Below are 56,309 nucleotides of genomic sequence, written 5' to 3'. Positions count from 1 at the left end.
GCGGGCGCCCGCATCGACGGCACGACGCAGCAGTTCGTGCAACAGCAGTCGCCCGAAACCACGTCCGCGGGCCTCGGCAGCGACCGCGATGGTCTGCACATCCGAGTCCGGCGAGCCGGAGAGAACGCGCAAGCCCGCATACCCGTGCGCGGTCTCGTGCTCGTCGACGAGGATCACGTACTGGGTGTGCGGCGAGGCGAGTTCGTCCGCCATCGTGTTCTCCGACCAGGCGTCGGTTGGAAACGACGCATGCTCCAGAGCCATGATGGCGGCGAGGTCCCCGACGCCGGCATCGCGCAGAATCATGCTCCCGCCTTCGGAGGAACGGTTTTGGGCGCGGCGACGTCGGGCGAGCGCAGGTACAGCGGCTCGTCTGGCCCGATGATGCGCCCCGCGGCGATCGCGCGCGCGGCGACGCGACCGAGCAGGCCGGCGTCGAGCTGATCGGCCTCGCCCCAGATCCAGCCGGTGAGGGCGATCTCCGCTTCGGCACGATTCACCAGTCCCGGCTCCGCGTGACGGACCGGGAGGCCGTCGGCGTCGATGCCGGTGTACGCGGTCCAGGCGATCTCACGACGCCGGGCATCGGTCGCCACCGCGAACTCCGCGTCGTCGTCGGCCTCCAGAAGGCCGAGCGCGATCGCGTCGTGACTCACCACCGGCACCACCTCGGCACCGCGCGCGAGAGCGAACGTCCGCGCGGCGGCGATTCCGATGCGAAGCCCGGTGAAAGGACCGGGCCCCATCCCCGCTGCAACGTGCGTGATGACGGGATCCCCCGCCTCCTGCAGCACCCGAACCAGCAGATCGCCGATCACCTCGGCGTGGCCGAGCCGATCATCGGTGTGCGCTTCGGCGAGCACGGTGCCGTCACGATCGACCACGGCGACCGCGGAACCCAGAGATGTATCGATCGCGAGAATCACCCCTCCAGGGTATCCCGCGCCCAGCCGTCGGTCCCTGAGCGCCCGTCGTCTCGCTGGCGCGGTCCCGGAGCGCCCTCCGCTACGGGCGCGACGTGATGCGGATGTGGCGGGTCGTGTCGCCGTCGAGGTCGTCGTCGGCGACGCCGCCGACCTCCTCACCCGTGGGGCGCTCGATCTCGATCTCCCACCAGCGATCGCGGAGCCCGTCGACCATGCCGTGCCCCCACTCGACGATCACCACAGACCCGTCGACGTCGAGGTCGAGATCATCCAGCTCTGCGGCGGAGCCGAGGCGATAGGCATCCACGTGGATGAGCGCGGCGCCGCCCACGAGGGACGGGTGCGTGCGGGCGATCACGAACGTGGGGCTCTGCACCGGACCTCGTACCCCGAGACCGGCACCGATCCCCCGCGTCAGCGTGGTCTTGCCGGCACCGAGCGCGCCGGTGAGCACGATGAGGTCGCCCGCGACGAGGGATTCACCGATACGCCGGCCCAGCGCCTCCATGTCGGCGGCGGTATCGACCGCGATGTCTCCGACCAGTGCCTCGTTCACGCCGTCGCCCCGTCCGTGACCTCGCGCCGCGGCACCCGGCCGCCGATGCGCGTGACGATCTCGTAGTTGATCGTGTCGGCGGCGTCCGCCCACGCTTCCACCGCGGGATCCCCGGCGGCGGGGTCGCCGAACAGCACGACCTCGTCTCCCACCGCGACGGGCGCATCGCCGACGTCGACGATGAACTGGTCCATCGCGATGCGACCCGACACGCGCAGCACCGCATCGCCGATCCGCACCGGCGCTCGGTTGGATGCCTGCCGCGGGATCCCGTCGGCATACCCGAGCGGCACCAGCGCCAGCGTGGTCTCCCGTTCGGTGCGATAGGCGTAGCCGTAGGAGAGCCCGGTTCCAGCGGGAACCCGCCGGACGTTCGCCACCGTGCCTCGCAGGGTCATGCTGGGACGCAGACCCAGCTCCGCCGCGCGGAACTTGTCCGGATCGGGGCTCAGTCCGTGCAGGCCGATGCCGATGCGCACCAGGTCCAGTCGAGTGTCGGGGAGTCCGATCGCCGCGGCCGTGGCGGCGATGTGCCGCAGCCGCGGGCGGATGCCGATCGCCGCAGCGCGCTCGACCCCGTCGAGGAATGCGGCGAGGGCCGCCCTGTCGTCGGCGTCGGACGTGTTGGAGACGTGCGAGAACAGTCCGTCCACGTCGAGGACACCAGCCTGCCGTGCGTGCAGAGCAACCGCGAACGCTTCATCCCAGTCCTCCGGGGGCAGCCCGTTGCGGCTGAGCCCGGTGTCGAGCTTCAGGTGCACGCGCGCCGGGTTCGCCACCGATCCGGCGTCGATCGCGGCGCTGAGCTGCTCCAGGGTGGAGATGCCGATCGTGATGCGCTCTGCCACGGCCCGCTCGAATCGCGTGCCGGGAGCGTGCAGCCACGACAGGATGTCGGCTGTGATGCCCGCTTCGCGCAGTTCGAACGCCTCGGACAGATCGGTCACCCCGAGCATCACCGCGCCCCCTGCGAGGGCAGCGCGCGCGGTGCGAACAGCGCCGTGGCCGTACGCGTTCGCCTTCACCACGGCGAGGATGGGCGTGCTCGTGAGCGCGCCGAACGTCCGGGTGTTGGCCGTGATCGCGTCGGTGTCGATCACCGCTTCGCGCAACGGCTGAGCGGTCGAGTCGGAAACCATCACAGGCCCTTCCCTCCGACCGGGCGATCCGGCCGAAGCTCGGCGATCACATACGCCGTGGCGAATCCGCCGTCGTGCGACATCGAGACGTGCATCGTGCTGATGCCGCGCGCGATGACCGTGGCAGCGGTCGCGCCCGTGAGCGAGAAGAACGGTCGCCCTTCGGCATCGTTTCGCACCTCGATCTCGCGCCAGTACACCCCGTCCGAGCCGCCGAGAGCCTTGATGAAGGCCTCCTTGGCGGCGTAGCGGGCGGCGAGGGAACGCGCCGGCATCGGCTGCTCGTTCGCGGTGAACAGTCGCTCGCGCAGACGCGGAGTCCGCTCGAGTGTGCGTTCGAAGCGCGCGATGTCGACCAGGTCGACGCCGATGCCGGCGATCAGGCTCACAGGTTCGCGCTCACTCCACCGTCACGGACTTGGCGAGATTGCGCGGCTGATCCACGTCCAGCCCCTTCGCGGTGGCCAGGGCCATCGCGAACACGTGCAGCGGCACCACGGCGAGGATCGGCTCGAACAGCGGCTCGGCCAGCGGGATGCGAAGCACCTCGTCGGCGAACGGCAGCACGGCGGCATCGCCCTCCTCCGCGATCACGATGACGCGCGCGCCGCGAGCGCGGATCTCCTGGATGTTGGAGACCACCTTGGCGTGCAGCAGCGACGAGTGGCGCGGTGAGGGGACGATGACGAACACCGGCTGACCGGGCTCGATGAGCGCGATCGGTCCGTGCTTGAGCTCGCCTGCGGCGAAGCCCTCGGCGTGGATGTAGGAGATCTCCTTGAGCTTGAGGGCGCCCTCCATCGCGATCGGGAATCCGACGTGACGGCCGAGGAACAGGACGGAGCGGGTGTCGGCCATCCAGTGACCGAGCTGACCGATGCGCTCCTGCTGCTCCAGCACGCGACTGATCTTGGCGGGGATCGCCTCCAGCTCCCGCACGTGGCGGGCGCCGTCGTCTGCGCTGATCGTGCCGCGAATGCGACCGATGTGCAGACCCAGCAGCAGCAGCGCCGTGATCTGCGCGACGAACGCCTTGGTGGAGGCCACAGCCACCTCGGGACCGGCGTGCGTGTAGACCACCGCATCGCTCTCGCGCGGAATCGTGGCACCCTGCGTGTTGCAGATGCTGAGCGTCTTCGCGCCGGCCTCGCGGGCGTACTTCACCGCCATGAGGGTGTCCATCGTCTCGCCGGACTGGCTGATGGAGACCACCAGCGTGTCCGGACCGATGACCGGATCGCGGTAGCGGAACTCGTGTGCAAGCTCGACGTCGGCCGGGATGCGGGCCCACGCCTCGATGGCGTACTTGCCCACCTCGCCCGCGTAGGCGGCGGTGCCGCAGGCGACGATGATGATGCGGGTGATCCCGGCGAACAGCTCGTCGAGGCCGTCGAGCTCGGGAATCACCACCTGCCCGTCCTGCAGGCGTCCGCGGATGGTGTTGGCCACAGCCTCGGGCTCCTCGGAGACCTCCTTGGCCATGAAGCTGGGCCAGCCCCCCTTCTCCGCGGCAGCTGCATCCCAGTTGACGGTAAACTCCTCCGCTTCGACAGGGTTGCCGTCGAAGTCGGTGATCTCCACGCCGGCGGGCGTGATCGCGACGATCTGGTCCTGCCCGATCGCGAGGGCGCGGCGGGTGTGCTCGACGAAGGCGGCGACGTCGGAGCCGAGGAAGTTCTCGCCCTCGCCGAGTCCGATCACCAGCGGCGAGTTGCGACGCGCTCCGACCACGAGGCCGGGGCTGTCGCGGTGGGTCGCGAGGATGGTGAACGCGCCTTCGAGGCGACGCACGACGGCACGGAAGGCAGCGCGCAGGTCGCCCGTGGCGCGGTACTCGCGACCGAGCAGGATGGCGGCCACTTCGCTGTCGGTCTCCGAGCGGAACGTGAAGCCCTCGGCGAGGAGTTCGTTCTTCAGCTCGGAGAAGTTCTCGATGATGCCGTTGTGGATGAGGGCGAGACGGTCATCGTCGGCGAGGTGCGGGTGGGCGTTTTCGTCGGTCGGTCCGCCGTGTGTCGCCCAGCGGGTGTGACCGATGCCGGTCGATCCGTCCGGCATCGGCGCGGCAGCGAGGTCTTCACGCAGCACGTTGAGTTTCCCGGACTTCTTGCGCATGTCCAGGCCGCCGTCATCGTCGATGACGGCGATACCCGCGGAGTCGTAGCCCCGGTATTCGAGCCGAGCGAGGCCGGCCAACAGAATGGGCTGGCTCTCACGAGCACCCACGTATCCAACGATTCCACACATGGTCCTGATTCTAGAGGCGTGCCCGGAGGCGTTCCTGTGACCTGTGAGGAGCGCGCGTCACAGTTTGCGGAGGGAGACCCGCTCGACGCTGTGCCCGGCCCCCTTGCGGAGGATGAGGCTGGCGCGGTGCCTGGTGGGAAGAACGTTCTCGACCAGGTTCGGCATGTTGATGTCGTTCCAGTACCCGAGCGCCGCCTGCTCTGCCTCCGCGTCCGTGAGGTGCGCGAAGACGTTGAAGTAGGAGTGCGGGTTGCTGAAGGCGCCCTTGCGCAACTCCAGGAACCGGTCGACGTACCACTTCTCGATGTGCCGGGTGTCTGCGTCCACGAACACCGAGAAGTCGAACAGGTCGCTCACCGCCACCTCGTTCGGGCTGGGCGGCGGCTGCAGCACGTTGAGGCCTTCGACGATCACCACGTCCGGACGACGCACCACGACGTGAGCGTCGGGAACGATGTCGTAGCGCATGTGGGAGTAGAACGGGGCACGTACCTCTTCGGCACCTGACTTCACCTCGGTGAGGAACTCGATCAGCGCACGACGATCGTAGGACTCCGGGAAGCCCTTGCGATCCATCAGGCCCCGCCGCTCCAGCTCCGCGTTGGAGTAAAGGAAGCCATCGGTGGTGACCAGCTCGACGCGCGGCGTGTCCGACCAGCGGCTCACGAGCTCGCGCAGAAGTCGAGCAACGGTCGACTTGCCGACGGCGACCGAACCGGCCACGGCGATCACGAACGGCGTGGTCACGTCGGGTTCATGCAGGAACGCGGCCGTGTCGGCACCGAGCCGCTTGGTGGCGGCGGCGTAGAGGCTGAGCAGGCGGCTCAGCGGCAGGTAGACCTCGCGCACCTCGGTCAGATCCATCCGATCGCCGAGGCCGCGCAGCTGCACCAGTTCCGGCTCGCTGAGCGGTTGCGGCATCCCCTGTGCGAGCTGTGCCCACTCCGCGCGGGTGATATCGCGGTACGGGCTCAGCGGCGATGCGGGCGCGGCAGGCATTCCGCCATGCTATCGCGGCCGTCCGGGCGTCGCGCACGGGCGAGTGCCCTAGCGTGGGAGCCATGCAGCGCATCGCTTTCCTGGACGTCGACGGCACGATCATCGATTCGTTGGGACGTATCGATCCCACCACGATCACCGCGATTCGCGAGGCACGCGCCAATGGGCACCACGTGTTCCTGTGCACGGGTCGTGCGGAAGCCGAGATCGCGCCGTCGGTGCGGGAGATCGGCTTCGACGGTATCGTCTCGGCGGGCGGCGGGTTCGTCACGATCGATGGCGAGCTGATCATCGAACGCGCGATGCCCACGGATCTCGCCACCGAGCTGCTCGACTTCCTGCGTGCCGAGGATCTGCCCGCCGTGTTGCAGACCTTCACGGGAACGTATGCCGAATCGGCGGCCGTGGAACGGATCACCGCGGGTGCGATCCGCGCGCATGAGGCTCTTGCCGCAGCGGGCGTGGACGTCTCGCACGCGGGAGCGGCCGAACCGACGGTGCGCGACATCGCCGAGGCCCCCGATGACGTTCGCGACCACATCGCCAAGGTGGTCTTCGTCGGCGACGATCACAGCGCCTACGATCGCACGGTCGCGGGCCTCGGCGACCGGTTCCACATCGTGACCGGCTCCATCCCGTTCCTCGGTTCCGCGAGCGGGGAGATCTCCGGCCCCGGCGTGAACAAGGGCACCACGATCGAGCTGCTGCTCCCCCGTCTCGGCTTCACGCGCGACCAGGCGATCGGCATCGGTGACAGCCCCAATGATCTGGAGATGTTCACCGCCTGCGCCGTCTCCGCCGCGATGGGCAACGCCACGGACGCGGTGAAGGCCGCGGCGTCGGAGGTCACCTCCGCCGTGCTCGACGGCGGAGTCCACGCCGTCTTCGCCCGCCACGGCCTCCTCCCCTGACGCAGTCCCCTGACGCGATTCCTGACCTGACGCGAGCCGCCTGACGCGAGCCCCATGTCCCGCGAAACTTCCCTCTGTGGGCGACAATCACCGCATTGCACGGATTCTCGCCCACACACGGAAGTCTCACGGGTTATGGGTTACGGCGCCAGGATCGCGGCATCAGGATCATGGCGTCAGGGATACGGCATCAGGATCGCGGTGGCGGGGTCACGGCATCAGGATCGCGGCGGCAGGATCGCGGCGGCAGGATCGCGGCGCCGAAATCCGGAGTGAGAGGTGGCGCGGGTGAGGTGTCACGGTGTGGCGAGAGCGCACCGGAGGGTCGCGTGTCGTGCGCTACGGTGTTGCGGTGGCCCTCACTGATCTCCCCCTCGATGACCTGCGCACCTTCCGACCCGACGTCGCCGAGCCCGACGACTTCGACGCGTTCTGGGAACGCACGCTGACCGAATCCCGCGCCCTGCGCACGCCCTCCGCCCTGGTCCCGGCAGAGACGCCGATCGATCAGCTGATCGTGGAGGACCTCACGTTCAGCGGATTCGGCGGCGAACCGATCCGCGCGTGGGTCACGCGCCCGAAGGATGAGACCCCGCGCGCCGCCGTGGTGCAGTTCATCGGATACGGCGGCGGACGCGGCCTCGCCGGCGAGCAGCTGCAGTGGGCGGCGGCCGGCTACGTGCACGTGTTCGTGGACACCCGCGGCCAGGGATCGAGCTGGGGATCCGGCGGCGACACTCCGGACCCGCACGGTTCCGCGGGCGCGGCTCCGGGTTTCATGACGCGCGGCATCGATTCTCCCGACACCTACTACTACCGCCGGGTCTTCACCGATGCGGTGCTCGCGATCGACGCGGTCCGCGAGTTCGCATTCGTGGATCCCGCGCGAATCGCGGTGACAGGCGGCAGCCAGGGCGGAGGCATTTCACTGGCCGCAGCCGCCCTGCACCCCGACGTCGCCGCGGTGATGCCGGATGTGCCCTTCCTCTGCCACTTCCGCCGCTCGGTCGAACTCACCCCGTCACTGCCGTTCCCCGAGATCGTGCGGTATCTGGCCGTGCACCGCGACGCTGCCGAGAACGTGTTCCGCACCCTGTCGTACTTCGACGGCGTGAACTTCGCGCGCCGCATCACCGCGCCCGCGCTGTTCTCCGTCGCACTGATGGACGACGTCGTGCTGCCGTCGAGCGTGTTCGCGGCCTTCAACCACCTGGCATCGAGCGACGCCGACATCGAGGTGTACCCGTTCAACGGTCACGAGGGCGGTGGCGCCGTGCAGTGGCTGCGCCAGACCTCCTGGCTCGCCCCCCGCATCTGACACCCCGAGACACCCAAGCAAGTCCGAGAAACCTCGCGATGCGGGGTTTCTCGGACTTGCTTGGGTTTGTCGCAACGTTGCCACCGGGCGATACGCTGTGCGGATGCGCCTCGGGGTCCTCGATATCGGCTCGAACACCGTCCACCTGCTGATCGCGGAGATCCATGCCGGCGGCAGACCCATCGCGTCGGTGAGCGAGAAGGCTGTCCTGCGGCTGATGCGATTCCTCGAACCCGACGGGTCGATCTCGCCGGCGGGGGTCGATGCGATCCTCGCCGCTGTCACCCGAGCGCGCGAGATCCTCGACGACGAGCGCCCCGACGACCTGCTCGCCACCGCGACGAGCGCGGTGCGCGACGCGACCAACGGCACCGCCGTGATCGCCGAGATCGAAGCACGACTCGGTCACTCCCTGCAGGTGTTGAGCGGATCCGCCGAGGCGGAGCTCACCTTCCTCGCCGCGCGCCGGTGGTTCGGCTGGTCGGCGGGCCAGCTGCTGATGTTCGACATCGGAGGCGGATCTCTGGAGATCGCCTGCGGCAGCGAGGAGGTGCCCGACGTCGCGCTGTCACTTCCGCTGGGTGCCGGTCGGATGACCATCGAGCACCTGCCGCTGGATCCTCCGGGCGATGAGGCCGTCGCGCGTCTGCGCGAGCACGCCCGTCACCTGCTGGTGCCTGCCGCTGCGGCGTTCGCCGGTCAACCCGCCCCGGATCACGTCGTCGGCTCTTCGAAGACCATCCGCTCGCTCGCCCGTCTCGCCGGAAACGTGCTCACTGGCTGGGCGGGGTCCGACCGCGTGACTCTCTCGCGAGATCAGCTCGGCGACTGGGTGCCCCGGCTGGCGAAGCTGCCCGCCGAGTCGCGACACATCCTCCCCGGCATCACCCCGGATCGTACGTTCCAGATCGTCGCGGGTGCGGTGGTGCTGCACGAGGCGATGCTCGCGCTCAGTGTGGACGAGCTGGAGGCCTCCCCCTGGGCGCTGCGCGAGGGCGTCCTCCTGCGCTACATCGAGTCCCTCTAGACACGAGAAACCCAAGCAAGTCCGAGAAACCCCGCGTTGCGGGGTTTCTCAGACTTGCTTGGGTGTTTCGCGGTCAGATCGCGAGACGGGATTTCACGACCGCGGCCAGCGTGGCGGCGTGACGGTGAGCGGAGTCCTCGTCGGCTGCCTCGACCATCACGCGCACGAGTGGCTCGGTGCCGGACGGACGCAGCAGCACACGACCGGTGTCGCCGAGCTCCGCCTCGACGGCAGCGACGGCGGCGGCGATCTCGTCGTCGCCGTGCACACCGTCCCGGTCGACGCCACGGACGTTCACCATCACCTGCGGGTAGATCGTCATGATCTGCGCGAGCTCTGCGAGCGACTTCTTCTTGTGCGCCATCTCAGCCACCAGGTGAAGGCCGGTGAGCACGCCGTCGCCGGTGGTGGCGAACTCGCGCATGATCACGTGACCCGACTGCTCGCCGCCGAGCGCGAAGCCGCCGCTGTTCATCTCCTCGAGCACATAGCGGTCGCCGACCGCCGTGGTCTTCACGGTGATGCCCCGCTCGCCCATGGCTCGGTGCAGGCCCAGGTTGCTCATCACGGTCGCGACCAGCACGTCGTCGGTGAGCACACCGCGTTCGTGCATGGCGGCCGCGAGGATCGCCATGATCTGGTCGCCGTCGATGAAGTTGCCCTCGGCGTCCACCGCAAGGCAGCGATCGGCGTCGCCGTCGTGGGCGATGCCCACATCGGCGCCGAGACGGACGACAGCCTCCGCAAGGTTGTCCAGATGGGTCGAGCCGACACCATCGTTGATGTTGAGCCCATCGGGGTCGGCACCGATGACGGTGACCTCAGCGCCGGAGTCACGGAATGCATCGGGCGAAACCCCGGAAGCCGCACCGTGCGCGCAGTCCAGCACCACGTGGATGCCATCGAGACGGTTCGGCAGCGAGCCCAGGAGGTGGATGAGGTAGCGGTCCTCGGCGTCGGAGAAGCGGCGGATGCGGCCGACTCCGGAACCGGTCGGTTGCAGTTTCGGTCCGGTGAGGGCCTGCTCGATGCGCAGCTCCACCTCATCGGGAAGCTTCACTCCGCCGCGGGCGAAGATCTTGATGCCGTTGTCCGGTGCCGGATTGTGCGAGGCGGACACCACGACGCCGAAGTCGGCAGCGGTGTCGGCCACGAGGAACGCGAGCGCGGGGGTCGGGATCACACCGGCGTCGAAGACATCAACGCCGGACGAGGCGAGCCCCGCAGCGACCGCCGCGGACAAGAACTCGCCCGACACCCGGGGGTCGCGAGCGATGACTGCAGTGAGACGCTTGCCCTCTTGGCGTCGCGCCTCTGCAGAACGGCCCTGGCCCAGGACGACAGCAGTCGCCTGGGCCAGGGACAGCGCCAGATCGGCGGTGAGGGGGCCGTTGGCCAGCCCCCGCACCCCGTCCGTGCCGAACAGCGGCATCGGAAGGTCCGAACCTTAACGCTTCGAGTACTGAGGCGCCTTACGGGCCTTCTTGAGACCAGCCTTCTTGCGCTCCTTGACGCGAGCGTCGCGCGACAGGAAGCCGGCCTTCTTCAGGGTCGGGCGGTTGTTCTCGCGGTCGATCTCGTTGAGAGCGCGCGCGATGCCGAGGCGGAGCGCACCGGCCTGACCCGAGGGGCCACCACCGGAGATGCGAGCGATCACGTCGTACGCACCAGCCAGGTTCAGGATGGTGAACGGGTCGTTGATCAGCTGCTGGTGCAGCTTGTTGGGGAAGTAGTCCTCAACCGTGCGGCCGTTGACCGTGATGGTTCCCGAACCGGGGACCAGACGCACGCGGGCGATGGCCTGCTTGCGACGACCCACGGCAGCGCCGGGAACCGAGAGGACGGGACGGGGAGCCTCGACGGCGGCCTCAGCCGGCGTCTCGGTGGAGTAGTTCTGCGGAGTTTCGATGTCAGCCACGAGTGTGTCCTTTTGGAGAGCGGCGCTTACTGGGCGACCTGGTCGAAGATGTACGTCTTGGGCTGCTGAGCGGCGTGCGGGTGCTCGGCACCGACGTACACCTTCAGCTTGCTCAGCTGATCGCGACCCAGGGAGTTCTTCGGCAGCATGCCGCGAACAGCCTTCTCGACGGCGCGAACCGGGTTCTTCTCGAGGAGCTCGGCGTAGGCGACGGCCTTGAGACCACCCGGGTAACCCGAGTGACGGTAGGCGATCTTCTTCTGGAGCTTCTGGCCGGTCAGGGCGACCTTGTCAGCGTTGATGATGATGACGAAGTCACCGGCATCCATGAAGTTGGTGAAGGTGGGCTTGTGCTTGCCGCGAAGGAGGGCGGCAGCGTGCGAGGCCAGGCGACCGAGCACGACGTCAGTCGCGTCGATGACCAGCCAGTCACGCTGGAGCTCGCCAGCCTTCGGAGTGAAAGTGCGCGTCACGATAGTGCTGCTTTCTTTGTGTCGAACGGAGAGGTTCGTGAATCCCACTCCCGTGGCGGTTCTCACAGCGAGGCTGTGCGAACTGACCGGTGGAGGGCTCACGTTCGGGCATGCTTTCAGCAGAGGGAGCACACCAAGGGTTGAGTCTACGTCATCCGGGCACGTCGACCAAATGCGCCGATGGCCGGACCTTCGCGGGCCCGGCCATCAGCTGGCGTCTCGACGAGGTCAGCTCGTCGCTCGGCGGCGGGCGATCAGCACGATTCCACCGAGAGCGATGACGGCGAGCGCGAGGGCGGCGAGTTCGACTGCCCCGCCCCCGTCCTGGCCGGTCGTCGGCAGCGCAGCTGTCGGAGCCGGAGTGGATGGCTTACCCGTGGGAATCACCGGAGACGTCTCGGTCGGCGTCGCCGTCGGCGCGACAGTGTCCGTCGGCGTCGGGGACGACGTCGGTGTCGGCGTGGGCGTCACGGTCTCCGTCGGAGTCGGCGTCGGAGTCGGCGTCGGTGTCGGTGTCGGTGTCGGTGTCGGTGTCACGGTCTCCGTCGGAGTCGGCGTCGGCGTCGGGGACGGCGTCACGGTCTCCGTCGGTGTCGGTGTCGGTGTCGGTGTCGGTGTCGGTGTCGGTGTCAGTGTCGGCGTCGCAGTGGGCGTCGCGGTCGGAGACGGCGTAGCTGTAACCGTCGGCGTCGGGGACGGGGTCACCGTCTCCGTCGCAGTCGGCGTCGGGGACGGCGTCACTGCGCGTCCGATACCGTGCCATTGCGTCGTCGCCGTCGCGTCGTTATCGGCCGAGGCGGTCGCGTGGTTCACGTAGGCCCCCTCGCCCACCGGGCCGCTGGCGGTGAACTCCACCGATTCATTGGGTGCGAGCGTGCCATCGAAGCCGTTCGGGGCGGTCACCGTCACCTGGTCATCCGTCACCGTGACACCGGTGGCCGTGGTGTTTCCGGTGTTCGTCACCGTGTAGACCCAGCTCACCGTGTCGCCGGCATCCACCGTCACGGCGTCGGGCGCGGTCGTCGCGATGACGCCGTTGCCCTTCTTGACGATGGTCAAGCCTGTCGTCTCCCCGAATCCGTGCCACTCGGTGGTGGCATCGGGTACACCCGACGCCGTCGCGGTGGCGTGGTTCACGTACGCGCCAGCGGCGATCGGCCCGGAGGCGGTGAACTCGACACTCTCGTTCGGAGCGAGCGTTCCGGAGAAGCCAGCAGGCGGCGTCAGTGCGCCGAGCAGGTCATCACTGACGGCCACGCCCGATACCGGGGTGTTGCCCGCGTTCGTGACGACATAGGTGAAGTCGACCGTGCTGCCGGCAGGCACGATGTGCGCATCGGACGCTTCGGTCGCGACGACGTCATCGCCCTTCTTCACGATGGTCAGCCCGCTCGTGACGCCGAATCCGTGCCACTCGGTGACGGCATCGGCGACGTCATCGGCCGAGGCCGTGGCGTGGTTCACGTAGGCCCCCGCAGGAATCGGACCCGAGGCGGTGAACACCACCTCGGCACCGGGTGCCAGGGTGCCGTCGAATCCCGCCGGAGACAGCACGGTGATGTCCGTGGCCGCGACCTGGTCGTCGACGAGGGTGACCCCGGTCGCCGGGATGTTCCCCGTGTTCGTGACGGTGTAGGTCCACGTGACTGTGGAGTCCGCCGGCACCTGGACGGCTGCGTCGGCCGTGGTGGCTACGGCGTCGTTACCCTTCTTCACCAGGGTGAGGCCGGTGGTCTCCCCGAATCCGTACCAGTCGTCGGTCACGTCCGCCGCCTCGACCGATGTGACCGTGACGGTGTTGTGATAGGCACCCGCGGCAACCGGCCCGTCGACGGTGAACGTGGCGGTGGCGTTCGGCTGCAGCGTGCCGTCGAATCCGGCGGGCGGGGTCAGCGCGCCGAGCACGCTGTCATCGGCGGTGATCCCCGTGACCGGAACGTTGCCGGTGTTGGTGATCGCGTACGCGAATGTCACCGTTGCATCGGCGGCGACATGCAGCGCGTCAGCCACGGTGTCCGTCGCAACAGTGTTGCCCGTCTTGACCACGCTCAGCGCGGCGACGGCAGCGGGCGTCACGAACGTCGTGCACGCCGGGTCGCCTGAGCCCGCCTCGTTGAACGGCGTGATGCACGCCTCATAGGAGGTCTCCGCGATCAGCCCACTCAGGGCGCGTGTCGTGTCCGTAGATGTTGCCGCTCCACCGGGCACGGGAGCGGTGGTCCAGGCGGGAGCGCCGACGACACGGTACTTCACGACGTAGTCGAGCAGATCCGGCTGCTGGTATCCCACGGTCGAGGTGCCCCAGGTGAGCGTCGCCGATGTCGGGGCGACCGCGGAGGCGGCTGCGGTTCCGGCGATGGACGTGGGAGTCTTGCCCCAGATCTGCACGATGGCACGCGAGTTGCTGGCCGCCGTGGTGTCCTGGGTCGTCATGTAGACGAGTCCGCGGTCATCGACCGCGATGCCGCGCACGAAGTTCATGGCGGAATCGTTCTGCGCTGCGGGGGCGTTCACCGGAGCAGGCGCGGTCTTGGCGGCGCCCGACGCCAGATCGAGTGCGGCGATCTTGCTGCTCACACCGCCCAGCGCCACGTAGACGGTGTTCGATGCTTGGTCGGCATGCAGGTCGAAGACGGTCTCGAGTCGCGTGAAACCGAAGATGCTGAAGTTCGGGAAGACCACCTGGCCGCCCGTGCCGAACGTGGTGTCCAGCGTCCATTTCCAGCCGGCCGGGTTCCAGCGGGCGTTGACGACGCCACCCGTCGTCGCGACGATGTACTTCTTGACGGTCGCACCGCGATAGAGACCGGCGACCGGTCCCTGTCCCACATCACCGACGAAAACGGTGAGGGTGCCGTCGCCGTTGTCGTAGGCGTCGAGACCCCATACTTCGCCGGTGAGCTTCGGGTTGTTGAGGTACAGGTTCGCCTGGGTGGCCGTCGGGTTCGCGCCCAAGGATCCGAAGAGGTAGGCGCCGTCGGCATCGAAGTAGAAACCGGCGGAGCTCAGGAACTGCCCAGACGCGTCGTAGATGTTCGCGGCCGAGTTGGAGGACGACACGGTGTAACCCGAGTCGGTGACCGCGAGCTGAACGGTGCCGCCCGCGTATCCGGTGGCGCCCCACGTCGTGGGTCCCCAGCTTCCGGCCGCCGTCGCCAGAGTCGGGTCCGTGTAGCGCTGCATGGCCAGCCAGCCGGCCGGACCCTCGTATCGGCCGGTCACCACACTGGAGTCGGTTGCGACGCTGACACCACGCGGCCCTCGCGGTGTGCCAGTGGGCAGGTACGCCAGCCCGACGGGCTCGACGATATCGTGCACATCGACGGCACCGCTCTTCGTGTTGACGATGTCGTAGGCACCGCCGCCGAGGTAGTCGCCATGCCCCGCAGATCCGGGTGACGCAGTGAGGTCGAAGGTCTGGATCGAGTGACCCGCGACCTTGTTCCCGTTCTCCCACGACGCGATGCCGCTGTCGGTCACCGCGACCGTGTTCCCGCGGATGTCGAGCGCGTAGGGCAGGAAGAACTGTCCCGCGGTGGGCTGCAAGGTGTTGTTGACCTGGCCGAACTGCCCGACGTAGCCCCACTTGCCGGAGCCGGTGGCACGGCCCTTCGCGGTGGCGACGTCGGTGGAGACGGCGGTCGCAGCCGGCGCGAGAACGAATCCTCCGACGACCAGTCCCACGATCGCGGCGGACGCGATCAGGGTGCGACGGATGATGGACTGACGCATGCAGCTTCCCCCGGAATCATGCTTCCCCGCCGAGCAGGATCGCGCAGTCGGGCGCGCGATCATGGCACACGGGAACGCGCCATACGGGGACGCGCTCACAGTAGCAGAGGCATCACGTACAGCGGAAGAAATGCGACAGATCCGAGTGGGCGCCCTGTCGCGCGAGGGAGCGAGTCAGCCGACCGGGCGGTAGGGGGCGCGAGCGGCGCAGGTCACCAGAATGGGCAGGTGATCGCTCTCCCCCTGCGGCAGGGTGTGCACGGCTTCGACGGTGAGACCGACGGCCGTGGCGAAGTCGTAATACCCGCGGAAGAAGCGGTAGCGCGTGTACGTGCGAGCATCGCTCATCACCAGCTCGTGTCCATCCGCGCGCATGCGACGCGACAGATCCTCCTTGAAGACGGGGTAGTTGTAGTCCCCCACCATCAGCTTGGGAAGGCCGGCCCCCAGCCGATCCAGCTCGCTGAGAGCGGTGCGGATCTGATGGCGACGCAGCGAGTTCAGCGCGGTGAGCGGTGCCGCGTGGAATGACGCGATGATCACCTGCGAGCCGCTGTCGATGTCGTGCAGCAGCACCCCGAGCACACGCTCGTGCGCCGGGCGAAGCACGCGATCGTGCAGCGACTTCTTCAGCGCGAGGGTGATGGTTCCGTCACAGCGGAAGGCACTCTGCCGGTAGTAGACGGCCAGGCCGAGCCGGTTGCCCCGCGTGGCGGCGGCCAGGAGGAGTCCGCCGATCCGCTCGGGAATGTCGGCGGTGTCGGCTTCCTGGAGGCACAGCACGTCGGGATCGTGTGCGTCGACGAGCGCCGCCAGCTCACCGGCTGCCCGGTGCTTGCGCAGGTTGTACGAGATGACCTTCATGTGCCAACCAGGGTAACGCCCAGCACGGTCTGTGAGGCGAACGCCGGTCGTGAAGACACCAGCGGGGGCCGGACGATGTCCGACCCCCGCTGGTGCGTTCTGCTGTGATCAGTCGCGACGCGTCACGCGTCGACGAGCGATGATCACGGCCCCACCCATCACGAGCAGCAGCGCGATGATTGCGGCCGCCGTGGGCAAGCTCTGACCCGTCGTGGGCAGCGCACCCGGAGTGTGCACGGGCGATGCGGAATCGCCCGGCTCGGCAGGTGCCGGCGTCGCCGTCGGGGACGTGCCGGGAGTTCCGGTCGGCTCCGTGGTCGGCTCCGTCGTGGGCTCCGTGGTGGGCTCCGTCGTCGGCTCGGTCGTCGGCTCCGTCGTCGGTTCCGGCGAAGGCTCCGTCGTCGGCTCGGTCACGATCACACCGGCGTCCCACGTCGGGTCGATACCCTGCGTGGCCCGCACCGTCTGATCGCTGGCATCCGTCACCAGACGCGGGTTCGAGTCATCCAGCGTGAACAACACACTCGTGCCGATCCACGCCTTCTCACCGACAACGGCATCCGAATCGTCCGCGACACCACCGGTGTCACCACTGCGCGTGAAGGAGTACGTCTCCCGCAGCTCCTGCGGAATCTCGAACTGCACACGGTACTCACCCGCGGGCAGCTCGTCGAACAGGTAACGACCATCACGGGTCACCGTCTCGGCGACCACCTCACCATCCGCATCCAGCAGACGAACGATGATGCCATCGATGTCCGACTCGCCGGTATCCTGCACGCCATCCTTGTCGGTATCGATCCATGTCCGATCACCGATCGCATACGTCTTCGGCTCCGGCTTGCGAACGATTCCCGCGTCCCAGGTGGGGTCGATGCCCATCGTCGCGGCGACACCATCACGCTTGATGAGTTCGCTGTTGTCGTCGTTCAGCGTGATCACGTCGGTGAGACCCGTCGCCGGGTCCGCATCCGAATCGCGGGTGACATCGTCACCGGACCCGACGGTCGTGAACACGTACTCGGCGGCGACATCCTCGGGCAGCGTGAACCGCACGCGGTACTCTCCTGCCGCAAGCGCGTCGAACAGGTACCGACCATTGGCGTCCGTCGTGGTGGTGTACGGCTGGCCGTCGGCGTTCAGCACCGGCTTCGCGTCCGCGCCCAGCAGCTCCACGCCGACGCCCGGAACCGGACGCAGACCGGTGGAGGGCTGCACGCCATCGCCGGCATCGTCATACCAGACGACGTCACCGATCGCGTAGTTCCTCTCGATCGGCTCGACGGCCGGGTCATTGACGATGCGCGCGGCGGCGCTGGCGCCATCGGCGATCGTGATGGCGACCGACTTGTTCGACGTCGTGCCGTCGTCCGACACGGTGACCGGCTGGTACCCGGCGGGTGCCTTCATCTCAGAGACGCGGTAGGTGCCTTCCTCGGGGACGACGATCGCACGCGGGCGTCCGTCTTCTCCCGCGACAACGACGTTGCCGTCGACAAGGAACGCGTCATCGAGAACCTTCTCCCACGATCCGTCAGCAAGCTGACGGTCCACGCGGAAGCGGGACTTCTCATCGGTGATGAGCCTGTCCGGGTTCGCGGAGTCCTGCTTCTCGATCACGAGCGGGAAGCCGTTGCTCGGCGTGATCGTCGCCTTGGCGGAGCCGATCATGTTGACGATCGACGTGTCCGGGGTCCAGTCGGTGACCGTGACCAGGAAGTTCACGTGGAGCGACTTCAGCGTGCTGAGTCGACCGCTCAGCACCAGCGCGGGTTCGCCGTTCTTCGCGGTGCCCCACGAAGCGGTCAGTCCGCCGCCCAGGTCGTACGTCGTGGTGCTGGCAACGACCTCGTCATCCACCTTGTCGTCGGCGACGAAGCCCTCCCAACGAACACCCTTCGGCAGCACGTCCTCGATCGGGATGATCTGCGTGTTCATCCAGTCGCCGTGGGGGCGCACTTCCACGCGGTAGACGAACGTGTCCTTCACGAGGGTGTTGTCCTCGTACTCGACACGCAGGTTCGACCCGAACGCGCCGTCACCCTGGTACACGGTCTTTCGCACCTCGAGCTCGCTCGAGTACGACGTCACCGAGGCGGTCGCCTCGCTGAGCCACGGGAACTGCGTGCGATCCTCGCCGTACAGGCGGGCGGAGTTCACGAAGTCGATCGTGGTGCGCCCCTCGACGGGGTGCGTCGGCAGGAGGACGCGCAGGTTCAGGTTGCCCTGCTTGTACACCCAGGGGTTCGCGGCGTTGAACGCGTCCGACAGCTTCAGCTCGAGGTTGCCGTCAACGAGAGCGACATCGACATCACCGGCGCGCAGCGCGATTCCGGCGAAGGTTCCACTGATACTCGCCGCGATCTCGGCCAGGTTCGCCTCGGTCACATCGAAGACGGAGTGGTCGACCTCATCGACGATGGTCGACTTCGTCACGTCATACGCGACCTTCCACCCGGTGGTGAAGGTGAACGGAACGCGGGCGACGCCGTCAGCATCGATCCGGGTCTCGTTGTCGGTCGTCTTCGCGAACGCCTCGCGGTCGTTCACGCCGGCACTCACGTCCTTCGGGGTGTACACCTCGAACGACGTCGTGCGCTCGACGGCGGACTTGTCGGTGCGGTACGTGAAGCGCGCGCGGTTGGCGACGTCCCACTGTTGATCCTTGAAGGCATCGCCGGTGCGCGGCTTCAGACTCGAGATGTTCGAGACCGTGGCGGACACCGTGTACGCCTTGTCGACGTACGGGGCGACCCGACCGCCGGCATTGATCTCCAGCACCCCGTTGCGGATGCGGAAGTGGTCGACGAACGCGTCATCGGCGAGGTCTGCATCGGCGGGAGCCTCGGTCAGTGCACGACCCGTGCTGTCCGTCACCGTTCCCACCCACTCGATAGCGGTAGCGCCAGCGCGGTCATCGGCGATGATCACGTTCTGGTTCGGCAGGGTGCCGCTGGGCTTCCCCTCGAATCCCGACAGGTTCGCGGTGAGCGTGTAGGTCACGGCGATCGGCGCGGTGAGGTTGCCCTCCGCGTCCACGGCGATCTGCTGCGCGCTCGCGATCGAGGACGACTTGCCGAAGATTCGACCGAAGTCCGGACCGGCGGGAGCGTTGACGACGTAGTGGATGTCGGCGGTGGCCGACGCCTCCACGCCCGTCTCACCGGTGGTGACGACGTTTGTGAACGGGTGCTTCAGCGTGACGGCTTTCTCCGGGTCGGCCGCGTCGAGCTGCGCCTGCAGGTCGGCGACGATCGCGTCCAGATCGGCGGCTGCGAGGATCGCGGTGTACGTGATCGTCACGCGAGAGTCGGCGGGCATCGTGAACGATGCGTTCAGGCCGTCCGTCGTGGCCGAGATCGGCAGCGGGGCGGTGGTCTTGTTCAGCCCATCGGTCCAGGTGGAGATGGTGGCGGACACGGAGTCCGTCACGATGTCGAGGTCGGCGTCGATGACGTCCTTCAGGACGATCGTGCGCGCCGAAGCGGCGTCGAGCTGGATGGCGTAGCGGACGGTCGCGTTCTCCGGGTGGGAGAGGACCACGCGGCGCTGGCCGTTCACCGTGACGACCTGCCACAGGTTGTCATTGCCGTTCGCCAGCCGCTTCTGGGTGGTGTTCTGGCGGATCGGAGACTGCTCGTCTCCCTTTTTGACGATCGTGAGCGTGGACGTGGTGCGCTCTCCCGCGATGTTCCACTCGACCGTCTGGTCGCGCATCGACTGCTCGGGATTGTCGATCACGAAGGTGAACTTCGCCATCGCCTGCAGCTGAGAGCTGGTCTCGCTCACGCGGAAGCTGAGGGTGCGGGTGGAGGGATCGATCGTGATCGATCCCGGCGCAACAGCATCCAGCGCCTCCAGCGCGGCCTTCAGCGCGGCAACGTCGCTCACCTGACTCGGATACTGCGCGCTGAGGGTCTCACCGGCGTGCGTCGGCACCTCGAACACGAGGGTGGCGTTGTAGGTGGATCCACCGACAACGGTGCCGTTCTTGGGCAGGTTGGTCTCGAAACTGATTCCATCGGTCGCGGCCGCCATCGCTGGAACAGCGATGAGGCCCGTTACCAGCAGCAGGCCCGACAGCAGCGCCGCAAGAGCGACGCGCAGCGGCCTGCGCCGGATGGGAGTGCGATCATCACGCACGGTCATCTCCTCCGACCCCGGGGGCGCACAACAAATAACGCTCCCGCTCACAGGGAGCGGGAGCGTCAGTGCTCTGATCCAGTGCGGCGCGGGCACGCCATGTCGTTGGGGACGCACTCGTAATCGGGGTCGCATCGGGTGACGCACGAGTGTGGGGACACTGAATCGACTTCATCCTATTGATAGCGGATGAGTATCATTCGTGCGCATATACCTCTGCGGGGCTGCCGGTTCGCCCGCCACGCCTGCATTCCCGCGGTTCTGCGCGGTCAGCTCTCGTCACGTCGAACTTCACACAACGTCGCTTTCTCGTGCACAGAACATCGCCGTTGTGATCACACCTCCGCGATCCCCACCAGGGCCCGGCGGGAGCGCTCCCAAGTACCCCTCAGATCTCGCGCCGTGCCCGCGTCTGCTCCGCGCGCGCGGCGAGGAGATCGTCCGCGGGATAGCCCACCTCGGCGAGCGTCAGCCCGCGCGCCACGAGCACCGGGAATGCGCTGCTGCGCACTCGCGCGTCCCGCAGTGTCACCACGTCTTCGGGTTCGAGCCGGCCGGTGCCGACCGCAGCGCAGGCGCCGACGAGGGCGCGCACCATGCTGTGGCAGAACGCATCGGCTTGCAGGTGGGCGATGAGAGTGCCGTCGGCGGCGCGACGCCACTCGTATTCGAGCAGGGTGCGAATGGTGGTGGCCTCGTCACGTGGCTTGCAGTAGGCGGCGAAGTCGTGGAGGCCGATGAGTCGCGACGCGGCGTCGTTCATGCGATCCACGTCGTGCACGCCTCGCATGACGGTGGTCCGGTTGCGCTCGAAGACGTCGTAGCCGCTGATGTCGTCGGCGAGGCGGTATTCGTACCGCCGCCAGACCGCCGAGAAGCGCGCGTCGAACCCTTCGGGAGCTCGTGTGACCGCCCGGACTGTCATGTCGGCATAAGGGCCCAGCACGCCGCGGAGTTTGTCTGCGAGTCGGCCCACGGGCTCGCGCTGGTCACTCGCGCGATGAGAAAGCGCACGCGCTTGCTGGTGCTCGTCCAGATCGACATGGGCGACCTGGCCGGTCGCGTGCACGCCGGCGTCCGTGCGTCCCGCGACCACGATGGTGATCGAGGACCCGACGATTTTGCCGAGGGCGTCTTCCAGGACGCCCTGCACGGTGCGCAGACCCGGCTGCTTCGCCCAGCCCCGGAAGTCGCTGCCGTCGTAGGCGATGTCGAGGCGCAGTCGCATCCCTCCAGCTTACCGGCGCCCCTCCGTTCCCCGCGAGACTTCCGTCTGTGGGCGACACTCGCCGCGTTGCGCGGATTCTCGCCCACAGACGGAAGTCTCGCGGGTCATGGGTGTGGGGCCCACGGGAGCAGCGGGGCGGGGCAGCGCGGGACCGAAATCGACGGAGGGGTAGCGGGAGCCCGGAATCGACGGGAGCAGCGGGGCGGACGTCGGCGCTCGAGGGCACAGCGGGGCCCGGGAACGACGAAGGGGCCCCGCGTGAGCGGGACCCCTTCGACTGCTGTGGCAGTGCGACTTACTTGTCGGCCTCGGCGGTCTCCTCGGCAGCAGCCGCGGGAGCCTCCTCGACGACCTCGGCCTCAGCCTCAGCCTCGGCAGGAGCCTCAACGGTCTCCTCGACGACCTCAGCCTCGGCCGGAGCCTCGACCTTTTCGGTCTTCTCAGCCTTGGGCGCGGCCTTGGTGGTTGCCTTCGCCTTCTTGGTGACGGGCTCGAGGACGAGCTCGATCACGGCCATGGGGGCGTTGTCGCCCTTGCGGTTGCCGATCTTGGTGATGCGGGTGTAGCCACCCTCGCGCTCGGCGACGAGCGGCGCGATCTCCGCGAACAGGATGTGCGTGGCGTTCTTGTCGCCGATGACGCTCAGCACGCGACGACGAGCGTGCAGGTCGCCACGCTTGCCGAAGGTGACCAGACGCTCAGCCAGCGGACGCAGGCGCTTGGCCTTGGTCTCGGTGGTGGTGATCGACTTGTGGGTGAACAGCGCAGCGGCCAGGTTCGCGAGCATCAGACGCTCGTGTGCGGGACCGCCTCCGAGGCGGGGGCCCTTGGTGGGCTTAGGCATGGTGAATTACTCCAGAGATGAAAAGGGGTGAGATCAGATCGCGTCGTCTTCGTAGCCGCTGTAGAAGTGGGCGCCGTCGAAACCGGGCACCGAGTCCTTCAGCGACAGGCCGAGAGACGTGAGCTTGTCACGGACCTCGTCCACCGACTTCTGACCGAAGTTGCGGATGTTCATGAGCTGGGTCTCCGAGAGGGCGACCAGCTCGGACACCGTGTTGATGCCCTCGCGCTTCAGGCAGTTGTAGGAACGAACCGACAGGTCCAGATCCTCAATCGGCATCGACAGCTCGTTCGAGAGGACGGTCTCGACCGGCGCGGGGCCGATCTCGATACCCTCGGCCTCGACGTTCAGCTCGCGGGCGAGACCGAACAGCTCGGTGAGAGTACGTCCGGCCGAGGCAACGGCGTCGCGCGGGGCGATCGCCTGCTTGGTCTCGACGTCCAGGACCAGCTTGTCGAAGTCGGTACGCTCACCCGCACGGGTGGCGTCGACACGGTAGCTGACCTTGAGCACGGGCGAGTAGATCGAGTCGATCGGAATCTGACCCGCCTCGGCGTACTCGTTACGGTTCTGCTGAGCCGAGACGTAGCCGCGGCCGCGCTCGATGGTGAGCTCCAGCTCGAACTTCGCGGTGTCGTTCAGCGTTGCGATCACGAGCTCGGGGTTGTGCACCTCGACGCCCGCCGGAGCGGAGATGTCCGCTGCCGTGACCTCGCCCGCGCCGGTCTTGCGCAGGTAGGCGGTGATCGGCTCGTCGCGCTCGGAAGAGACGACCAGCTGCTTGATGTTCAGGATGATCTCGGTGACATCTTCCTTCACACCCGGAATGGTGCTGAACTCGTGCAGCACGCCGTCGATGCGGATGCTCGTGACGGCCGCTCCCGGGATCGAGGAGAGGAGGCTGCGACGAAGCGCGTTTCCGATGGTGTATCCGAATCCGGGCTCCAGCGGCTCGATGACGAACCGGCTGCGGAACTCCCCGATCTTCTCCTCGGTCAGAGTGGGACGCTGTGCAATAAGCACTCTGTGTTCCTTTCGATCAAGTGCCCGCTATATGACACTTGCGGTGGTGAGGTCTTGAGTTGTGGTCGCCTCGATGATGATCGAGGCGGGAAGCCTGCGCCGCGCCGGGGTTCACCCGGCGCGGCGAGAGGACTCAGACGCGGCGACGCTTCGGGGGGCGGCAGCCGTTGTGCGCCTGCGGGGTCACGTCGGAGATCGAACCGACCTCGAGACCCGCGGCAGTCAGCGAACGGATGGCCGTCTCGCGACCCGAACCCGGGCCCTTGACGAAGACGTCGACCTTCTTCACGCCGTGCTCCTGCGCGCCCTTGGCGGCAGCCTCGGCAGCCATGCCAGCGGCGTACGGGGTCGACTTGCGCGAGCCCTTGAAGCCCACTCCACCGGACGAGGCCCACGCGATGACAGCGCCGGTCGGGTCGGTGATGGAAACGATCGTGTTGTTGAACGTCGACTTGATGTGGGCCTGGCCCAGCGCGATGTTCTTCTTCTCCTTGCGACGCGGCTTGCGCGCGGCAGTCTTGGGTGCAGCCATGTGCTTCTCCTAATCCTTGCCGCCGCTGATCAGCGGCCGGCCTTCTTCTTGCCGGCGACGGTCTTCTTCGGACCCTTGCGCGTGCGGGCGTTGGTCTTGGTGCGCTGTCCGCGAACCGGGAGACCGCGGCGGTGGCGGAGACCCTCGTACGAACCGATCTCGACCTTGCGGCGGATGTCGGCTGCGACCTCACGGCGGAGGTCACCCTCAACCTTGTAGTTGGCGTCGATGTAGTCACGCAGCGCGACCAGCTGGTCGTCGCTGAGGTCCTTGACGCGGATGCTCTCGTCGATCTCGACCTGCTTGAGGATCTCGACGGAGCGGGTACGGCCGATGCCGTAGATGTAAGTGAGTGCGATCACCACGCGCTTGTCGCGCGGGATGTCTACGCCGGCAAGACGTGCCATGCGGTTCTCCTAGGAGTGATGGAGGTGTGGAGCAGGATCTGTGCTCGGGCCTCCGACCCGAGGTGTCCCCCACGAATGGGTTGTTGTTCCTGCCTTGATGTCTGTATTCAGTTGTCAGATCCGCGCCGAAGCGCGGGTGTCAGCCCTGGCGCTGCTTGTGACGCGGGTTGCTCTTGCAGATGACCATGACGCGGCCGTGACGACGGATCACGCGGCAGTGGTCGCAGATGGGCTTGACGGAGGGATTGACCTTCATGGTGCTTCCTTATCGCTGTCTTCGTACCGGGATCGCTCCCGGCCGTTACTTCCCGACCGGATGTTGGATCAGCGGTAGCGGTAGACGATGCGGCCACGCGTGAGGTCGTAGGGGCTCAGCTCCACGACAACACGGTCTTCGGGGATGATGCGGATGTAGTTCTGCCGCATCTTTCCGGAGATCGTAGCCAGCACCTTGTGTCCGTTGGTGAGTTCGACGCGGAACATCGCGTTCGGCAACGCCTCGGACACCGTGCCTTCGATTTCGATGACACCGTCTTTCTTAGCCATACACTCGCTGACGCTCAGCAGACCGGTCGGTCTGCGGTGGATGATGAATCGGTGTCAGAGACACGCCAATGAAGGCGCAAGACACCAAAGATTGATACTACGTGATATCCACAGGGCTCGCAAATGCCGCCCAGCCTGCTCTCAGGCGCGCCACGCCAACTTTCTTCGAAGAATTTTCCCGATCGTGTCGATCGGGGCGTTCCCCGTTCGACGTCTTCAGTGAGAGGGTCGAGAAGCGTCCCCCCAGAAGGAGAAGAACCGATGAAGGTCATGCTGATCATGCGAGCCACCGACGACGCGGTTGCAGCATACAAGGAGTTGCCGTTCGAAGAGGTCATCGAGAAGATGGGCCGCTTCAACGAGGAGATGATGAAGGCCGGCGTGCTGCTGGCCGGGGACGGCCTCGCCGACGACCCTGCCAACTCGTTCGTTGTGGACTTCTCCGGTGATGAGCCCCTCGTGACCGATGGCCCCTACGGCGAGACGAAGGAGCTGTTCAACGGCTTCTGGATCCTGCAGGTGGCCGATCGCGAGGAAGCCGTGCAGTGGGCGAAGCGCGTTCCGCTGGGCGCCGGCTCGAAGATCGAGGTGCGTCGGGTGACCGATGAGTCCGACTTCCCCGCCGATAACGAGTGGATCGAGAAGGAAGCGGGCTGGCGCGACGAGCAGGCCGCTCGCTGAGCACGGATATCGCGATGACCACGCAGGAGACGGCCGGAGCGGCGGAATCCGCGCACCGTGCCGTCTCCGCGGCGTGGCGCATGGACGCCCCGCGCATCGTGGCAACGCTCGCGCGCTACACCGGCGATTTCGCCCTCGCAGAGGATCTCGCACAGGACGCCTTCGCCGACGCGCTGCGGCAGTGGCCCATGGAGGGGATTCCGCACAACCCGGCGGCTTGGCTGACCACCGCTGCCAAGCGCAAGGCCGTGGACGGCTGGCGTCGGAACGAGCGCTACACGGATCGGCTCGCGCAGCTCGGCCAGGAGCTGCGCGAGGACACGGGCGACGAGCTGCCCTGGGATCCCGATGTCATCGACGACGATGTGCTGCGTCTGGTGTTCATCGCGTGTCACCCCGCGCTCGGGCGCGAGGCACAGGTCGCCCTCACTCTGCGGACTGTCGCGGGGTTGGAGACGGAGCAGATCGCCCGCGCATTCCTGACGTCGACCGCCACCGTGCAGCAGCGCATCGTGCGGGCGAAGCGGGCGCTGGGCGACGCAGGCGTCGCGTTCGAGACCCCGACGCGTGACGAGTGGAGCAAGCGCCTGGGCACGGTGCTCGGAGTGGTGTACCTCATCTTCACGGAAGGGCACACCGCCACCGAGGGCGACGAGGTGCTGCGTCCGGAACTCGCCCGCGAGGCGCTGCGGCTCGGGCGCATGCTCACCGCCCTGCTCCCCCGCGAGCCCGCGCCGTGGGGATTGCTGGCGCTCATGGAACTCACGGCAGCACGCTTCCCCGCCCGCACCGGGCCCGATGGCGCACCGGTGCCGCTCGAGGAGCAGGATCGGCGACTGTGGGATCGTTCCGCGATCCTGCGTGGTCGGGCCGCGCTGAATCGGGTCGACGCCCTGGGGCGCGGAAGAGGCGCCTATGCGCTGCAGGCGGCCATCGCCGAGCAGCACGCGATCGCCTCGGACGTGGCCGGCACGGACTGGGACGTCATCGTGCGCTGCTACGACGGGCTGCTGTCGCTCTCTGGATCGCCGGTGGTCGCGCTCAATCGGGCCGTGGCCGTGTCGATGCGCGACGACCCGGAAGCCGCTCTCGCGCTGGTGGACGATCTGGCGCACGACCGACGACTCACGCAGTCACACCTGCTGCCCACGGTGCGCGGCGAGCTGCTGTCCCGGCTCGGGCGAGACAGCGAGGCGGCCGCGGAATTCGATCGTGCGGCAGAGCTCACGCGGAATGCCCGTGAGCGCGCCTACTTCCTCGCGCGCGCAGCTCACCGCGGCTGACCTCAGCGGAACACGCGGACCGACTGCTCGTTCGTCTCGGTGTCGCACAGGGTGACCCGCCACGCGGAGCCCGCTTCGTCCTCGATCCGCGCGAGCTCGATGATCACGGGACTGGGCCACTCCTCACCGGATTCGACGGCGACACCATAGGCGGAGAGGCTCTGTCCGGAGGTCTCCGCAGGGGTGAGAGTCACGGACCGACTCACCACCACATCGTGCGTGGCCACATCCATCAGCGCTTCGCGTCCTGCGGTCGAGTCGTCGAGGCGCTCGCCCCAGAAGTCAGTTCCCGTGTCGTGACTCCGCACACGCCAGAGCCAGCGATCATCGATGTACTCCAACCGTAGGCCGACAACGGCACCACCCACGGCATCGGACTCGGACGTGAAGCCCTCCAGCCAATCGCTGGCCCAGAGGAACGGGTTGGGCAGACAGGTACCCGGGTAGTCGGCGCCGAGCGGACCTGGCTCCGGAATGCTCCCCGCGAAGGTGCAGGAGGTGAGTCCCACCGTGACGGCCGCACCGAGGGCGATCATCTGGATGCCTCGTACTCTCATCGCCCCACGGTATGCCGGGCGGCTCGAGAAGCCAATGTCGAAGGCCTCGGGTACCGTGCCGACATGGATGACCTCGCCGCTGCTCAAACCCTCTACGACACGGTGGCCGACTCGTACGCAAGGCTGCTCCCGGACGCCACGTTCGAGGCGGAGGAGGAGCTGGCGATGATCACCCGCTTCGCCGGCCTGTTGCCGTCCGAGCCCCGGGTGCTGGATGCCGGCTGTGGGACCGGGCGCATGCAGCCGGTGCTGCGTTCACTCATGCCGCGCATGCACGCGGCGGGCGTAGATCTCTCTGATCGCATGCTGGAGCACGCACGACGCGGACACCCGGAGGCCGAGTTTCGGCCGGGGCGGCTCGCCGAGCTTCCCTTCGAGCCAGGATGCTTCGACGCCGTCTTCGCGTGGTACTCGATCATCCATACCGCTCCCGCCGATCTCGCCCCCGTCTTCGCAGAGATGCGGCGTGTGATCACGACCCGTGGCCTGGTGCTCCTGGGATTTCAGCACGGCAGCGGCGAGCGCCACCGATCCACCGCTTACGGACACCGAGTCGCACTGCACGCACATCTGCATTCTGCCGCCGGCACCGCCGAGACGCTGGAGGCGACCGGGTTCAGCGTGATCGAAGCACTGGCGCGGCCGGCCCGCGCCGGCGAGGCGGAGGATCAGGGATTCGTGCTGGCGCGGGCCTCATGATGCAGCGTCGGAATGGCGGTCTTCACTCCGCTCCCGGGGGGACTGGGCGAGCCAGCCGATCAGGCCGGACAGAGCAGACACCCCGCCCAGCATCGTCAGCGCCGCGGGGAGCGTCCATGCTGTCGCGACGGCGCCGACGAGCAGCGGACCACCGGCGTCGCCGATCTCCCGTCCCAGCTCGGCGCTGCCCATAGTCCGTCCCATGCGCGCGTCGGGAGTCACGTCAGCGAGATGGGCGAAGGCCAGCGGAGTGACGGTTCCCGTCATCAGTCCGAACGCGGACGCAGCCACGAGAATGGTCACGGCGCCGGGCGCGATCGCGAGCAGCACGAGCGCCGCGGCGGCGAGAACGAGACCCGCTGTACTTCCCACACGCGTCGAGATCTTGCCGTCATCCCGCCACCGTCCGACGAGGGGTTGTACGGCGGTGGAGACGAGGGCCAGGACGGCCACGGCCACCGCGCCCAGAATCGGCGGAAGCCCGAGTCGCGTGGCAAGGAGAGGAAGGAAGCCCACGGCAACGCCGATGACCGCGGTGCTCGTGGCAAGCATCAGTGTGGGCACGAGGAATCCACGCGCGGTGACCTCACGCGCCAGGTCGACCAGTGTCGTGCGCGTGCGTGGCAGGACGGGAAGAGCAGGCATGGCGAGCGCGATCCACGCCGCCGCGACGATCGCGAGGGCACCGAGCACCGCGTACACGGCCGCGATCCCCGCCCACTGAGTGAGCAGGATGCCGAGCAGGGGTCCGAGCACGTAGCCGAGGCTCTTCCACGCGCCATAGCGACCGAAGTAACGACCGAGTCGTTGCTTCCCCGCGAGACGCGCAACCGACGCCGAGGAGGCCGGCGAGAATGCCGACGCCGCGGCGCCCTGACCGAGACGCGCGAGCGCAAGAGCCAGCACAGTGGGCATCACGAAGGCAACCGCGGAGGCGGCCGCGAATGCCACGAGTCCGCCGATGATCACCGGCTTCGCACCGATCCTGTCGCTCAGAGCACCGAACAGGGGCTTCAGCACGACCTCGGCGAGGTCGTACAGCGCGAGCACAAGTCCCAGGCCGAGCAGAGACATGCCGATCTCGTCGTTCTCGGATCCCAGCACGGAGGCAACGCCGTGCGCGCCGAACGCCGTCGTGAATCCGGCGAGATAGAGAGGAGCCAGGCCTCGTGGGGTGGGGGAATTGTTCGTCACAAACACGAGAGTAACAGCCGTTACATTGTCGCAAGTGACAAGCCTGCTAGCGTCGGGTCATGCAGCATGAGGTGTCCTGGCTGTTCGCCCTGGTCCAGATCCCCGCCGAGCCGTCGCGTCATCGCGTCGCCGTGTGGCGGGAGCTGAAGCGCGCGGGCGCGGTCACGATCGCACAGGGAACCTGGGCACTCCCCGACGCGACCCGCTCACGGGCTGCCCTGGATCGCGCCGGCGAACTGGCGGCGGAGGGTGGCGGCCAGGTCGCTGTCTTCACCGTGGATCCGCAGAACGATGCGGCACGCACGGTCGTAGCCGACCTGTATCGCGACGCCCGCATGGACGAGTGGCGCGAGTTCGACGCGGACTGCGGCAAGTTCGAGGCGGAGATCGCGTCCGAGATCGCGAAGGAGAAGTTCACCTTCGCCGAACTCGAAGAGGAGGAACAGAGCCTGGATCGCCTCCGCCGCTGGTACCGCGATCTGAAGCGCCGCGACGTGCTCGGACTCCCGGAAGCGGAGACGTCGGCGAAACGTCTGCGCGCGTGTGAGCGCGCTCTCGAACGCTTCGCCGACCTTGTCTATGCCGCGGATCGGTCCGCGTAAGAAGCCACGGATGCCTCAGTCCTACGGTCGGGCGACCACCAGACGCAAGGACCCGTCGAAGGTCGACTGTCCGCGGAGCACACCAAACCGGCGATCCCACTCGCCGGAAGCGAGATCCGCCCGCAGCCGACGTTCGAAGCGCTCCTCGACATCGGGGGCGACAAAGCTCCATGCCGAGTTCGCCAAGCGGGCACCGGGATCCAGGAGCACCTCGGGCCGCGCGAAGTACGCCTCGCCGAATCCATCGGTGCAGTCGTGGGGAATCGGCACGTTGATCACCTCGGTCGTCCCGCCGAGCTCACGCCGGATGTCGGCGATGCGCGGATACCTTCCCGCTTCGACGGCGATGACCTCCGGCGCGTACCAGGCCAGCCAGAAGCGATCCAGAGCAAACGGATCACACGTCAGAACAACCACCGGCCCGCGGGCAACCCGACGCATCTCCCGGAGCCCGGCCGCGCGATCGCGCCACTGGTGCACGGTGAAGGTCGCGAGAGCGGCGTCAAACGTGTCGTCCGCGAACGGCAGCGCCTCGGCCACGGCATCGATAGCCGGAGAGAGGTGCTCGGGGCGCTGGGAGCGCATGACAGCACTGGGCTCGACCGCCGTGACCGCACGATCGGTCGGCTCGTACGAACCGGCACCCGCGCCCACATTGACGACGGTGCGGGCGCCACCGAACGCCGCCTGTATCTCTGCGGAAATGCGCGCGTCCGCACGACGATACGACTGGTAGTCACGTCCGATCCGCCCGTAGTCGGCATCCCCCGCACTCCCGTCCGCTGTCACTGCACGCCTCATCTGATTCCCGATCTCTGTCATGACTTCAGTCCACAGCCGGTGACGAAATAACTCTAATGAAACTATTTGAGTGGGCGATAACCTTTCAGAATGCAGCTCGAACATGTGCGCTCTTTCCTCGCGATCGTCGATTCGGGTTCGTTCCGAGCCGCGGCGCTTCTGCGCAACCTCTCCCAGCCCGCCCTGACCAAGCAGATGCAGTCATTCGAACGCTGGGCGGGTACGGAGCTGATCGACCGTTCGCACCACGGCGCCACGCTGTCTCCCGCCGGCCGAGCTCTCGTCGATCACGCCCGCGCGCTGGTCGCGCGGGCCGACGCTTTCGGAGATCACACCCGACGCGTGGCGGAGGGACGCACGGGGACACTCAGCGTGGGTTTCGGCATGTCGAGCCTGCGTCAAGTGCCGGCCGCCATCCGAAGACTTCGCGCGGGCCGCCCGGACCTCAGCATCACGCTCGAAGATCTGTCGTCCACCCAGCAGCAGGCGCAGATCCGCGACGGCATCTTGGACGTCGGCTTCGGGCGACGCCCCGCGACTGATCGGGGCCTCGTCTTTCGGCCGGTGTGGACCGACAGGCTCGCCTACGCGACCAGTGATCGGGGTGTCGATCCCACAGACATTCGGCACGCTCTCATCGATCGCCCGCTCGCCCGCCTGGCACGCGACAACGGTCCGGGTCTGGCCCAACAGGTCGAGGCCGTCGAACACGCATGGTCAGTTCGCGCCGACACCCTGACCACCACGCATGACCTCCTCACCCTGATCGCGATCACCTCGGCCGGCGTCGGGCCTGCGATCATTCCACTGAGCAGCCGCCATCTCACACCGCCCCACGTGCAGGTGATCCCGATCCCCGGGCCGGAGGCGGAATGGATCATCGGGGCCACCTGGCGCGCCGGCAGTCACAACACCGCCGTTTCGACGCTGGTCACCCTTGCGGAGGAAGTGTCCGGGGAACTGCTCACAGGAAACAAATCACAAAAAGATAACGGCGTGTCCTTCCCTTCCGTTACCTCGCCGTTATAGAGTTCACAACAGGTAGTTGTTTTGCTGTGGCAGCTGCCGACATGTGATTGCAGGACACTCTTGGTGCAAGGGACGAGGGCCGATCGGACAACATCCGATCGGCCCTCACTCTTTCGCCGGCGGCTACACCCCGCCGCCACCACCGCCACCCGAGCCGCCGCCGCTGAAGCCGCCACCACCGGAACCTCCAGAGGATGACGAGCTCGACGAACTCGCGAGCGCACTGCTGATCCCGCCGGTGATGCCGCCGATGCTGCTCGAGAACGAGTGACCATCGAAGGCGCCGTACCCCGCGTACCAGTACGGCACAACCTGCGCGCTCTCGTAGTACACGGTGATCTGCCGAGCCCACGCCTTCTCCTGCCCGAACACCACCGCGTACGGGAGCAGGGGCTCATACAGACGCAGCACCTGGCGCGGGTCGCGGACATCGACCAGCGCGACCCGCTCCGCTCCGTGCGGAGACTGCAGCATCCGGATGCGATCCGCCTCGGCCCACTCGATGAACTCCTTGAGCCCGGCGAGGTGGTCGCGCAGCTCCGCGCCGGGCGACGACAGCGGACGCTTGGCCACCAGCACACCGATCATCACCACGATGATGCCCGAGGCCACCGCGATGGCGTTGCCGATGGTCACTCCCCCGCTGTGTCGGGCGATGAGGATGCATGCCACGAAACTCGCGGCCGCCAGCACGATCGTGACGAGCACCGGCAACGCCCGCACCCATCCGGGGACCGCGCGCCGTAACCCGCGCGCAACCTGCTCGCGATCGGCGGCCTTGAGAATCGCGGTCACCGATCGAGCCAGGGCAGGGTCCTGCTTGCCGAAGGTGTACTCCTCGCCGATCCGCGGATTGTCACCGAAGATGCCGCGCAACAGAGCGCGTCCGTCGGCGTCGCCGGCCAGATCCGGACGCACCAGTCGGATCGTCAGACTCCGACGCCCGCCGTCGAGGATCACGATCGAACCGCGAACGGCCTGTTCCAGAACTTCAGCGGCCGTGCCCTTGTCCTTCTTCCCCAACAGCACCGCGGCGCCGAGAGCGTCAACTCCCGGCGGCGGCGTGTACTGCGGGATGACCGTCGGGTATCCCGGCTGATCCTTCAGCCGGGTGCGACGGAGGCCGATCGCCCAGCCCAGCATCGCCAGCACCCCGGCGCTCAGACCCACCTGGAGGGGGCCCGCGGGGGTCGCGAAGTAGCTCGTGTCGTAGGGGGTGAAGGTGCCCGCCGCGAACGCCACGGCAATGCTCATGTTGCCGCCGACACCGAGGTCGCCAGTGGACGCCGTGATCGTCCCGTCGGCCGCGCGGGAGATGTCACAGCGATCACGGGATCCCTGCACGCCGCGGTAGCAGGCCAGATCGCCGGCGAGGGAATCAGCGATCTCCGGATCGATGCGCAGTGTCGCGGTCACCGAACCGAAGGGCTGGGCCCAGCCGGTGCCGTTGATGTCGCGGTAGAACTCGTCCACGTCGGTGTCGGCGAAGTACTTCACCACGTTGTGCGAGGTGTAGGTGATGACGTAGGTCTGCGCGCCGTGCACGTAGTCGTCTGTTGCGATCGTGACGGCGAGGAATCCGTCCGTCTCCTCCGTCTCGTACGAGCGCGCGGCACCGGACTCGTCGGTGACGGACTCGACGTCGATGTTCGTCGGCACGCCCTGATAGTCCAGCGGAATCATGCGGCGGATGCCGTGGTTCTGATCGATCTCCGGGAACTGCGCCACCAGGGTCTCCACGGTGCGCAGCACGCTGGCGCCGTCGTCGTCACGGGAGAGCGTCATATCCGCGGACATGCTGCTGAAGGTGAAGTCGTCCACGCCGAGGGGAGCGGCCGTCGCGGGGGAGGCGACTCCGAGCGCGCTGAGCATCACGAGGACCAGGAGCAACGGCCGAACGAGCACGTTTCGCATGCGGCCAGGCTACGTCACGCCCTGCCGCCGCACCGTCTGGGCACGAGCTCCCGCTAACCTGGACGCATGAACAACCGCAGGCTGGCGATGGAGGCATGGGAGAGCCTTTTTCGCGCGCAGCATCGCGTGTTCGAGGAGATCAGCCGCGACTTCGACGGCAGCCTGCTCTCGCAGCAGGAGTACGACGTGCTGCTCACGGTGGTCCGCTCCGCCGACATGACCGCGCGCCTGCGCGACGTGACCTCCCGATCCCTGATCTCACAGCCCAGCGTGTCGCGTCTGGTCGATCGGATGGCTGCCCGCGGACTGGTCACCAAGCGCACCGATCCGGACGATGGACGCGGCTCGCTCATCACGGCCACGGCCGAGGGAGAGCGCCGCTTCCGCATCCTCGGCACGCGCCACGGGACGTCCATCGCCGAGCGCATGTCGGTGCTGACGCCGGAGGAGCAGCAGGTGCTGCTCGCGCTCACCACGAAGCTGCGGACCGCCACCGGAGACTGATCCGGTCACCAGCGGTTGTGGACGTCCTCGGCCCACCCCAGCACACCGTCGAATCGCACAGTCTCCTCCCCGGTGTCGAACGTTCCGCTCCAGTGCCCGAAGCACTGATCGGTCGACGATGACAGCAGACCCAGGTTCGTCCGCGAGCGCTTGTCGTGAAACGGCACGAACTCCGCGTCGAACCCGCCGCCGCTGATCTGCCAGGGACGAAGGTAATCGGCGGTGTCGTAGTCCCACACCAGCTGCTCGCTGATCTTGTGCAGCCGGGTTCCGAGCAGCACCGAGTTCTCCGTCGACCCGGTGCCGTCGGTCCACTGACCACCCACCTGGATGCCGATGACACGTCCGTCGTCCAGGCGTCCAGACCCCGCACCCCAGTTCCAGCGCACGTCATGCGGCCAGCGACCACGGCCGTGATCCAGCACCGCCCACGACTCTCCTGCCGGCACGTCGGTCACGGCCCCCCGCACGGTCACCGTTCCCGATGCCGGCCTCGCGACATCCTTCACGGTGTACTGGAATCGCGTCCGGCTCCACGGCACGACGACGGCGAGCCGCTCGTGGCCCGCCGGCAGCTCCGCGATCACATCGAAGGACGCATCCGGAATCGCGGCGCGCACACGAGTGCCGCCGGTCACCTCCTCGATGTCGATCGACAGCGCGCCGACGCGGGCTCGAGCCGGTCCGCCCTCGAGATTCGCGGGCAGGGTGGCGGAGCGCGCCCCGATCCCAGTGGCACCGCGTCCGATCGACTCCCCGGTGGCCCGATCGAAGACCCACACCTCATGGACGGCGGCGAAGTCCAGCGATGACACGGTCAGCGCGAGCAGGTGCGTGGGCGTGGTGATGCACCAGTACTCCCACCGCTTATTGCGACCCCACGAGCGCCGACCGTCGATGCCTGACGTGTCGACGATCGGCTGATGCGCCCAGCCGTGCGCGGACGGGTTGAACGCACCGTCGGCACCGATGAGCGGCACACGCTGATGAAGCTCGCGTTCGATCATGCGCACCATCCTGGCACGCACCCTCCTTTGGCCCTGCCGGTGCCATCTGGGATAGTCGAAGGTAACGGATCGGCAACAGGGCCGGACGAAGGGGGAGGTTCCCATGGAGGTAGCCGCAGGAATCGGCATCCTGATCGTGGTCGGTGTGGCTTTCGTCGCGCTGGTCGTGATCGGTCTCATCGTGCTGCTGCTCGCACGCAGCTGGATCAAGGTCGCCCGCGCCGACGAAGCGCTGGTCATCTCGGGACGCAAACAGAAGGTGCAGGTCACCGTCGCCACGCGCGGGACGGATGGACAGGTGCTCCCACAGTCACAGATCGAGGAGTCGCCGGTCACCGTGATCGTGAACGGCAAGGCTCTCGTCAACCCGATCACTCAGCGGCACGAGATCATCTCGCTGCGCTCGCGTCAGGTGCTCCTCAACGCCGAGGCGCAGTCGCTGGACAACGTCACGCTGAACGTCGACGGCGTCGCCATCGTGAAGATCGGCTCCGACCCGCTCTTCGTGCGCCGCGCAGCCGAGCGCTTCGCCTCGCAGGACAAGGCCATCGAGCAGTTCACCACCGAGCAGCTGGAAGGTGCGCTGCGCGGGATCGTGGCAACGCTCTCCGTCGTGGAGCTCATGCGTGAGCGCAAGAAGTTCTCCGATCAGATCGCCATCGAGGTCTCGCAGGAGCTCGCGGAGCAGGGTCTGATCCTGGACTCCTTCCAGATCAAGGGCATCACCGACAAGGTCGGCTACATCCAGTCCCTGGGTGCTCCGGAGATCCAAGCCAAGCGCCAGTCCGCGATGATCGCGCAGACGAACGCCGACCGCGCCATCAACCAGAAGAACATCGCCAACAACGAGGCGAACCTCATCGAGCAGACCGCGCTCGACACGAACACCGCCAATGCGTCGGCCGAGATCGGTCGCGCTCGTGCGCACGCCGAGCAGGCCGAGCAACTGGCCCGTGCTCAGACCGAGCAGGCCGTTCTTCAGCAGCAGGCCGAGAACAAGCAGGCTCAGCTCGATGCAGACATCAAGCGTGTCGCCGACGCGCAGAGGTATGAGGCGGAGACCCGCGCCCAGGCCGATTTGTACGCGCGCGAGAAGGCGGCCGAGGCCGCGGCGATCGAGCAGGTCAAACAGGCCGAGGCGCGCACCCGTATCGCGGAGCAGCAGGCCGAGGCCGATAAGGCTCGTGCGGCCGGTGAGGCAGCGGCAGCGGAAGCTCAGGCAACGGGTGCCGCCAACGCCCTGCGCGCCCAGGCGGATGCAGAAGCAACGGCTCGCCGCCTCCGTGCGGCCGCCGAGGCAGAAGCCATCCGCATCGAGGGTGAAGCGCGCGCCGCGGCCGTCGAGGCCGAGGCCGAGGCCATCGCGTCCAACCAGGATGCGTTCATGTCGCAGCGGGTGCTCGAGGTGCTGCCGTCGATCATGGCGGAGTTCGCCAAGGGCTACGCGACGATCGGCAACGTGTCGATCGTCGGCGGCTCCAGCGAAGAGGGCGCGTCGCGACTGGTGGGGGCAGACACCGCCACCGCGCTGCGCAGCGTGTTCGACAGCGTCAGCGCCGCCACCGGTCTCGATCTCGCCGGCATCATCCAGGGCCAGGCCGTGGGTCGAGGCATCGGTGAAGGTGTGGCGCGCGCAGCCGCGACTCCGCCAGCCGAGAAGCTCGGCGGCGCCGCTGAGGCAGCGATCAACGCGGCGAAGGCTGCAGCCGACAACTGAGTCCACCCCCGCAGCGCCCGTCCCGGTCCGGGGCGGGCGCTGCGTCGTGTCCGGCGTCATCGCGTCCGAGAAACCCAGGCAAGTCCGAGAAACCCCGCAACGCAGGGTTTCTCGGACTTGCCTGGGTGTCTCGCGGCGACGACGTGCGTGAGCGCGCTACGGCGTGCGGCGGCGGAGCGTGAGCGGTGCGAGCACGAGGAACACCACGGCGAACGCGGCCACGATGAGCACCGGACGCCAGAGGTCCCAGCCGTCATCTCCTGCGGTCACCGCCTGCACGGCATCGATGGCGTGGCTCAGCGGGAGCCACTCGGAGATCGCGTACAGCACATCCGGCATCTGATCACGCGGCATGAACAGGCCGCCGAGGATGATCTGCGGGAACACCAGAACGGGCATGAACTGCACCGCCTGGAACTCGGACTGCGCGAAGGCGCTGGCCAACAGTCCGAGCGAGGTGCCAAGCAGTGCGTCGATCACCGCCACGAGCCCGAGCTGCCAGAGCTCGCCGGACAGTGTGAGACCGCAGACGTACACGGCGAACGTCACGGTGACCACCGCCTGCACCACGGCCAGGAGTCCGAAGGCGAGGGCGTAGCCCAGCACGAAATCCGCACGGCCGAGCGGTGTGGTCATCAGACGCTCCAGGGTGCCCGAACGGCGCTCCCGCAGGGTGGTGATCGAGCTCACCAGGAACATCACGATGAAGGGGAACAGGGCGAGGATCGCGCCGCCGAACGCGTCGAACACGCCGGTCTTGTCGGTGAAGAGCCACGCGAAGAGGCCGACCAGCAGGCTGGGCGCCACCACCATCAGCGCGATGGAGCGCGGATCATGACGCAGCTGCGTGAGCACCCGCCCCGCGGTCGCGAACATCCGGCGCGGGTTCATGACGCCTCCCTCCGATCGCGGCGCAGGTGCGGATGGGCGACGGAGTCTCGCGCGATGAGCTCGAGGAACGCCTGCTCGGGATCGCTCCGGCCGGTGTCGGCCAGCAGCTCCGCGGGGGTCGTGTCGGCCACGAGCCGCCCATCGCGAATGAGCAGCAGCCGATCGCAGCGCAGCGCCTCATCCATCACGTGGCTCGACACGACAAACGTGGTTCCGCGCTCCGCGACGGAGCGGAACAGGTCCCACAGCTCGGAGCGCAGCACCGGATCCAGTCCGACCGTCGGCTCGTCGAGCACGATGAGCTCGGGACTTCCCAGCAGCGCGACACCGAGTGAGACCCGATTCGCCTGCCCACCACTGAGCGCGGCGACCGCGCGTGACGCGTGCGACGCCAGGCCAACCTGGTCGATGACCAGATCCACCTGGTCGCGCCCGATACCCAGCACGCGCGCGAAGTACGTGAGGTTTTGCCGCACGGTCAGATCGGCGTACACCGCGGACCCCTGCGTGCCGTATGCCACGCGACGCCGCAGGGCTGCGGAGCCAGCGGTCGCTCCGAGCACGCGAACGCTGCCGCCCTGAATTCGCTGCACCCCGACGATCGCCCGCATCAGGGTGGTCTTGCCGCACCCCGACGGGCCGAGGAGGCCGGTAATCCGCCCCCGCGCGATGCGAAGGGACAGCGTGTCGAACACCTCGTGGCGGCCACGCCGCACCCGCAGCCCGTCGACCACGACGGCATCCATGCTGTTCATGGCATGAATTATGGACCCGGGTGCAGCGGTGCGACAGGGGGCTCCACCCGTGCCAACCGTTCCGAAGCGAGGAGATATCCGCAGAACGAGGATCAGAACACGGAATCCGGCACGCCGTGGACGAAATCTCCTCGATTCAGCGCAGGCTCAGCACTCGATGACGTTGACCGCGAGGCCGCCCTCGCTGGTCTCCTTGTACTTCGTGGACATGTCGATGCCGGTCTGACGCATCGTCTCGACCACCATGTCCAGCGAGACGAAGTGGTTGCCGTCGCCGCGCAGCGCGAGCCGCGCAGCCGTCACCGCGGTGGAGGCCGCAATCGCGTTGCGCTCGATGCAGGGGATCTGCACCAGTCCGCCCACCGGGTCGCACGTGAGTCCCAGGTGGTGCTCCATCGCGATCTCAGCGGCGTTCTCGATCTGCCGGTTGGTGCCGCCCATCACCGCGGTGAGGCCGCCCGCAGCCATGGCGCATGCGGATCCGACCTCGGCCTGACAGCCGCCTTCGGCACCGGAGATGGACGCGTTCGCCTTGAACAGCGAACCCAGAGCGGTGGCCGTGAGCAGGAAGCGACGGATCCCACGGCGGCGGTTGGCCTCCGCGATCGCGTCGTCATCACCGTCGGGCACATCGGTCGGCTCGCCGCCGAAACCGAGAAGTGCGCTGCCCACCAGCTCTCCGTAGGGCGTGACCGCGTTGCCGCGTCCGAGACCGGAATCGGCCAGGAACCGCCACCAGTACATCGCGACCGCGGGCAGGATTCCGGCGGCACCGTTCGTCGGCGCCGTGACGACCCGACCGCCGGCCGCGTTCTCCTCGTTGACCGCGAGCGCGAATGCCCCGAGCCACTCCCCCGGCAGCTCCCGATGACCATCGGATTCCACGTTCTCCAGCTGTTCGCGAATTGTTGAGGCGCGGCGCTTGACTCCGAGGATGCCGGGGAGCACCCCGCCGGTGTGCAGTCCCACGTTCACGCAGGAGCTCATCGCGTCCCAGATGGCGTCGAGGCCGGCCGCAACCTCCGCCTCGCCATGGAGCGATTCCTCGTTGAGGCGGGCGAGTTCGGCGATGGTGAGCCCGTGCTCGTCGCACAGCTCCAGGAGCGTGGCGGCATCGGAGTAGGCGAAGGGGAAGGCGGTCGAAGCCACCTCCGTGCTCTCTCCGTCGCGACGGATGAATCCGCCGCCCACCGAGTAGTACGTCTCTTGAGTGAGGATGCTGCCGGCCTCGTCGAACGCGCGCAGTGTCATCGCGTTGGGATGGCCGGGCAAGCGGGTGCGGGCCTCGAAGGTGATGTCGTCCTTGCGGAACGGCACCGGATGAACGCCGGCGAGCACGAGCGGCTCGCCCTCCGGATAGTGCGACCACGCTTCGCGAACCTCTGCCGGGTCCACCGTCTCCGGCTCCTGGCCTCGAAGTCCCGCCACCACAGCGTCGGGCGTCCCATGGCCGAGGCCGGTGGCCCCGAGCGAGCCATACAGCGAACAGGTCACGCGCGCGGTTCGCGGCAGGGAGTCGGATGCGGCCAGTCGTCGGGCGAAGTCGACGCCCGCGCGCATGGGTCCGACGGTGTGGGAGCTGGAGGGTCCTACACCGATGGAGAACAGATCAAATGCGGACACGTAAGCGCTCACCACCCCAGCGTAATCCCGCAGCGCAGGCGAGGCATCGGACACACCACGCCCGGATCTGCGCAGACGGCACTACCGTGGAGGGCGTGACCACTCCCATCGATGCAACCGCCACCTCTGCCTGGGCCGAGCTCTCCGCCGCGCGCGACGGATTCGCCCCCGATCTGCGCACCTGGTTCGCGCAGGATCCGGGACGCGTGGAGCGGCTGAGCTTCGAGCTCGCCGATCTGCACGTCGACCTGTCGAAGAACCTCGTCACCGACGAGATCCTCGCCTCTCTCGTGAAGCTCGCCGAGGAGACGGGGGTCGCCTCCCGCTTCGCCGCGATGCTCGAGGGCACCCACATCAACACCACCGAAGACCGCGCGGTCCTGCACACGGCACTGCGTCGTCCCGCCGGTGCGACACCAGCTCTGACGGTCGACGGCCAGGACGTCGACACCGATGTGCACGCCGTGCTCGACGCGATGCGCGCGTTCGCCGATCGTGTTCGCTCGGGTGAGTGGACCGGCATCACGGGCAAGAAGGTGACCCACGTGGTCAACATCGGCATCGGAGGCTCTGACCTCGGACCCGTCATGGTCTACGAGGCGCTGCAGCCGTATGCCACTGCCGGCATCCAGGCGAAGTTCGTGTCGAACATCGACCCCACCGACATCGCGCTGAAGACGGCGGATCTCGACCCCGAGACCACGCTGTTCATCGTGGCGTCGAAGACGTTCACCACGCTGGAGACGCTCACCAACGCCCGCCTCGCACGTGACTGGCTGTGGGAGAAGCTCGGAGCGACGGGCGCGATCGACGACTCCGATGCCGCGAAGCAGGACGCCGTGGCGCACCATTTCGTCGCTGTCTCCACTGCGCTGGACAAGGTGGCCGCGTTCGGCATCGACCCGGCCAACGCGTTCGGATTCTGGGACTGGGTGGGCGGTCGCTACTCGGTCGACTCGGCGATCGGCCTGTCGCTGAACATCGCTCTCGGCCCCGACGCGTTCGCCGACCTCCTCGCCGGATTCCACGCGGTGGACGAGCACGTGCGCACCACGCCGATCGAGCGCAACGTGCCGGTCCTGATGGGGCTGCTCAACGTCTGGTACACCAACTTCCTCGACGCGCAGACACACGCTGTGCTGCCGTACGCGCAGCTGCTGCACCGCTTCCCCGCGTACCTGCAGCAGCTCACGATGGAATCCAACGGCAAGTCCGTGCGCTGGGACGGCTCGCCCGTCACGACCGCCACCGGCGAGGTCTTCTGGGGTGAGCCCGGCACCAACGGTCAGCATGCGTTCTACCAGCTGATCCACCAGGGCACCCGCCTGATCCCGGCCGACTTCATCGCGGTTGCGAACCCCGGCTATCCGCTGCAGGACGATGGTCGCGACGTGCACGGTCTGTTCCTCGCCAACTTCCTGGCCCAGACCAAGGCGCTGGCCTTCGGCAAGACGGCCGAGGAGGTCGAGGCTGAGGGCACCACCGGTGCCCTCATCGCCGCGCGCACGTTCGCGGGAAACCGGCCGACCACCTCGATCATCGCTCCTGCGCTCACGCCCGCGGTGCTCGGTCAGCTGATCGCGCTGTACGAGCACATCACGTTCACCGAGGGCACGATCTGGGGCATCAACTCCTTCGACCAGTGGGGTGTGGAGCTCGGCAAGCAGCTCGCGCTGCAGATCGCACCCGCGATCGAGGGCGACGCCGACGCCATCGCAGCGCAGGACGCGTCGACGCAGGCGCTGCTGGCTTACTACCACGCCCACCGCAACGCCTGACGCGTGAAGTTGGAAAACGCCGCTCGGAGGTCACTCCGGGCGGCGTTTTCGATCTCCGCGCCCGCGGATACCATCGATATGTGGACACGAGATCGCTGATCATCGCGCGCGCCTCGGCGCTGCTCGCCGACTCCGCTGACGGCGACATCTCGACGCGCGCCGTCTGCGAGGCCGCCGGCGTCACGCAGCCCGTGCTGTACCGGCTGTTCGGTGACAAGGACGGTCTGCTGGCCGCAGTCGCCGACGCGGCATGGGAGTCGTATCTCGCCGGGAAGCGACGGGTCGAGGCCTCCGCGGATCCGATCGCGGACGTGCGTGCTGGCTGGGATGCTCACACCGCGTTCGCGCTCCAGAACCCGCACGCCTATTGTCTGGTGTTCGCCTCGCCCCTGGGCTCACGCGTCGCGGCGGCCCATGAAGCGATGCGACTCCTCACCGATGTGCTGCGGCGCGTGGCGGCATCCGGCCGCCTCGTCATGGCCCCGGACGCCGCAGCCCGAATCGTGATGAGCGCGAACAGCGGCGTCGCTCTCACCCTGCTGCTGCGACCGGAGACCCTCGGTCACGCGGATGCCTCCGCCGAGGTGCGCGAAGCCGTGCTCCGGGCGATCCTGATCGAGGAGGATGTCGACGCCGGCGCGGATCGCCGATCGGCCGCAGCCACCATGCTGACCGCGGCCCTCGACGAACCCGGCCCGGGGTTCTCCCCCGCCGAATCGGCTCTCATGCGCGAGTGGCTCGATCGCTTTCGAGGGTGACGGCGGTCGCCGCGAATCTGCCGCTACGCGAGCCCACCGTTCGTGAAGATGGTCCCGACAGGCGCGTCAGCCGCACACCCCGCTCCCACGTCGGCGGTCTCAGAAGGTGCAAACACCGCGGTGCAAAGCAACATCTTCTGAGAGCGGTGGTCGCACTGGCCTCAGAAGAAGCAGTGGGCGCCGATCGAAACAGCAGCAAGTGAGACCGCACGACGGCGAGGTCATCCGTCGCTCCGCGACCACCCACGGCGGAAACGACGCAAGCCCCGGTTTTCACCGGGGCTTGCGTCTACTGTCTCAACACAGTGTGCGCCCGAAGGGACTCGAACCCCTAACCTTCTGATCCGTAGTCAGATGCTCTATCCATTGAGCTACGGGCGCATTTTCGGCTTCTGCACTCTCGTGCGGCGGCCGTAGAACAGCCTAACGCACTCCGTCACGGAGCGCGAATCCGCACGTTCTGCCCGGGCGCGTCGGGTCGATGTTCTCTCAGCGGATCAGGACTTCCCCTTGGCAGCCTTCCGATCGGCCTTCTCGGCCTTCTCCGCTTCCTCCACCTTCTCCGCTTTCTTGCGAGCGCGCACCTGCGACTCCAGGGCCTGCAGATCCACGAGGCGCAGTGCCTGCATCCTCGCGTCGCGCATCTTGCCGTAGTCGGGGTCGGCATCCGGGCGCATGCTCTCGGCGCGCAGACGTCGATCGAGGTTGGACGAGACATCGCCCCACGCTGCCTCGCGCGCGTCCTCCACCAGCTCACGAACCTGTTCGTCATCGGCGGCGAGCTGGCGCAGGCGCACCGCGACGCCCGCGGACTGCTTACGGCGACGGCGCAGGTTCTTGACATCTCGGTCGCGGTAGTCGTGGGTGCCGTCAGACAGCGAGTACTTGCCCCAGGCTTTGCGGCCCTGCCGCTTCAGTCGGTTTGCGGCGTCCGAAGACTCGTCAGCCAGATCGCCCAGGATCTGGCGCGCGACCTGCATGAAGCGATCGGTCTCGAATGCCGCGTCGCCCGCGATCGTGTCCACCAGGATCTGGTTCTTCAGCGACAGCCGACCGGCGGCCAGTGCAATGGACATGCCCTCGGCGATCGCTTCATTGAGCTTCGCTCCCACCGGGCCTCCCCTGTCGTCCACGTTTCTGCATCGTCGCAGCCCGGGCCGCACGACGCCGGTCATCTCAGCGTAGCCGCCCCGGCCCGACACGCCCGCTTTCGATGCACCGGCTCCGCAGTGCCGCAGGGCCCGCGCGGCAGAATCGAGAGGTCCGGCATCGGCGCGCGGACAGACGACGGAGGTCAGCATGGCGAAACTCGACGTGACCGGGAACGTGACGGTCATCACGGGAGCCGCAAGCGGCATGGGTGCGCAGGTGGCCCGCGGGCTCGCGGCTCGCGGTGCTCGGCTCGCCCTGATCGATCGCGATGCCGACGGACTCGCCCGTCTCGCCTCCGACCTGCCCGAGGGCATGGTCACCACGCACACCGTGGACCTCATCGACGACGACGCCGTGGCGGAGGCAGCCGCCGAGATCGAGCGCGCACATGGGGGCGTGCAGTCGCTCATCACCTGCGCCGGATCATCGATGCTCGGAAACCTCGACCAGCTCACGATGGCGGAGATGCGCTGGCTCATGGACGTGAACCTCTGGGGCACGGTTTCGATCACCAAAGCGCTCCTACCCGCACTGCGCCGATCCCCTGCCGCGCACATCACGCACCTCGCCTCGATCTACGCACTCGGCGCTCCCGCCGGTCGCATCCCCTACGCGATGAGCAAGTACGCGGTGCGCGGTTTCACGGAGGCACTGCGGCACGAGCTGGAGGGTTCCACGGTCACGGTGGGCGCGATCTATCCCGCCGGAGTGAAGACGGGGATCATCCTGCACGGTCGTTACGCGGCCGCGATCGATCCGGCCATCGCCGCGCGGGCCGCTGAGGCGCAGGCGCACATGTACGAGACGGAACCCGAGGAGGCCGCGGAGATCATCATCCGCGCCACGATCGAGCGACGCGCGCGCACGTTGATCGGCCGCAAGGCCTACCTGGTGGACTGGATCACTCGCGCGATGCCCGTGCGGTACTGGAACCTGATGCGCGGCCCGCTGCGTGAGGCGACAGACACGACCACTCCGATCGCCTGACTCACACCTCCGAGGGGGCGAGTCGAGCGAGCGTCGATCGGCCGAGCGCCGCCATCACCGGGTTGCTCGTCTCGTAGTACCAGACCAGCCCGATCGCCTGCACGAGGGCCCACCCGGCACCGCGCGCCCACTCCTCGTCCGACGACTCCAGGCCGAGCCGCACCCGCTCGCGCATCTCCGGGCCGAACAGGTGCCAGGCGATGACCAGGTCCAGTGCCGGATCGGCAGCCGACGCGTCGCCCGTGTCCAGCAGTCCCACCAGCCGACCGTCGCGCACGAGCACGTTGCCCGGCACCAGATCCGTGTGGCTGAGGCTCCGACCGGCGGGTGCGGGAAACTCCCCGAGCCGGGACCACAGGTGCTCAACCGCGGCGGTATCGATGATTCCGACGCTGCGCCGCAGGCATTCCTGAACCCAATCGTCGAAGGGTGCGAGCTCGTCGCCACGCCCGTAGCCCCGGAACGCCTCGCCGGCGACGTCCACCTCGCGCAGTGTCGCCAGCAGGTCGATGAGATCGTCCGCCAGGTCACGCGAGGCCGCGAACGCGCGCGGATCGACCACGTCGCCATCCACCCAGCTCTGCGCGGTCCACGCCAGCGGATACCCCTCTCCCGCCTCGCCGATCAGCAGCGGCTCGGGTGCTGCCACCGGGCACACCTGCAGAAACCGGGCTGAACGATGCGCTTCGCGTTCCAGTGCCGTGCGATGCGCCACCGGTTCGTTCGGCTGCAGCGCGAAGCGCGCGGTCACGGAGCGCCCCACGCGGAAGATGGCATTGACCGTGCCCTGGGAACGGATCGCGGCTACGGGCCGGCCCGCCCACGCGGGCCGCGCCGCCGCGACGAGCCGCTCCACCTGGTCGGGCTCGATCACCAGTTGATCCGCGTGCATCCGCGGCGGGTCCACCGGCGTGCGGCGATCGTCGTCGGACATGGGTCAGCCGCTGAGCTTCGCGATGATCGCCTCGATGCGTCGTTGGCGCGTCTCCGCCTTCTTCGCGTCGGTGACCGCGCGAACGTGCTCCTTGCGGTGGCTGAACGCGAGGGCTTCGAAGGCCGGTCGAAGTCCCGCCGCCTCCAGAGCGCCCGCAAGGTCGTCGGGCACCTCGACCGAGCGCTCCTCGGCGTCATGGGTCAGGGTGACGGTGATCGCATCGCCCGCACCGAGACCGGTCTCCGCACGCTTGTCGGAGGAGAACGGGATGAGCAGCTGGCCGCGCATCGGCGTGATCGTGGAGCGATACACGAATCCATTGACGTCCACCAGCACCGGGACCCGCTGACCCACGCCCCACTCTTCGAGGACCTCCGGCGAGACGCGGATTCCGGTGTTACGACCGTCGGCGGAATACAGCTCGGTCGTGAACGTCGTCGTCTTCATGTCGGGAGCATACGACCCCGTGCGGCCGAGCGCTCGCAGGCGGGACGAGGTTCTAGGCTGGGGAGGTGACCACGATCCACGACGTCAGCCTCCGCGGCTTCGCCTCCGACAACTACTCCGGCATCCACCCCGAGGTGCTGACCGCGATCTCGGCCGCCAACGACGGCCACCAGGTGGCCTACGGCGAAGACGTCTACAGCACCCGACTGGGCGAGGTCTTCCGCGGACATTTCGGTGACGGTGTGGAGACCTTCCCCGTGTTCAACGGCACCGGCGCAAATGTGGTGGGACTGCAGTCGATGCTCCCCCGCTGGGGCGCTGTCGTGTGCGCACAGAGTGCCCACATCAACGTGGACGAGGGCGGCGCGCCGGAGAAGGTCGGCGGCATCAAGCTCTGGACCGTGCCCACCGACAACGGCAAGCTGACGCCCGAACTGATCGACATCGAGGCCCGCGGGTGGGGCGACGAGCACCGCGCCCAGCCGCTGGTGGTCTCCCTCACCCAGTCCACCGAACTCGGCACGCTCTACACCGTCGACGAGATCCGCGCCATCGCCGATCACGTCCACTCCCTCGGCATGCGCCTGCACATGGACGGCTCACGCATCGCCAACGCCGCCGCCGCCCTGGACCTGCCGCTGCGCGCGTTCACGCGTGACGCCGGCGTGGACGTGCTGAGCGTGGGCGGCACGAAGAACGGCGCGATGGTCGCCGAGGCCATCGTCGTGCTGAACCCCGAGGCATCGCAGGGCCTGACCTACCTCCGCAAGACCAACATGCAGCTCGCGTCGAAGATGCGCTTCGTGTCCGCGCAGCTGATCGCGCTCTACGAGGGCGATCTGTATCTCCGCAACGCCCGCCACTCGAACGCCATGGCGGCTCGTCTGCGCACGGCCGTCGACGCTCGCATCGCCGCCGGAGAGATCACGGGCGTGGAGTTCACGCAGCCGACGCAGGCCAACGGACTGTTCCTCACGCTGCCGGCCGGCGTCGCCGATCGACTCCGCGAGACGTTCCGGTTCTACGACTGGGACGAGGCACGCCGCGAAGTTCGGTGGGTGTGCAGCTTCGACACCGCCGAGTCCGACGTCGACTCCCTGGTGGAACTGCTCACCGCGGAGACCGCCGCGCGCTGAATCGCCAGCCACGTCCGAGGACGACACCGTTCTCGGACACTTCAGCGTTGCCTGCTCACGTGTCGCAGTGGTCTTCGTTGATCCGCCCCGGTGGCGTGGTCCAGATAGTCGTTGCCTTGTTCCGGCTACGGGGCCTGCCGCGCCGGCCTATTGCTTTTGTCGTCCTCGCTGCCGCCCGAGGGGCATCAGCGCAGGGCGCCCACCGAGGCGAGCGCCTGGCGCACCAGTGTGCCCCGGCCGCCCTCCATCTCCGCCGACAGCTCCGCGCTCTGGGCCTCTTCCGGCGTGAGCCAGGTGACCTCCAGCGCATCCTGACGCGGCTCGCACGTGCCGGTGACGGGTACCACGAAGGCCAATGAAACCGCGTGCTGACGATCGTCGTGGAAGGCGCTCAGCCCGGGAATCGGGAAGTACTCGGCCACGGTGAACGGCGTCGGCTGCGGCGGAAGCATCGGGAACGCCATCGGACCCAGATCATTCTCGAGGTGGCGGAACAGGGCGTCGCGCACCGTCTCGCCGTAGCGCACGCGACCTGACACGATCGTGCGGGTGATCTCACCCACGGGGGTCGCCCGCAACAGGATCCCGACGTCGGTCACCGCACCCGTCCCGTCGGTGCGCACCGGTACCGCCTCCACATAGAGGATCGGCAGGTGCCGTCGCGCCTCCAGAAGCTCGACGTCGCTCAGCCAGCCTGGGTTCGACCCCGGCAGCCGCAGCTCATGGCCCATGCCGGTGAGGCCCTCGAGGGGATCGCGGCCGTCGTCGGCGGGATCGGGATCAGGCGTGCGTACGGTCATGCTTCCTGTATACCCGACGCCTCGGTCGCGCAGGTGTCTGAGGCCTCTGGGAGGATGAGCGCATGAGTGAGGAACTGATGCTCGACGATGCGGCAGTGCGCTGGTCTCGGACAGCGGACGAAGCACCGGTGACGGTGCTGCTGCACGGCTACGGATCGGATGAGAACGACCTCTTCGGGCTGGTGTCGTACCTCATGGAGGATGCGACCTACGCCGCGGTGCGTGCACCGCTGCCCCCACGCTGGCCGATGTCCGGGCACTCCTGGTATGACATCGACGAGCCGGGCACGCGCGACGCCGCGGGTATCACGCGCGCCGCTCGTGCGCTCATCGCCTGGCTCGATGGGCGTGGCCTGGAGCGTGTCGGCCTGATCGGCTTCTCACAGGGTGCGGCGGTGGCCCTGCAGACATTGCGGATCGCGCCCGAACGCGTGCGATTCGCCGCGAACCTCTCGGGATACGCCGCCGCCGAGGAGCGCGTGGAGGACGCCCGGCTGACCGATCTGCGTGTGCCGGTGTTCTGGGGCCGCGGCAGCGAAGACGAGGTGATCCCCCGCGCTGCGGTCGACTTCACGGCCGGCTGGCTTCCCACACACAGTGCCCTGACCGGGCGCGTGTACCCAGGACTCGGCCATGCGGTCAGTGGCGAGGAGCTGGACGATCTCCGCCACTTCCTCGCCAAGCACGCGTAGGTCACAACACGCCCGGGATGCGAGATCGGCGCACGTCCGGTATCGTGGACGACGTCCTGTCCCCGACGTGAGGATCAAGCGGTGATTGTTTCCGACGCTTCCGCGCTGTAAGCGCGCTGATTCGTCGACCACCGCTCCACTTTCCGGAGACGCCGTTCTTCCACGGCTTGTCGGCCGACGTTCAGCGCACCCCTCGCGCTGAACGTCGCACCCGCGCACGCCCTTGACTCTCTCGATGGCGGTTCCGCTGGGTTCCCGTGTCAGCGCTTCTCAACTGACCGGGAGGTTCATCTCATGCCATTTACCCCATCCGTCGTCTTGGACGACCTTTCCTACACCTGGCCGGACGGCACCATCGCGCTTGCCGCCGTCTCCGGTGCGATCTCCACCGCCCGCACCGGACTCGTGGGCCGCAACGGCTCCGGCAAATCCACACTGCTCAAGCTCATCGCCGGCGACCTGACGCCCACGCGCGGCCGCGTCGAGGCGCGAGGCACGGTCGCAACGCTCGACCAGCGCCTCACTCGGGAGGTGGATCGTCCCGTCGCCGAGCTCCTCGGTGTCGCCGACACGCTTGCCGCGGTGCGCGCCGTCGAGTCCGGCGATGTCGCGCCCGAGCACTTCGACACGATCGGAACGGACTGGGACATCGAGGCGCGGGCGATGACCGCGCTCGCCGAGGCGGGTCTTCCCGCCGATGCTCTGGACCGCACCGTCGGCACCCTGTCGGGCGGTCAGTCGATACTCGCCGCGATCTCCGGCCTGCGACTGCGTCGCCCGGATATCACGCTGCTGGACGAACCGACCAACAACCTCGATCGCGAGGCCCGGACACGGCTGGGGTCTCTCGTTGCGAGTTGGCCGGGCACCCTCATCGTGGTCAGTCACGACACCGAGCTGCTGGATCTCATGGACGACACCGCCGAGCTGTACGACGGCGAGCTGTCGGTGTTTGGTGGTCCGTACACCGAGTGGCGGGCCTGGTTGGAGACGGAGCAGGAGGCGGCGAAGGCAGCGGAGCGCACCGCCGCGGGCGTCGTACGACGCGAGAAGCGCGAGCGCATCGAGGCCGATCTGAAGCTGGCCACCCGGTCGAAGATGGCGAAGAAGGCCGAGCGGGAGAAGCGCGTGCCGCGGATCGTGGCGCACGGACGTCGTATGGCCGCGCAGGTCTCGGCGGGAAACCTCCGCACCGAGATGCGGGAGAAGGAGGACACCGCGCGCGCCGCGCACGAGGTCGCAGAGCGACGCATTCGCGACGACGACACCATCCGCATCGATCTGCCCGACCCGGATGTCGCGGCCGGTCGCCGCATCGCCACGCTCACCGATGGTGAGCGCGAGTGGATCCTGCAGGGTCCGGAGCGCACGGCGCTGGTGGGCGCGAACGGGGTCGGCAAGACCACGCTGCTGCGTTCTCTGGTGACCGGGGAACCGGCGCACTGGCTCCCGCACCTGAGCGCTGAGGCGCACACCGATCGGATCGGTCTGCTCTCCCAGCGCCTCGATGGCCTGGATGACTCTCGCTCAGCCACGCAGAACGTCGGGGCCGCCGCGCCGCACGTGCCCGATCGGGAGCTGCGCAACCGTCTGGCGCGGTTCCTGATCCGAGGCACCACGGCCGAGCGTCCGGTCGGAACGCTCTCCGGGGGCGAGCGCTTCCGGGTCGCCCTCGCCCAGCTGCTGCTGACGGAGCCCCCGGCGCAGCTGCTGGTGCTCGACGAGCCGACCAACAACCTCGACATCGATACCGTGGAGCAGTTCGTCGCGGCGTTGTCGGGCTATCGCGGGGCCATCCTGGTGACCAGCCACGACCAGGCTTTTCTGGACGGTCTGGGCATCGACCGCACCCTCCGGATCGACGATGCCGGCCGCATCGACGAACTCACCTGACCCATGACCCGTGAGACTTCCGTCTGTGGGCGACAATCCGCGCAACGCGGCGATTCTCGCCCACACACGGAATTCTCGCGGGTGATGTGGTGGCGTGGGACGCACGATGATGTGTGGTCGCGTTGTCTCGCGGGAGCCGGCGGCCGCGGGAGTCGACGGCCGCGAAGCACGACGGTTCGCGGAACCGCGACCAGTTGCTGGAGCGGGCTCGCGATCAACCGCGCGACGCGCCCGAACCGGCGTCAGTCGTTGGCGAGGTAATTGCGACGAACCCGCGAAATCACAACGTCCGCGATCAGAGCCAACACGATTGCGACGGGGATGCCGACGACGGCAGAGATCGGCTCTCGCGGAAGCGCGAGGGCCACGCCCCAGCCGGCGAGCATACCGATCAGCAGCGACATCATCACCTCGGCGGTACGGATCGGCGCGCTCGACCGAGCGGGACGGGTGCGGCGGCCAGCGGGCTCCCTCGTGATGTTCATGCCTCAACGCTAGAAAACCCGCGACCTCGGCGCATCGCCCGAGAGACGGACTTCGGACGTACATCTTCCGATGTACGGGACCCCCGAGAACCCCTGACGATCCCCTGACCCGGAGACGATATGACTCACTCACCCCTCGCACTCATCACGGGTGCCGCCCGCGCCAACAGCATCGCCGCCGGCATCGTTCCGCGCCTGCGCGCCGACGGCTGGCGCGTGGTCACCACCGACCTGCGCGATGCGGATCATCCCTGTGACCTCGCCGATCCGGCGGCACCGGACGTGCTCATCGCGGAGGTGTCGGCCGCACACGGACCGATCACCGCTCTCGTCCTCTCGCATGCCCACGACGTGGAGAGCGGGCTCCTGGACACCACCGCGGAGAGCTTCGATCGGCACGTCGCGATCAACGCCCGCGCCTCGCTGCTGCTCATCGCCGCGTTCGCACGGCAGGCACCCACGGAGGGTGGGGCGATCCTCGCGCTCACCAGCGACCACACCACCGGAAATCTGCCGTACGGCGCCTCGAAGGGAGCGCTGGATCGGCTCGTCCGCTCCGCCGCGCGAGAGCTCGGTCCGCGCGGGATCTCCGCGAACGTGCTGAACCCGGGACCGATCGACACCGGATGGATGGACGACGCGACCCGCGAACTGCTCGCCGCGGAGACCCCAATGGGCCGGCTCGGCACACCCCGTGACATCGCCGCCGTCGCTTCGTTCCTGCTGTCGCCCGAGGGTCGGTGGGTGTCGGGCCAGCGGCTCTTCGCTGACGGCGCTTTTTCGTTCCGGCACTGACCTCGCACCGAGCAGCCGGCCGCGAAATCCAGCCCTGACCCCGTCTGCGTAACTGTCGCCGGGGGTCCGTGCACCCAACACATCCCCCGCGAGACTTCCGAATGTGGGCGAGAATCCTCGCAACGCATGGATTCTCGCCCACAGACGGAAGTCTCGCGGGTCAGCGGCGCGGGCCTCCGCGGCGCGGGCTCAGTGGCGCGGGCCTCCGCCCATGCCACCAGCGAAGGCGGTGCCGGTCTCGGCCGTGACGCTGGAGCCCGACGAGCTCGTGAACGTGTAGGTGCCCGACGTCACGGCACCCGACGACGCCACCACCGTCGCGTACTGCTTCGCCGCCGTGGTCGTCGCGATCACGGTGCCCGACGCGTCGGTGACCGTCACCACATCACCCGCGGAGCCGGACAGCGACGCGGCGACCCAGGCCTGCGGCGAATCGGCCTCGGGGGTCTCCGCCATTCCGGCGCTGCCCAGGGCGAGCAGTGTTCCCCCGGAGATCGTGATGCCGCCGTTGGAATCCAGCGCACCGTTCCCGCTGCCGGTCGGGCCGTAGACGACGATCTCGCCACCGGTGATCGCGATCGTGCCGTTCGAATCGAGACCATCGCCCTCGGCCGTCACCGTGACGGTTCCCCCGGAGATCTCCAGCGTCTCGCCCGTGTTCGACATTCCGCCGCCCGTGCCCGAGGACGTGCCCGTGCCCGAGGACGAGGACGAGGACGAGGACGACCCGCCGGACGCATTGACGCCGTCGTCATCGCTGGTGAGATCCACCGTGCCACCGCTGATGCTGATCGCGGCGCTCTCCAGCGCCTCGTTCGACTGCGAGACGGTCAGCGCTCCGCTGGTGATGGCGACGCGCGCATCCGCGTGCACCCCATCGTCACCGGCGGCCACCGTGACCGTTGCACCACCGATACCGATGGTGCCGTTGGAGTGCACGCCGTCGTCCGCCGCGCTGAGCGTGACAGTGCCGCCGTCGAGGGCGATCGCGACATCGGCAACGATGCCTCGCGGCGATGCGTCCTGCGCCACCGCGGCGCTCGCTCCCCCGCCCGCCTCACCCGTGACCGTGCCGCCCGTGATCAGAACGTCGCTGGAGGCTGCGATCGCGTCGTCCCCGGCGGTGATGTCCACGAAGCCGCCTTCGATCTGCACCACGCCCTTCGTGGCGTCGTCGGCCTGATCGCTCGTGAGGCCGTCGCCGCCGGCATCGACGGTCACGGCGCCATCCTCGATGAGGACGGCATCCTTCCCGCGGAGTCCATCATCGACAGCGGTCACCGACACCGTGCCGCCGATGATCGCGAGGTCGTCGGTCGTCGCGATGCCGTCGTTCCCGATCCCGGACACGGTGAGCGAGCCGTCGCCGGAGATCGTCAGATCCGCCGTGCTGTAGATCGCGGCGTTCGCGTCCGCATCCGCCGTATCGGCGGCGTCTGTGACGCTGCTACTGGTGCCGCCAGCGAGATGAAGGACGACGTCATCCGCGCTGGTGACCGAGATGGCCGGCCCGCTGCTGGCCGTGATCGTCGCGCCGTCGAGAATGAGCACGACCTGCGCATCCTCCGGCGCCGCCACCACGACGCTGCCGTCCAGGGTGCCGGTCAGTCGATAGACGCCGGCGGCCGAGATCGTCACCGTGGATCCGGTGACGCTCACCCCCGACGCGCCGCTCGAGGCGCTCGACCCCGACAGCGTGATGTCCTCCGCATCGGCTTCGGACCATTCGTCGTCACGGACCACGGTGATGTCCGCGTTCGCACTCGCCAGCGTGACCGCGGAGAGATCGCCTCCCGTGGTGCTGACTGTCTCGGCCGCGGTCTGGGCTGTGGGGGTCTCCTCCGCGCTCGCGGCGGTGGAGACCACGGCCGTGGGTGTGGCGGTCGAGCTGGCCGCGGCGACGCTGCAGCCCGAGACGATGAGCGCGAGTGCCGCGAGAGGAAGGGTGCTGAGGATGATTCGACGGTTTCGCATTTCTTTGCTCCTGTTGTTCGAAGGTGTCAGGTCCCCGCGGGTACGCGGGAGGGAAGGGTGTGGGCCGCGCGAGGCGAGGACTCGCGGAAGACGAAGGAGCGCTGGGCACGGAAGCCGATCACGAGCAGGGTGCACTCGGTGATCACCTTCGCCAGCAGCACGTGAACGCCGTTGTCGGTGAGGTAGGCCATCCACACGACGTTGGACAGCAGCATGACGCCGGCCAGCACGGCGTATCGCATGGCAGCGCGCGCGGTCGCGGCACGCGAACGATCGGCGGTGGTGAAGACCAGACGGCGGTTGAGGAGGAAGTTCGCCGTGCCGCTGATGACGCGGGCGCCGATCACCGCCGGCACGATCGCGCCGGTGGCCGCAGTGAGGACGAGCAGCACCACGGTGTCGATCACGAACGAGGAGAACGACGCCAGCAGGAACACCAGCAGGGGCGTGATCACGCGGATCGAGTCGGTGAACGGGCGGAAGTGGCTGCTGGCATTGTGGTCGAGGTAGACCGTCTGGATGGGCAGCTCGCGCGCACCGAAGCCGGAGCGACGCAGGTGCAGCAGCATGTTCAGCTCGTACTCGAACCGATCCCCGTGCACCTGCCGGAGCCACTCGATCATCCCGGCCGGGATTCCCCGCAGCCCGGTCTGCGTGTCGCTGAGCGCCCAGCCCGCCGCGAAGCGGAACAGCGCGGCCGAGACCCGGTTTCCGACGCGGCTTCGGGTGGGAACCGGTCGTCCGCCCTGATCCGCGTCGAACCGACGGCAGCCGAGGATGAGGGTCGGGGCGTCGTTCTCGCGATCCACCGCGAGTTCGGCCGCGACGTGCAGGATGTCGGTCACCGTGTGCTGACCGTCCGAGTCCGCGGTGATGACGTCGACGTCGGGGTGGTGTTCTGCGATGTGGGCGAAGGCGGTTCGCAGCGCCGCGCCCTTGCCACGGTTGTGATCGTGTCGAAGCAGCGTCGCACCGGAGGACTGCGCGTCGGCGAAGACGTCTACGAACGCCACCCCGGAGCCGTCATCGACCACGATCACCGCGAGCCCGGCGGCCACGAGCGACTCGACCAGCGGCACCAGCCGGCCGCCCGGCTCGTACGCGGGAATTACGACGATCATGATGCGGCGCTCGCGATGTAGAGGATGTCGCTGGTGCCGCGCTCGCCGCCGTTGGAGGGCTGGTTGATCACGGAGCCGTTGAAGTACATCGTGGAGGAACCGCCGCCATCGAGGTTGTACGCCGTCTGCGCGCCCAGCTCGATCATGATCTCGGCGAGTCCCGGCAGCGTCACGCCTGCGCTGTACCCGGGCGACCGGCCGTCCACCACCACGAACACGAGGTGGTTGTCGTCGATCACGCCCACCGCGGTGCGAGGCTGCTCGCCCTGGATCGAGTGGTTGCCGAAGTTGGTGTCCACCTCCACGCTGTCGACGCCGGACACGGCGGCGCCGTCCTCGACGATCGCAGGACCGAAACTCAGGGTGTTCCACACGCCCTCGGAGACCAGCGTGTTGGCGTCGGTGGCGGTCTCGTCGTACACCGTGACGGACCCGTCGCGATAGAACGCGAGGCCCAGACGAGCCCCGTCGTCGCGGTAGACCACGCCGTTGCGGATCTCGATCCCGGTGTCGCGGAAACCGTAGTAGTCGCCGTTGATGGCGAACACCGCGTTGTTGTCGGCGGCGATGCCGCTGGTGGTCTCGGTGATGTTCTCGCCGAACTGGTTGTCGGCGAAGGCCGAGCGCAGCGTCGTGGCGTCGCCGAGGGTGACGTCGGCCACGTAATAGGTGACGGTGGCATCGCCGGTGCCCGTGGTGACCGTCCGGATGCTGATCGAAGTCGATCCGTCGCTGTAGGAGTCGTCCGTGAGGGAGACGGTGGCGTCCGCGGCAGCCGTCGTGGTCGCGTCGGTGCCGGTCGCGGCCGTCGCTTCCGCGGTGGGCGATGTCGTCGCCGAGGGAGACCCGGACGCGGCTGCCTCGTACGCGGCCACGTCGGTGATCTCGACGTGTTGCACGAGATAGCGATCAACCGCCCAGGCGGCGCCCGTGCCGCCTGCGACGACCAGGACGCCGGTCACGGTGAGAAGGATCGCCGTGCCGCGACGAAGCCGTCGGCGCGGGCGCTGGTTGTCGTTTCTGAGGGTCATGTTCCCTGTCTACGGATCCCGCTGAGGTGGATCGCCTGCGCCACCTATGAGCCCCGGGTGCATCTCCCCCGCCCTCCTTTCCGTTTCCTATGCCCCTCCTATGCCGCCCTCCGCCGCACGCCCTGCGTCCGCGCGCGACGCGGCAACGCACGGACGCGAGAAACCCAAGCAAGTCCGAGAAACCCCGCATTGCAGGGTTTCTCGGACTTGCTTGGGTTTCTCGATGGGACGCAGCC

Annotated in this window: 53 protein-coding genes and 1 tRNA gene (1 of these 54 running past the window's edge); 17 read left to right on the top strand and 37 right to left on the bottom strand. The window is 68.0% G+C overall.

Translation table 11 applies throughout. The annotated features are described in order from the left end of the window. The 7 genes from rimI to coaA form a co-directional block, all read right to left on the bottom strand. Positions 1–306, bottom strand: the 5' portion of a protein-coding gene (gene rimI / locus ACI3KU_RS13785; protein WP_404922876.1) for a ribosomal protein S18-alanine N-acetyltransferase. Its footprint begins 168 nt before the window's first position; 306 of the gene's 474 nt are visible here — the first part of the coding sequence; the start codon lies at positions 304–306; the stop codon falls past the left edge of the window. Then, positions 303–926, bottom strand: a complete 624-nt coding sequence (gene tsaB, locus ACI3KU_RS13780) for a tRNA (adenosine(37)-N6)-threonylcarbamoyltransferase complex dimerization subunit type 1 TsaB (protein WP_404922875.1) — start codon at positions 924–926, stop codon at positions 303–305. Before tsaB ends, rimI begins: the two co-directional genes overlap by 4 nt. Positions 927–1,005: 79 nt before the next feature. Beyond that, the gene (gene tsaE / locus ACI3KU_RS13775; protein WP_404922883.1) at positions 1,006–1,434 is read right to left on the bottom strand and encodes a tRNA (adenosine(37)-N6)-threonylcarbamoyltransferase complex ATPase subunit type 1 TsaE; all 429 of its coding nucleotides are present in this window, start codon (positions 1,432–1,434) and stop codon (positions 1,006–1,008) included. A gap of 44 nt (positions 1,435–1,478) precedes the next feature. Further along, positions 1,479–2,621: an alanine racemase gene (gene alr / locus ACI3KU_RS13770; RefSeq protein WP_404922874.1), complete on the bottom strand. Its 1,143-nt coding sequence runs from the start codon at positions 2,619–2,621 to the stop codon at positions 1,479–1,481. Beyond that, positions 2,621–3,004, bottom strand: coding sequence for a holo-ACP synthase (locus ACI3KU_RS13765; protein WP_404922882.1), 384 nt, complete (start codon positions 3,002–3,004; stop codon positions 2,621–2,623). The genes alr and ACI3KU_RS13765 overlap by 1 nt, the downstream gene beginning before the upstream one ends. A gap of 16 nt (positions 3,005–3,020) precedes the next feature. Then, positions 3,021–4,868, bottom strand: a complete 1,848-nt coding sequence (gene glmS, locus ACI3KU_RS13760) for a glutamine--fructose-6-phosphate transaminase (isomerizing) (protein WP_404922873.1) — start codon at positions 4,866–4,868, stop codon at positions 3,021–3,023. Positions 4,869–4,925: 57 nt separating this feature from the next. After that, a complete protein-coding gene (gene coaA / locus ACI3KU_RS13755; RefSeq protein WP_404922872.1) occupies positions 4,926–5,867 on the bottom strand; it encodes a type I pantothenate kinase in 942 nt (313 codons plus the stop codon). Positions 5,868–5,929: 62 nt separating this feature from the next. On the opposite strand from coaA, the gene ACI3KU_RS13750 reads away from it, so the two are divergent. The 3 genes from ACI3KU_RS13750 to ACI3KU_RS13740 all read left to right on the top strand — a co-directional run bounded on the left by ACI3KU_RS13750 (position 5,930) and on the right by ACI3KU_RS13740 (position 9,123). Continuing rightward, positions 5,930–6,778, top strand: coding sequence for an HAD family hydrolase (locus ACI3KU_RS13750; protein ID WP_404922871.1), 849 nt, complete (start codon positions 5,930–5,932; stop codon positions 6,776–6,778). Between the two features lie 352 nt (positions 6,779–7,130). After that, positions 7,131–8,096 carry an acetylxylan esterase gene (locus ACI3KU_RS13745; RefSeq protein ID WP_404922870.1) on the top strand — a complete coding sequence of 322 codons (966 nt, stop codon included), beginning with the start codon at positions 7,131–7,133 and terminating at the stop codon, positions 8,094–8,096. A 103-nt stretch (positions 8,097–8,199) separates the two neighbouring features. Beyond that, positions 8,200–9,123, top strand: coding sequence for a Ppx/GppA phosphatase family protein (locus ACI3KU_RS13740; protein WP_404922869.1), 924 nt, complete (start codon positions 8,200–8,202; stop codon positions 9,121–9,123). Between the two features lie 73 nt (positions 9,124–9,196). Here ACI3KU_RS13740 and glmM read toward each other — a convergent pair whose 3' ends face one another. The 13 genes from glmM to infA form a co-directional block, all read right to left on the bottom strand. Next, complete coding sequence (gene glmM, locus ACI3KU_RS13735) at positions 9,197–10,555, bottom strand: phosphoglucosamine mutase (RefSeq protein ID WP_404922868.1); 1,359 nt, start codon at positions 10,553–10,555, stop codon at positions 9,197–9,199. A gap of 15 nt (positions 10,556–10,570) precedes the next feature. After that, complete coding sequence (gene rpsI / locus ACI3KU_RS13730; protein WP_404922867.1) at positions 10,571–11,041, bottom strand: 30S ribosomal protein S9; 471 nt, start codon at positions 11,039–11,041, stop codon at positions 10,571–10,573. Between the two features lie 26 nt (positions 11,042–11,067). Continuing rightward, a complete protein-coding gene (rplM, locus tag ACI3KU_RS13725) occupies positions 11,068–11,514 on the bottom strand; it encodes a 50S ribosomal protein L13 (protein ID WP_404922866.1) in 447 nt (148 codons plus the stop codon). 228 nt (positions 11,515–11,742) lie between these two features. Continuing rightward, on the bottom strand, positions 11,743–15,246 hold the full coding sequence (locus ACI3KU_RS13720) for a hypothetical protein (RefSeq protein WP_404922865.1): 3,504 nt from the start codon (positions 15,244–15,246) through the stop codon (positions 11,743–11,745). A gap of 174 nt (positions 15,247–15,420) precedes the next feature. Further along, positions 15,421–16,110: an endonuclease/exonuclease/phosphatase family protein gene (locus ACI3KU_RS13715; protein ID WP_404922864.1), complete on the bottom strand. Its 690-nt coding sequence runs from the start codon at positions 16,108–16,110 to the stop codon at positions 15,421–15,423. 108 nt (positions 16,111–16,218) lie between these two features. Continuing rightward, positions 16,219–20,253, bottom strand: a complete 4,035-nt coding sequence (locus ACI3KU_RS13710; protein WP_404922863.1) for an SdrD B-like domain-containing protein — start codon at positions 20,251–20,253, stop codon at positions 16,219–16,221. 388 nt (positions 20,254–20,641) lie between these two features. Next, entirely contained in the window at positions 20,642–21,481 is an 840-nt protein-coding gene (gene truA / locus ACI3KU_RS13705) for a tRNA pseudouridine(38-40) synthase TruA (RefSeq protein ID WP_404922862.1), read from the bottom strand. A gap of 295 nt (positions 21,482–21,776) precedes the next feature. Beyond that, positions 21,777–22,325 (bottom strand): 50S ribosomal protein L17, encoded by a 549-nt coding sequence (rplQ, locus tag ACI3KU_RS13700; protein ID WP_404922861.1) that lies wholly within the window; start codon positions 22,323–22,325, stop codon positions 21,777–21,779. A gap of 33 nt (positions 22,326–22,358) precedes the next feature. Beyond that, positions 22,359–23,348 (bottom strand): DNA-directed RNA polymerase subunit alpha, encoded by a 990-nt coding sequence (locus ACI3KU_RS13695; RefSeq protein ID WP_404922860.1) that lies wholly within the window; start codon positions 23,346–23,348, stop codon positions 22,359–22,361. Positions 23,349–23,481: 133 nt separating this feature from the next. Beyond that, positions 23,482–23,880 (bottom strand): 30S ribosomal protein S11, encoded by a 399-nt coding sequence (gene rpsK, locus ACI3KU_RS13690; protein WP_231090569.1) that lies wholly within the window; start codon positions 23,878–23,880, stop codon positions 23,482–23,484. A 29-nt stretch (positions 23,881–23,909) separates the two neighbouring features. Then, positions 23,910–24,287 carry a 30S ribosomal protein S13 gene (gene rpsM / locus ACI3KU_RS13685; protein ID WP_404922859.1) on the bottom strand — a complete coding sequence of 126 codons (378 nt, stop codon included), beginning with the start codon at positions 24,285–24,287 and terminating at the stop codon, positions 23,910–23,912. A 139-nt stretch (positions 24,288–24,426) separates the two neighbouring features. Beyond that, entirely contained in the window at positions 24,427–24,543 is a 117-nt protein-coding gene (gene rpmJ / locus ACI3KU_RS13680) for a 50S ribosomal protein L36 (protein ID WP_071644008.1), read from the bottom strand. A gap of 68 nt (positions 24,544–24,611) precedes the next feature. Beyond that, positions 24,612–24,833 carry a translation initiation factor IF-1 gene (infA, locus tag ACI3KU_RS13675; protein ID WP_013583992.1) on the bottom strand — a complete coding sequence of 74 codons (222 nt, stop codon included), beginning with the start codon at positions 24,831–24,833 and terminating at the stop codon, positions 24,612–24,614. 261 nt (positions 24,834–25,094) lie between these two features. Between infA and ACI3KU_RS13670 the strand changes: the two genes are divergently transcribed. Both ACI3KU_RS13670 and ACI3KU_RS13665 read left to right on the top strand, forming a co-directional pair. Continuing rightward, the gene (locus tag ACI3KU_RS13670) at positions 25,095–25,514 is read left to right on the top strand and encodes a YciI family protein (RefSeq protein WP_404922858.1); all 420 of its coding nucleotides are present in this window, start codon (positions 25,095–25,097) and stop codon (positions 25,512–25,514) included. Between the two features lie 14 nt (positions 25,515–25,528). After that, positions 25,529–26,797, top strand: coding sequence for an RNA polymerase sigma factor (locus ACI3KU_RS13665; protein ID WP_404922857.1), 1,269 nt, complete (start codon positions 25,529–25,531; stop codon positions 26,795–26,797). A 2-nt stretch (positions 26,798–26,799) separates the two neighbouring features. Here the strand turns inward: ACI3KU_RS13665 and ACI3KU_RS13660 are convergent, their stop codons facing one another. Beyond that, positions 26,800–27,354 carry a hypothetical protein gene (locus tag ACI3KU_RS13660; RefSeq protein ID WP_404922856.1) on the bottom strand — a complete coding sequence of 185 codons (555 nt, stop codon included), beginning with the start codon at positions 27,352–27,354 and terminating at the stop codon, positions 26,800–26,802. A 63-nt stretch (positions 27,355–27,417) separates the two neighbouring features. Here ACI3KU_RS13660 and ACI3KU_RS13655 point away from each other — a divergent pair, with 63 nt between their 5' ends. Next, a complete protein-coding gene (locus ACI3KU_RS13655; RefSeq protein WP_404922855.1) occupies positions 27,418–28,053 on the top strand; it encodes a class I SAM-dependent DNA methyltransferase in 636 nt (211 codons plus the stop codon). Here ACI3KU_RS13655 and ACI3KU_RS13650 read toward each other — a convergent pair. Then, positions 28,048–29,247: an MFS transporter gene (locus ACI3KU_RS13650; RefSeq protein WP_404922854.1), complete on the bottom strand. Its 1,200-nt coding sequence runs from the start codon at positions 29,245–29,247 to the stop codon at positions 28,048–28,050. The two genes, ACI3KU_RS13655 and ACI3KU_RS13650, sit on opposite strands and share 6 nt — an antisense overlap. A gap of 59 nt (positions 29,248–29,306) precedes the next feature. Here ACI3KU_RS13650 and ACI3KU_RS13645 point away from each other — a divergent pair, with 59 nt between their 5' ends. Beyond that, positions 29,307–29,849 carry a Chromate resistance protein ChrB gene (locus ACI3KU_RS13645; protein ID WP_404922853.1) on the top strand — a complete coding sequence of 181 codons (543 nt, stop codon included), beginning with the start codon at positions 29,307–29,309 and terminating at the stop codon, positions 29,847–29,849. Positions 29,850–29,870: 21 nt separating this feature from the next. Here ACI3KU_RS13645 and ACI3KU_RS13640 read toward each other — a convergent pair whose 3' ends face one another. Next, positions 29,871–30,671: a class I SAM-dependent methyltransferase gene (locus ACI3KU_RS13640; protein WP_404922852.1), complete on the bottom strand. Its 801-nt coding sequence runs from the start codon at positions 30,669–30,671 to the stop codon at positions 29,871–29,873. 69 nt (positions 30,672–30,740) lie between these two features. Here ACI3KU_RS13640 and ACI3KU_RS13635 point away from each other — a divergent pair, with 69 nt between their 5' ends. Beyond that, entirely contained in the window at positions 30,741–31,679 is a 939-nt protein-coding gene (locus ACI3KU_RS13635; RefSeq protein ID WP_404922851.1) for a LysR family transcriptional regulator, read from the top strand. Positions 31,680–31,802: 123 nt separating this feature from the next. Here ACI3KU_RS13635 and ACI3KU_RS13630 read toward each other — a convergent pair whose 3' ends face one another. After that, entirely contained in the window at positions 31,803–33,593 is a 1,791-nt protein-coding gene (locus ACI3KU_RS13630) for a DUF2207 domain-containing protein (RefSeq protein ID WP_404922850.1), read from the bottom strand. A 66-nt stretch (positions 33,594–33,659) separates the two neighbouring features. On the opposite strand from ACI3KU_RS13630, the gene ACI3KU_RS13625 reads away from it, so the two are divergent. Continuing rightward, positions 33,660–34,097, top strand: coding sequence for a MarR family winged helix-turn-helix transcriptional regulator (locus ACI3KU_RS13625; protein WP_404922849.1), 438 nt, complete (start codon positions 33,660–33,662; stop codon positions 34,095–34,097). A 5-nt stretch (positions 34,098–34,102) separates the two neighbouring features. Here the strand turns inward: ACI3KU_RS13625 and ACI3KU_RS13620 are convergent, their stop codons facing one another. Further along, positions 34,103–35,104 carry a DUF2804 domain-containing protein gene (locus ACI3KU_RS13620; RefSeq protein WP_404922848.1) on the bottom strand — a complete coding sequence of 334 codons (1,002 nt, stop codon included), beginning with the start codon at positions 35,102–35,104 and terminating at the stop codon, positions 34,103–34,105. A 103-nt stretch (positions 35,105–35,207) separates the two neighbouring features. On the opposite strand from ACI3KU_RS13620, the gene ACI3KU_RS13615 reads away from it, so the two are divergent. Then, entirely contained in the window at positions 35,208–36,821 is a 1,614-nt protein-coding gene (locus ACI3KU_RS13615; protein ID WP_404922847.1) for an SPFH domain-containing protein, read from the top strand. 156 nt (positions 36,822–36,977) lie between these two features. Here ACI3KU_RS13615 and ACI3KU_RS13610 read toward each other — a convergent pair whose 3' ends face one another. The 3 genes from ACI3KU_RS13610 to ACI3KU_RS13600 form a co-directional block, all read right to left on the bottom strand. Further along, on the bottom strand, positions 36,978–37,712 hold the full coding sequence (locus ACI3KU_RS13610; RefSeq protein ID WP_404922846.1) for an ABC transporter permease: 735 nt from the start codon (positions 37,710–37,712) through the stop codon (positions 36,978–36,980). Further along, the gene (locus ACI3KU_RS13605; protein WP_404922845.1) at positions 37,709–38,467 is read right to left on the bottom strand and encodes an ABC transporter ATP-binding protein; all 759 of its coding nucleotides are present in this window, start codon (positions 38,465–38,467) and stop codon (positions 37,709–37,711) included. The genes ACI3KU_RS13610 and ACI3KU_RS13605 overlap by 4 nt, the downstream gene beginning before the upstream one ends. Positions 38,468–38,614: 147 nt before the next feature. Then, complete coding sequence (locus tag ACI3KU_RS13600; RefSeq protein ID WP_404922844.1) at positions 38,615–40,102, bottom strand: L-serine ammonia-lyase, iron-sulfur-dependent, subunit alpha; 1,488 nt, start codon at positions 40,100–40,102, stop codon at positions 38,615–38,617. Positions 40,103–40,185: 83 nt separating this feature from the next. Between ACI3KU_RS13600 and pgi the strand changes: the two genes are divergently transcribed. Both pgi and ACI3KU_RS13590 read left to right on the top strand, forming a co-directional pair. Further along, positions 40,186–41,868 carry a glucose-6-phosphate isomerase gene (pgi, locus tag ACI3KU_RS13595; RefSeq protein WP_404922843.1) on the top strand — a complete coding sequence of 561 codons (1,683 nt, stop codon included), beginning with the start codon at positions 40,186–40,188 and terminating at the stop codon, positions 41,866–41,868. A gap of 80 nt (positions 41,869–41,948) precedes the next feature. Further along, positions 41,949–42,626: a TetR/AcrR family transcriptional regulator gene (locus tag ACI3KU_RS13590; RefSeq protein WP_404922842.1), complete on the top strand. Its 678-nt coding sequence runs from the start codon at positions 41,949–41,951 to the stop codon at positions 42,624–42,626. A 308-nt stretch (positions 42,627–42,934) separates the two neighbouring features. Here ACI3KU_RS13590 and ACI3KU_RS13585 read toward each other — a convergent pair. Continuing rightward, a tRNA-Arg gene (locus ACI3KU_RS13585) sits at positions 42,935–43,007 on the bottom strand. Between the two features lie 116 nt (positions 43,008–43,123). Beyond that, the gene (locus tag ACI3KU_RS13580; RefSeq protein ID WP_404922841.1) at positions 43,124–43,759 is read right to left on the bottom strand and encodes an asparagine synthase; all 636 of its coding nucleotides are present in this window, start codon (positions 43,757–43,759) and stop codon (positions 43,124–43,126) included. A 166-nt stretch (positions 43,760–43,925) separates the two neighbouring features. On the opposite strand from ACI3KU_RS13580, the gene ACI3KU_RS13575 reads away from it, so the two are divergent. Then, on the top strand, positions 43,926–44,765 hold the full coding sequence (locus ACI3KU_RS13575) for an SDR family NAD(P)-dependent oxidoreductase (protein ID WP_404922840.1): 840 nt from the start codon (positions 43,926–43,928) through the stop codon (positions 44,763–44,765). Position 44,766: 1 nt separating this feature from the next. Here the strand turns inward: ACI3KU_RS13575 and ACI3KU_RS13570 are convergent, their stop codons facing one another. Together ACI3KU_RS13570 and ACI3KU_RS13565 are read right to left on the bottom strand one after the other, a co-directional pair. Continuing rightward, positions 44,767–45,699, bottom strand: a complete 933-nt coding sequence (locus ACI3KU_RS13570) for a phosphotransferase (protein ID WP_404922839.1) — start codon at positions 45,697–45,699, stop codon at positions 44,767–44,769. A 3-nt stretch (positions 45,700–45,702) separates the two neighbouring features. Then, complete coding sequence (locus tag ACI3KU_RS13565; RefSeq protein WP_404922838.1) at positions 45,703–46,146, bottom strand: YdeI/OmpD-associated family protein; 444 nt, start codon at positions 46,144–46,146, stop codon at positions 45,703–45,705. Between the two features lie 65 nt (positions 46,147–46,211). Here ACI3KU_RS13565 and ACI3KU_RS13560 point away from each other — a divergent pair, with 65 nt between their 5' ends. After that, positions 46,212–47,282 carry a threonine aldolase family protein gene (locus tag ACI3KU_RS13560; protein ID WP_404922837.1) on the top strand — a complete coding sequence of 357 codons (1,071 nt, stop codon included), beginning with the start codon at positions 46,212–46,214 and terminating at the stop codon, positions 47,280–47,282. Positions 47,283–47,467: 185 nt separating this feature from the next. On the opposite strand, the gene ACI3KU_RS13555 is transcribed toward ACI3KU_RS13560, so the two are convergent. Further along, positions 47,468–48,082, bottom strand: coding sequence for an NUDIX hydrolase family protein (locus ACI3KU_RS13555; RefSeq protein ID WP_404922836.1), 615 nt, complete (start codon positions 48,080–48,082; stop codon positions 47,468–47,470). A 62-nt stretch (positions 48,083–48,144) separates the two neighbouring features. On the opposite strand from ACI3KU_RS13555, the gene ACI3KU_RS13550 reads away from it, so the two are divergent. Both ACI3KU_RS13550 and ACI3KU_RS13545 read left to right on the top strand, forming a co-directional pair. After that, positions 48,145–48,774 (top strand): alpha/beta hydrolase, encoded by a 630-nt coding sequence (locus ACI3KU_RS13550; protein WP_404922835.1) that lies wholly within the window; start codon positions 48,145–48,147, stop codon positions 48,772–48,774. A gap of 294 nt (positions 48,775–49,068) precedes the next feature. Continuing rightward, positions 49,069–50,667 (top strand): ABC-F family ATP-binding cassette domain-containing protein, encoded by a 1,599-nt coding sequence (locus ACI3KU_RS13545; RefSeq protein WP_404922834.1) that lies wholly within the window; start codon positions 49,069–49,071, stop codon positions 50,665–50,667. Positions 50,668–50,909: 242 nt separating this feature from the next. Here the strand turns inward: ACI3KU_RS13545 and ACI3KU_RS13540 are convergent, their stop codons facing one another. Continuing rightward, positions 50,910–51,152, bottom strand: a complete 243-nt coding sequence (locus ACI3KU_RS13540; protein ID WP_404922833.1) for a hypothetical protein — start codon at positions 51,150–51,152, stop codon at positions 50,910–50,912. A 120-nt stretch (positions 51,153–51,272) separates the two neighbouring features. Here ACI3KU_RS13540 and ACI3KU_RS13535 point away from each other — a divergent pair, with 120 nt between their 5' ends. Next, a complete protein-coding gene (locus ACI3KU_RS13535) occupies positions 51,273–51,947 on the top strand; it encodes an SDR family NAD(P)-dependent oxidoreductase (protein ID WP_404922832.1) in 675 nt (224 codons plus the stop codon). 189 nt (positions 51,948–52,136) lie between these two features. On the opposite strand, the gene ACI3KU_RS13530 is transcribed toward ACI3KU_RS13535, so the two are convergent. From ACI3KU_RS13530 to ACI3KU_RS13520, 3 genes are read right to left on the bottom strand one after another with little or no spacing between them, the layout of a single operon-like run. Next, positions 52,137–53,921: a carbohydrate-binding domain-containing protein gene (locus tag ACI3KU_RS13530; RefSeq protein WP_404922831.1), complete on the bottom strand. Its 1,785-nt coding sequence runs from the start codon at positions 53,919–53,921 to the stop codon at positions 52,137–52,139. A gap of 26 nt (positions 53,922–53,947) precedes the next feature. Further along, a complete protein-coding gene (locus ACI3KU_RS13525) occupies positions 53,948–55,042 on the bottom strand; it encodes a glycosyltransferase (protein ID WP_404922830.1) in 1,095 nt (364 codons plus the stop codon). After that, complete coding sequence (locus ACI3KU_RS13520; protein WP_404922829.1) at positions 55,039–56,073, bottom strand: phosphodiester glycosidase family protein; 1,035 nt, start codon at positions 56,071–56,073, stop codon at positions 55,039–55,041. Before ACI3KU_RS13520 ends, ACI3KU_RS13525 begins: the two co-directional genes overlap by 4 nt. Positions 56,074–56,309: the final 236 nt, after the last annotated feature.

This window comes from Microbacterium sp. ZW T5_56, assembly GCF_044987425.1.
Taxonomy (GTDB): Bacteria; Actinomycetota; Actinomycetes; order Actinomycetales; family Microbacteriaceae; genus Microbacterium.
This window is presented reverse-complemented; position numbering and strand designations above follow the sequence as displayed.

Excerpts from the sequence above, each read along its gene's own strand:
- ACI3KU_RS13625 (WP_404922849.1), top strand. The coding sequence starts at position 33,660 with ATGAACAACCGCAGGCTGGCGATGGAGGCATGGGAGAGCCTTTTTCGC.
- ACI3KU_RS13715 (WP_404922864.1), bottom strand. The coding sequence starts at position 16,110 with ATGAAGGTCATCTCGTACAACCTGCGCAAGCACCGGGCAGCCGGTGAG.
- glmM (WP_404922868.1), bottom strand. The coding sequence starts at position 10,555 with ATGCCGCTGTTCGGCACGGACGGGGTGCGGGGGCTGGCCAACGGCCCC.
- ACI3KU_RS13610 (WP_404922846.1), bottom strand. The coding sequence starts at position 37,712 with ATGAACCCGCGCCGGATGTTCGCGACCGCGGGGCGGGTGCTCACGCAG.
- ACI3KU_RS13615 (WP_404922847.1), top strand. The coding sequence starts at position 35,208 with ATGGAGGTAGCCGCAGGAATCGGCATCCTGATCGTGGTCGGTGTGGCT.
- ACI3KU_RS13665 (WP_404922857.1), top strand. The coding sequence starts at position 25,529 with ATGACCACGCAGGAGACGGCCGGAGCGGCGGAATCCGCGCACCGTGCC.
- ACI3KU_RS13550 (WP_404922835.1), top strand. The coding sequence starts at position 48,145 with ATGAGTGAGGAACTGATGCTCGACGATGCGGCAGTGCGCTGGTCTCGG.
- ACI3KU_RS13555 (WP_404922836.1), bottom strand. The coding sequence starts at position 48,082 with ATGACCGTACGCACGCCTGATCCCGATCCCGCCGACGACGGCCGCGAT.
- ACI3KU_RS13605 (WP_404922845.1), bottom strand. The coding sequence starts at position 38,467 with ATGAACAGCATGGATGCCGTCGTGGTCGACGGGCTGCGGGTGCGGCGT.
- rpsM (WP_404922859.1), bottom strand. The coding sequence starts at position 24,287 with ATGGCACGTCTTGCCGGCGTAGACATCCCGCGCGACAAGCGCGTGGTG.
- ACI3KU_RS13660 (WP_404922856.1), bottom strand. The coding sequence starts at position 27,354 with ATGAGAGTACGAGGCATCCAGATGATCGCCCTCGGTGCGGCCGTCACG.
- ACI3KU_RS13565 (WP_404922838.1), bottom strand. The coding sequence starts at position 46,146 with ATGAAGACGACGACGTTCACGACCGAGCTGTATTCCGCCGACGGTCGT.
- ACI3KU_RS13520 (WP_404922829.1), bottom strand. The coding sequence starts at position 56,073 with ATGACCCTCAGAAACGACAACCAGCGCCCGCGCCGACGGCTTCGTCGC.
- ACI3KU_RS13670 (WP_404922858.1), top strand. The coding sequence starts at position 25,095 with ATGAAGGTCATGCTGATCATGCGAGCCACCGACGACGCGGTTGCAGCA.
- ACI3KU_RS13645 (WP_404922853.1), top strand. The coding sequence starts at position 29,307 with ATGCAGCATGAGGTGTCCTGGCTGTTCGCCCTGGTCCAGATCCCCGCC.
- ACI3KU_RS13720 (WP_404922865.1), bottom strand. The coding sequence starts at position 15,246 with ATGCGTCAGTCCATCATCCGTCGCACCCTGATCGCGTCCGCCGCGATC.
- ACI3KU_RS13640 (WP_404922852.1), bottom strand. The coding sequence starts at position 30,671 with ATGACAGAGATCGGGAATCAGATGAGGCGTGCAGTGACAGCGGACGGG.
- ACI3KU_RS13575 (WP_404922840.1), top strand. The coding sequence starts at position 43,926 with ATGGCGAAACTCGACGTGACCGGGAACGTGACGGTCATCACGGGAGCC.
- glmS (WP_404922873.1), bottom strand. The coding sequence starts at position 4,868 with ATGTGTGGAATCGTTGGATACGTGGGTGCTCGTGAGAGCCAGCCCATT.
- rpmJ (WP_071644008.1), bottom strand. The coding sequence starts at position 24,543 with ATGAAGGTCAATCCCTCCGTCAAGCCCATCTGCGACCACTGCCGCGTG.
- ACI3KU_RS13570 (WP_404922839.1), bottom strand. The coding sequence starts at position 45,699 with ATGTCCGACGACGATCGCCGCACGCCGGTGGACCCGCCGCGGATGCAC.
- ACI3KU_RS13620 (WP_404922848.1), bottom strand. The coding sequence starts at position 35,104 with ATGATCGAACGCGAGCTTCATCAGCGTGTGCCGCTCATCGGTGCCGAC.
- infA (WP_013583992.1), bottom strand. The coding sequence starts at position 24,833 with ATGGCTAAGAAAGACGGTGTCATCGAAATCGAAGGCACGGTGTCCGAG.
- ACI3KU_RS13630 (WP_404922850.1), bottom strand. The coding sequence starts at position 33,593 with ATGCGAAACGTGCTCGTTCGGCCGTTGCTCCTGGTCCTCGTGATGCTC.
- ACI3KU_RS13530 (WP_404922831.1), bottom strand. The coding sequence starts at position 53,921 with ATGCGAAACCGTCGAATCATCCTCAGCACCCTTCCTCTCGCGGCACTC.
- tsaE (WP_404922883.1), bottom strand. The coding sequence starts at position 1,434 with ATGGAGGCGCTGGGCCGGCGTATCGGTGAATCCCTCGTCGCGGGCGAC.
- ACI3KU_RS13525 (WP_404922830.1), bottom strand. The coding sequence starts at position 55,042 with ATGATCGTCGTAATTCCCGCGTACGAGCCGGGCGGCCGGCTGGTGCCG.
- ACI3KU_RS13750 (WP_404922871.1), top strand. The coding sequence starts at position 5,930 with ATGCAGCGCATCGCTTTCCTGGACGTCGACGGCACGATCATCGATTCG.
- ACI3KU_RS13635 (WP_404922851.1), top strand. The coding sequence starts at position 30,741 with ATGCAGCTCGAACATGTGCGCTCTTTCCTCGCGATCGTCGATTCGGGT.
- ACI3KU_RS13535 (WP_404922832.1), top strand. The coding sequence starts at position 51,273 with ATGACTCACTCACCCCTCGCACTCATCACGGGTGCCGCCCGCGCCAAC.
- coaA (WP_404922872.1), bottom strand. The coding sequence starts at position 5,867 with ATGCCTGCCGCGCCCGCATCGCCGCTGAGCCCGTACCGCGATATCACC.
- truA (WP_404922862.1), bottom strand. The coding sequence starts at position 21,481 with ATGCGACTGCGCCTCGACATCGCCTACGACGGCAGCGACTTCCGGGGC.
- rpsK (WP_231090569.1), bottom strand. The coding sequence starts at position 23,880 with ATGGCTGCACCCAAGACTGCCGCGCGCAAGCCGCGTCGCAAGGAGAAG.
- ACI3KU_RS13655 (WP_404922855.1), top strand. The coding sequence starts at position 27,418 with ATGGATGACCTCGCCGCTGCTCAAACCCTCTACGACACGGTGGCCGAC.
- alr (WP_404922874.1), bottom strand. The coding sequence starts at position 2,621 with ATGGTTTCCGACTCGACCGCTCAGCCGTTGCGCGAAGCGGTGATCGAC.
- ACI3KU_RS13740 (WP_404922869.1), top strand. The coding sequence starts at position 8,200 with ATGCGCCTCGGGGTCCTCGATATCGGCTCGAACACCGTCCACCTGCTG.
- rplQ (WP_404922861.1), bottom strand. The coding sequence starts at position 22,325 with ATGCCTAAGCCCACCAAGGGCCCCCGCCTCGGAGGCGGTCCCGCACAC.
- ACI3KU_RS13540 (WP_404922833.1), bottom strand. The coding sequence starts at position 51,152 with ATGAACATCACGAGGGAGCCCGCTGGCCGCCGCACCCGTCCCGCTCGG.
- ACI3KU_RS13545 (WP_404922834.1), top strand. The coding sequence starts at position 49,069 with ATGCCATTTACCCCATCCGTCGTCTTGGACGACCTTTCCTACACCTGG.